This window comes from Salinisphaera sp. SWV1 (assembly GCF_052044155.1).
Taxonomy (GTDB): Bacteria; Pseudomonadota; Gammaproteobacteria; order Nevskiales; family Salinisphaeraceae; genus Salinisphaera.
On record NZ_JBQDYE010000002.1, the window covers coordinates 115344 to 172192 of the forward strand.

A 56849-nucleotide genomic window follows, 5' to 3' on the forward strand; every position below is an offset into this window, starting at 1 on the left:
CCGGGCCTCACGTCATGCCCAGAGCCGGTGCGCCTCTGACCGATGACCGGCCATATCGCGTCGATGATGCATCACGGAGCAAGGTCTTGTTCCGCCTATCAGCGCGGTAGTCCCGCGCGGCGCTGACGAAGCCAAGCGACCGTCGGACATAAAGCGGCAGCGCGTTGGCGCGAACGCATCGAGTCGTGCGATGACAGAATTCGATCGGCGCAACCATTGTGGTCGCGCCTTGGGCTGCCGCGTTTGGCCGTCGCGAGCAGCGATGCCCCTCCGATGCCGCACTATAGGGTGCCGCCGCATACGGCGGCACCCGAGCCGCGCCAACGCTCAGCCGTCCGTCGAGATCGTCACCGCCTCCCACGCATCGATCGCCTGCGCCGTGTCGGCGAGGCGGTCACGCACGAGTTTCAGGGCATCGCTGCCGAGCAGCAGATGCGCCGGCGGGGCGTCGGTATCGATGACGCGGAGCATGGCCTGCGCGGCTTTGGCTGGGTCGCCGAGCTGGTGGCCGCTCTTGTCTTTACGCGCCTGTCGGACCGGGTCGAATAGGGTGTCGTAATCGACGATGCTTCGCGGCGAGCGGCGCATCGACCGGCCGGCCCAGTCGGTTCGGAACGAGCCGGGCGCGACGGCGGTAACATGGATGTTGAACGGCGCCAGCTCCTGGCTCAGCGTGTCGGAAATGCCTTCAAGCGCGAACTTGCTGCCGCAGTAGTAGGCGATGCCCGGCATGGTGATATAGCCGCCCATCGAGGTGATATTGAGGATGTGGCCGCGGCGCCGGGCGCGAAACGACGGCAGCACGGCCTGGATCATCTCCACCGCGGCAAAGACATTCACCTCGAACTGTCGGCGCATCTCGTCGGTCGGGGATTCCTCGAGAATGCCTTCATGGCCGTAGCCGGCGTTGTTGACCAGCACGTCGATCGGCCCGAGCTCGCGGCTCACTTCTTCAACGACGGCGTGTATCGCCGGGGTGTCGGTCAGATCGAGTCGGCGTGCGTGGGCGCGGCCCGATTCGTGGGCCTCGAATGCTTGGGCGTCGTCCTGGCGCCGCACGGTACCGATGACGCGGTGCCCGGCTGCCAGGGCTTCGTCGGCCAGCGCGCGACCGAAGCCGCTGCTGACGCCGGTGATCAGGATAGTCTTGGTATGACTCATGATGGTGCGCTCCAATGGTGTGGGCTGATGCGGAATACAGACGCCACATGCTAGAGCGCGCGCTCGGTGGTTCGAACGCGGGATCGTATGGTTTGCTTGCCCAATCCTATGGCGGGGCCGTTTTTTGGGTCAGAGATCGTTCAGACTGTCGGCATACCGTCTTTTGACCGAGCGCGTTTGATGAACGATGGACACGCCGCAAACCGTGATCGGCAGCAACGGATCATCGAGCTGCTCGATCGTATGTCGCCGCTGGAAGGCTACAACCTGACCGCGCTGCCGGATGTTCGATTCCTGCGCTCGAATCGCGCTCTGCGCCAGGTCCCCGTTCTCTATGACCCGGGCATCGTCATCATCTTCCAAGGCCGAAAACGCGGGTACTGGGGCGACCGGACATACGTCTACGACGCACAGCACTACCTTGCCGTGTCGATTCCCGTGCCGTTCACGATGGAAACCGACGCCAGCGCCGAGGCGCCGTTGCTGGCGATCTATCTACATCTGGATATCTCGCTGGCCGCCGAACTGCTGCTGGAAATCGAGGCTCAGGGAATACGGGCGCCAAGGCCGCGCGGGATGTTTGCATCGCCCATGGAGCCGGCGATGTTCGATACGCTGGCGCGTTTTCTCGAAATCATGGCCTCGCCGGAGGACGCGCGAGTGCTCGGGCGGTCGATGGTTCGCGAGATCTATTTTCGGGTGCTTCAAGGCGATCAGGGCGGAACGATGCGCGCCGCGCTCGGGGCGGATTCGCCGTTCGGCCGCATCCGCCGCGCCATCCAGCGTATTCATACCGGCTACGCAGCCCGGATCACCGTGGACCAGCTGGCCCGCGAGGCGCACATGAGCGTTCCCACGTTTCATGCGCAGTTCAGATCGGCGACTGAAACCTCGCCCATGCAGTACGTGAAGACAGTCCGGCTACACCAGGCGCGGCTGTTGATGTTCCGCGACGATATGACGGCGGCCACCGCGGCGGCCGCCGTCGGATACGAGAGCCCGTCTCAATTCAGCCGGGAATTCAAGCGTTTGTTCAATCGCACCCCGAAGGCTGAACTGGTCTGGATGCGCGCATCGTTCGAACTGCCGCCGAGGGAATCGCCATCGATCTACGTGGCATCGCATTAGGCGACCGTGCGCCGTGCCTCGCTTCCAAGAGTTCAGTTGGCGCAATCAAATGCCTCTGCCACGATCATACGCTGTGCATAATGTATATTATGTTAAATTATGGATTCACCTCATTGTGTGCAACCCGGTTTGCCAATCCAAACTGCCACATCGGTCGTTGCCGCAAAAGCGCCAATCTACTGAGACAGATAGACGTTCGAGACCTTGGCCTTGTCTTCGGGTTCGACGTGGATGGTGACCGTACTGTCGGCTACTTCGTCCGCGATCGCCGCCTCGAGCCGGTCGCAGATCACGTGCGCGTCTTCGACCGACATGTCGCCCGGTACCACCAGATGAAAATCGATGAAGGTCCGCCGACCGGCATGGCGCGTGCGCAGGTCGTGCGCTTGATAGGCGCCCTGCGAGTGATGGAAAATCGCGGTGCGGATCCGTTCCAGTTCGGTCTCGGATACGGCCTCGTCCATCAAGCCGCCGACGGACTCGCGTACCAGTTGCCATCCGGACCATAGGATATTGATCGCGACCAGTATGGCGATCGCCGGGTCGAGCCAGAGCCAGCCGGTCAGCCCGACGAGTACCACGCCCGCGAACACGCCGATCGATGTCACCACATCGGCATAGAGGTGGCGACCATCAGCCGCAAGCGCCGGCGATTTCAAGCGGCGCCCATTGCGCATCAGAACGGCCGCCCACACCGCGTTCAGCACCGTTGCCACCGCGTTGAGCAACAATCCGTGCAAAGGCGCGTTCAAGGCATGAAGATTGAAGAAGGTCTGCCCTGCCTCGCGGAAGATCGCCAGTGCGGCGATCACGATCAACACGCCTTCGAGTACGGCCGAGAAATATTCGGCCTTGTGGTGGCCGTAGGGATGGTTTTCGTCCGCGGGCATGGCGCTGACGCGCAGGGCCACGACGGCCGCTCCGGCAGCGACGATATTGATGATGCTCTCGAGCGCATCCGAATACAGCGCCGCGCTGCCCGTAACGGCGTACGCCAGATATTTAAAAGCAAAGACAGCAATACCGACGATGACGCTGCCGAGGGCATAGCGGACGGTTGTGATCACGAGGCCGGTTTCGCGCTGGGAACGGCTGCGGATGATAGGGCCGAATGCCGGCGAATTGCAATTTGGACCTGTGGGGTCTTTTTCTATACCGCTGCCATTAAACTTTCATCTTTCTAAGTTCTCGCCATGTGGTACGGACGTACGGTGATCAGGCGACGCCATGCGATCTTATCCGGCCACGCATTCAATGCGGTTTATCGTCGCGGTTGGCGGCCGCATCGGGGCTGCTGGCCGGCCCGATTTTCTGCTGACTCAACTGTTCGCGCAGGCTGCCCAATTCGCTGAGCGTGGCAATGACATTCGCAAGACGCGCTTCGGGCCATTTGCGGACGTACGATGGCACGCTGCCATCGCCATTGCTCATATGCGAGTCGACGGCCAACGCATCGGTGAGATGAGCCTCGAAACGCTCGATGTCCGGCAGCACGGCGGCAAGCTCGCGGCGCGGCAGCGCGACGCCGCCGATGTCGATGTGCGAAGACGGCAGTGGATGGTCGTCGGTCGTCATATAGGGGCGGGCATCCATTGCTGTGATGATCAACGGCTGTATTCGGCGCGATCCGCGTTACGGCAGTCGCAGCGCGGCGATCAAAAGCGATCGCTGCGGAATGGCGTCATGTCGACCCGTGGCGATTCACCATCCATGAGTTCACCCAGCAGGCGGCCGGTGGTCGGCCCGAGCGTGAAGCCCTGATGGCCGTGACCGAAGGCGAACCACAGGTTCTTGTGGCGGTGCGCGGGGCCGATAATCGGCTTCATGTCCGCCATGCAGGGCCGCGCCCCCTTCCACGGCTCGGCTTCCTTGCGCGCACCGAGCTCGAACATTTCACGCGCGGCGGCTTCGGCTGCGGCAAGCTGGCCGAAGCGTGGCGGCGCGTCTAGGGTGTTGAGTTCGGCGCCGGTCGTCAGCCTCAGGCCGGCACGTTTCGGTGTGAGCAGATAGCCCTTCTCGAAATCCATCACACCGTAGTTGAGCGTGGTGCCCGCGGCCGCCTCATAGTGCATGTGGTAGCCACGCATCACAAACATCGGCACGCGATAACCCAGACGTGCCAGCCAGTCCGGCGACCACGGTCCGGTCGCCAGCACTAACGCATCGCCGTTGAGCTCGCCACGATCGGTACGCAACCGCCAACCGTCACCGTTGGTTTCCAGATCGCGGGCCTCGGCTTTCTCGATGCGACCGCCACGGCCGACAAAATCGTCGGCATAGGCTTTGACCAGCGCGCCCGGATCAATGACGGACCAGGCGTTGGTCCAGTGAATGGCGCCGATCGCATGCGCACTCAGGCTGGGCTCCATGGCGTGCAGCTGTTTTGCGTCGATCCGTTCGAAAGTCACGCCGAATCGGTCGCGAAAGTCGGCCGCCTGGGCCAGTTCGTCGTCGAACACGGAACGCGAGCGAAAGACCTGCAGCCACCCGTCACGCCGAATCAGGTTCTCGGCCCCCGCCGCCGTGAACATGCGCTCGTGTTCGGCCGTGCAGTGCACGATCAACGACGCATATTCCGGCACGATCCGGGCGAATGTCTTCGGCGCCGAGTAGCGCCAGTACTGCCATAGCGGATTCGCCTCGGCGAACATTGCGCCGGTACGGTAGCGAATATCGATGCTCCGATTGGGCAGTACACGCCAGATGTCCGACAGATCGCGCGGGAATGGATGGGGCTTGACCGCTTCGCGCTGAATCAACCCGGCGTTGCCATAGGATGTCTCGCGCCCGGGCTCGCGCCTATCGACGAGCGTTACCTGGCGACCCCGGGCCCGCAGATGCCACGCAATGCTGACGCCGACCATGCCGGCTCCGAGGATCAGGGTATGTCGCGACATGGCGGTGGCTGGGACGAGCGATGCAACAATGCTAAACCGCGTGCGGCGCCGGTCAAGCGCGGCGGTTGTATCGCCTGGCGACGAAGGCTAGCATGGGCCTGTCCAAGGGGAGCCGAAACGGCTGAGAGGTCCGCATCAGGCGGACGACCCTGGAGTCCTGCAACGTGTCGTGGCACACGATCACTGATGCAGGCTCTTGTACCTGATCCGGTTAATACCGGCGTAGGAATGGCCATGCGAAACCCACATCCCACCCCGGGCGCCGTCTCGTGAGCGCCTTCCTCGATGTAATCTGGCACGGTTTTGTCGATGCCTCGTGGATCGAACAGGCGGCGACCCTGCTCGGACTGCTCGCCGTCTGGCTGGCCACGCGTCAGAGTCTCGCGAATTTCCCGATCGGTCTCGTTCAGGTGGTGCTCACCGCGATCGTGTTCGCCGGCCAGCGTCTGTATGCCGATATGTCGCTTCAGGCGGTGTATTTCATCGCCCTGGCCTATGGCTGGTGGTGCTGGACCCATCCCGGCGTGGCACGCGAACGCCTGGCCGTTTCGCGTCTGAGCTGGCCGCAACTTGCCGCTCTGGTCGCTCTGGGCCTGGCCGCGACCGGCAGCTGGGGGGCACTGCTGGCCCGCGTCGGCGACCCGATGCCCTGGCGCGACGCGTTCATCGCCGCGTTCGGCGTGCTGTCGCAGTGGCTCGAGGCACGCAAGAAAATCGAGGCCTGGGTCGGCTGGGTCGCGGTTAACGTGGCCGGTCTGGGGGTGTACATCGCGATCGGGCTTTACTGGTTCGTGATCCTCTACGGTCTGTATCTGGTGCTGTCGTTCGTGGGCTTGCGCGCCTGGTGGGCGAGTTATCGTCACGAGACACCGGCATGACCGCCCGGGTGGCCGTCTTCGGTACGGAATCGACCGGCAAGACCACCCTCGCCCGTCGGTTGGCCGAGCTATTCGATGTACCCTGGGCACCCGAATACGTTCGATGGTTCTGGCGCGAGCGCGCCGGCGCAATCCGCGGCACCGACCTGGATACGATCGCCCGCGGCCAGCTCGACAACGAAGACGCCGCGGCGGCGCGCGCGGACGCCCTCGTCATCTGCGACACCGAGCTGATCACCAATACACTCTGGGCCGATCTGCTGTTTCCCGGCGCCTGTCCGCCCTGGGTACGTCGCGAGGCCAATCGGCGTGCGCGTGGGTACGCACTCTATCTACTCTGCGACACCGATATTGAATTTGTCGACGATGGCCAGCGCTGTTTTCCCGGCGCCGTGGCGCGCGCGCGTTGCCGGCAGCTATGGCGCAACGCGCTCATCGCGCGCAATCTTCCGTTCGTCGACATCCAGGGCCCGCTCGATGAACGTATTGCCCGGGCTGTCGCCGCCATCGAACAGACGGTCGGCCTATCCCCGGCCGGGCGTTAGGCCCACGGCCCGGGCCTTGCGAGCCGCCCGGCAATGCCTTATACGAGGGGCGGCGCAACCATCCATGCCACCATTGAATGCCTCGTTCGATGACCCCCCGTCAAAGGAGCCATCATGCAAACCATCACGATCCGTGCGATTCTCGTGCTCACGCTGGCCGCTGCCGGCGTGTTCTCGATGTCGGCCATCGCCGCGGGCGGCGTCGAGGCGAGCGCTGGCGATAGCGCGAAGACACAGCCCGCCGATCGGTTCAGCGAAAAGCAGCTCAAACAGTTCGTCAAGGCTCAGTCCAATGTCCAGGCCGTACTCAAGAAGTGGGATGGCAAGATCGCTTCGGCCAAGGACAGGAAAGCGGCCCGCAAGCAAGAAAACAAGGCCATGGTCAAGGCGGTAACGGATAGTGGGCTGACTCCCAAGCAGTACAACGCGATTGCCGAGCAGGCCCAGAAGGATCCCAAACTGACCCAGCGGATTCAGTCGTTCATGACACCGCAGTGACAGGCCGTCGCGGCCCCGGATTGAATCCATCGAATACGCCCTTCGGGGCCGGCAGCGGCTGGCCGCACGCGGCGTGGCGAACGATTTGTAAACGCGGCGTATCGCAAAATCGGCGGCTGCCGATTTGGCGGCGCACGGGTTCGCGTGTCGAACGACACGGCTTTCACGCTGCGCTGGATTCCGACTGCGAGATATAAAGGGCCAGGCGATGCGATCGACCGATTATCAGAGCCGTTGGCTGCGTTTGGCCAAGGCCATGAAGCCGAATACGCTGGTCAAGGCGTTGAGCGGCGCCCCGTTGATTTGGTCGATGCTGGCCGATGACGGCACGCCCGCCACCACGATTCATCGTATGTTTTCCCAACAATGCTGGCGCGAAGACGGCATCGCGGGCGGCGCGGTGCTCGTGGCCGGCGCCGTATTCATGCTGCCGACACTTATGGTGGCCGCTACCGTCTACACCTCGCGTTGCGGCGCCCGCGTTCGCATCGATACCGGCAAGAGCCGACCGCGGCAGTGGGCTGAGCAAGTCTCGCTGGGCGTGCGCCTGGCGGTACCGCCGCCCTGGTATTACATCTTCGAACTTTATCGGCCGACCCATTATCAGCGTGCCGCCGAGTATCTGTATCGAAGCGAAACAAAAAGCGGTATCTACGACATGCTGCGGCGCCAGCGCGGTTGCCACGAGAGCACCGAGGGCTTGCGCGACAAGGCATTGTTCGGTATTCGCTGTCGCGAGCATGGCCTGCCGGTCGTCGATACCCTGGCCACAGCGCGCGACGGCGTGATCGAGGGTATCGATACGCTGCCCGACGCCGATCTGTTCTTCAAACCCATCAGGGGTGCGGGCGGCCGCGGGGCATCGCGCTGGATCTTCATCGGTGACAATCGTTACCGGGCCAGCGATGGTCAGGTCGTCACCAAGGAGGTGCTTCAGGCCCACCTTTGTGAATTGTCCCGGGACGAGCGCTATCTCGTGCGCCGCTACGTAACCGCGGAACCCACACTCAGCGACCTGACCCCCGGCGCCCTGTCGACGGTGCGCGTGGTGACGTGTCTCGACGCAACCGGCACACCCGAGGCGACGCATGCCGTTTTCCGCATGGCCAGCAGTCGCGATGTGGTCGTGGATAATTTCCATGCGGGCGGGGTCGCCGCCAGCGTCGATCTCGCCACCGGCACGTTGGGCATGGCCACGGATCTGGGACTGAGCGCGGACAGCCGGTGGTGGTCCACGCACCCGACCACCGGCGCGCCCATCCTCGGTCGACGGCTACCGCACTGGGAAGCGGTGCGCGACCTGGCCACACGCGCGCACTGCGCATTCGGCGACCAGGTGGCCATTGGCTGGGATATTGCAATACTGGAGAATGGACCGTGCCTGATCGAGGGCAACAAGTCGCCCGACCTCGACATCGTCCAGCGCACCAGTCGAACACCGGCCGGGAATTCCCGGCTCGGCGATCTGCTCGCGCAACATCTGACGAATGCGTTCGCGACTTGATCCGCCTCGACCTGCTGCTCATCACACCGCGCCCCGACAGGATACTGCCCCAATGACGACCTATACCGGCGAGATTGCGAACATACTGGAACTAGCCGACATCACCACGCTGGAGCGGGAGGATATCCGCGCCGAGGCGATCGACACCCTCGAGAATGGCGGCATCATCTACCTTCCCCAGCCGGCGTTCACGCTCAGTGACGCGGAATTTCGCTTCGTGTCGGACGCCAGCGTCACGCTGCCGACCAAGGCGGACAAGCGCAGCCAGAACGGGCGGCCCACGATCATCTACAACCCCGAAACCGGGCGATTGGAACGCTCGCGCATCCGTTCGCGCCAGCGGCCCCAGCTGACCGCCCTGCTCGATCGTTACGCCCGGTGGTCCACGGACCTGATCCATCGCCTGTTTCCGGCATATCAGGCGGGCATCGTGCGCGATCGCACCACGTATCGTCCTTGCGAACGCGCGGCGACGCAGGGCCTGCATGTGGATGCGAGCTACGGCCGGCCGACCGGCGGCCAGAGCATGCTGCGGGTGTTCTGCAACATCAACCCGGAAGCGCGTGTTCGTACCTGGCGGGTGGGTGAAACCTTCGAGCCCTTTGCCCGGCGCTACGTGACCAGCGCACGGCCGAAACAGGACGGCGCACTGGAAAAGCTACTGGCGCGCTTCGGCATCACGAAAGGCCATCGCACACCGTACGATCTGTTGATGGAGGATATTCGGTCGCAGGTCAAGCGCGATGCGGAATACCAGGCGCAAGCGCCACAGAAAGTCGTGGATTTTCCGGCGGGCACCGCCTGGATTGCGTTGACCGACCTCGTACTGCACGGCGCTGTATCCGGCCAGCATTCGCTGGATCAAACGTTCTTCGTGCCCGATGAGATCATGGCCGACCCCGACCGGTCATCGCTGCATATTCTTGAGCGACTCACCGGCCGGTCGTTGCGCTCCTCTGTCTGAGCCCGACTGCGCCGCCTACCACTTGCGCCGCCCGCTGAGGGTGCGGCGCAGGCGCCGCCCGAAGGACTTGAGCGCGCGCGGGATCGGCGAGGTTCGAGGGGTTTGATGGGCCAAGACATCGGCTGAGCTCATGGCGCTCCATTCATGCGAGCGTGGCACGGTCGCGCCGGCACTCCAGAGCAGACCGCCCGCAATCAGCCGCCGTACTGAATCCTCCTGCCAGATACGATGGTTGTCGCCACCCGTGAACACGAATGCGCGGCCCCGTGCGGACGGCGCAAAGGCCCAGCTGACCACGGCCGCCGGTCCGCCGGACGCGTCGCCGGCATGCCGCTTGTCCGACCAGAGCAACGGCGTGACCGCATCCTCGGTGTCAGTGGCGAACCGGATGTCGTTGAGCCACCCGTCACGCATCGTCCAGGGCCGCAGGTCTTGTGTGATCGGATGTCGCGGAAAATCCCGGTGGCGACTTTTCCAGTGCCCCCGCCCCGATTCGCCGGCCACGTAAACGCCGCCGAACAACTGCTGCCCCAGGCTCACGTGTTCCCGCGGAAAACCGGCAGCCTGATGAAGCAGCACCAGGCCGCAGCCGCGCGATGCAAGCGCCAACAGGCGCGCGCGCCGGGTCTCATCGGCGAGAAAACCCTGCTTGCCCCCGCCGTTGTCGTAGAAGGCGACGGCGTTGGCGTCGGTCAATTCCCGTTCATCATCCGGCCAGCCCTGCTCGGCGACGACGCACGACACACCGGGCACTCGATGCAACAGCGTGGCGAGCAGATGGCAGCCCCCGGTGTAGTCATGATGGCCCGCCACGCCCGCCGAGCGCACCGCGCCCGCAACCAGTACAATGCGCGTTTCACCGTTGCCATGATCCGTCAAGTTTCTGTCCTCGTGTGGGCGGCACTGTGTCGATGCCGCATGGGTCGCGGGGCGCGTATAGTCGCCCATTGTCGGCGCCCCGCGTGACAGGCGCGTTTTTTTGACCACCAACCCAGAAGAGCCGATGACCGCAATATCCGTCATCATCCCGGTGTATAACCGGGCCCGCTATATCGTCGACGCGATTCAAAGCGTTCTCGACCAGCGCGATGCGCCCGCATTCGAAATCCTGGTCGTCGACGATGGCTCAACGGACGACAGCGTGGCGCGCGTGGCAGCGATTGACGATCCCCGGATCCGAATCATCACGGCACAGGAGAACCAGGGTATCGCGGTCGCGCGTAACCGTGGCATCGCCGAGGCATCGGGGCATTACATTGCGTTTCTCGACAGCGATGATCTGGCCAGGCCGGAACGCCTGGCACGTCAGGCACGATTCCTGGACGACCATCCGCAGCACGCGGCGGTGGGCGCCTGGATCGGCTGGATCGATGCCGATGGGCGCCGGCTGAAGCGGGTCAAGCGGAAGCCGACAGGATCGCGCCAGATCGCCGCCGAGCGGCTTTTCCGATCGGGCATCGAGAATTCCGCCGCGATGGCACGCACCGAGATTCTGCGCGCTTACCCGCATCGCGAAACGCTCACTGTGGGGGAAGATTTTGATCTTTGGGCACGCATTGCAGCGGATCACCCGCTGGCTGGCTTGCCCCGGCTTCTGGTCGATCGCCGTCGGCATCCGGGACAAACCACAGCGAAGCATGTCGCCCGGGATCGCCATTATCGTTGCCAGGTTTTTGCCACACAGCTCGAGGCATTGGGCATCGACTTCTCTCCCGCCGACCTCGATCGACATTATCGCCTGCGCCGCTTCGACAAGGGCGGCGAACGCGCCGACTCGAACTACATCGATTGGGCCGAGCGATGGCTGCAGGGGCTTAAAGATGCGAACCGGCAAAAGCGCCTGTACCCCGAGCCCGAATTTTCGGGTGTGCTCGCCGTGTTCTGGGCCGGCGCGTGCTGGCATGCCGCCAATCGCCGTGCCGGCTTATGGCGGTTGGCACGCGCGCCACTGTCTCGCCCGCTACTGGCCGGCGGCTGGCATGTGCTTTCGCACCGTTCTTCACTTTGGTCCGCGCTGGCCCGGCGGCCAAGCACCGTCTGAGCCACGCGCCCGGGACTCGTCGCGCAAGCGCGCGATGGTTGCCCGACCGAGCCCCGGCAACCGGACGTGCGGCGGGGCCCGTCTTGCGTATCCCGGCACAACAGTTCCTGGCGCGGGATGCAGTGTCGAGCTGACACGAAGCCAGTGCCGGCACCACTCCGAGGCCAGCGCCTTTTCGCGGCGCGCTATGACACGGATTGCCAGACCTGTTGGTAGAGCTCGATGATCTCGCCGACCTCCGGCACGCGCGGGTTATTGCCGGGAGAACCGGAGGCCAGCGCCTGTTCCGCCATGGTGGGGAGCGCGCTGCGCCAGCGGTCCGGATCGATTCCGAATTCGCCCGGCGTGGGCACTTCGAGTTCACGATTGAGCGCGCCCAATTCCTTGATCAGCAAGTGCACCGCCGCCGTATCCGTGTTGGATTCGCTGGCGATGCCCATGCTGCGCGCGCAGCGGGCATAGCGCGCCGGAGCGTTGTCGAGTGAAAAACGGGTCACGGCGGGCAGCAGCATGGCATTGGACATGCCGTGGGGCACATGAAAGAACGCGCCGATCGGGCGACTCATGCCATGAACGAGTGCCACAGATGCACTGGAAAACGCGAGACCGGCCAGGCTGGCCCCCAGCATCATGGCTTCGCGGGCAGCGCGGTTGTCCGGTTGGTGGTAGACCGTGCGCAGATTGGGCGCAATCAAACGCATCGCGGCCAACGCCTGATGATCCGAGAACCCGTTCGCCTTGCGGCTGACATAGGCTTCGATGGCGTGCGTGAGCGCATCGATGCCGGTGTCGGCCGTGACCCGCGGTGGCACGGACAGACTGAGCTCGTAGTCCACGATGGCCGCGGTCGGCATGAAGCCGACCCCCACACAGAGCATTTTCTCGTCCACCGTGTCGTCGGTGATGATGGTGAAGCGCGTGCATTCCGAACCGGTACCCGCGGTGGTGGGCACGGCGATCAACGGCAGGCCGGCGCGCTCAGCCTGCCTGGGAAACTGATAGTCGCGTATTTCGCCGCCGAAGTGCGCCAGCACGCCGATCGCCTTGGCCGAATCGATCGGGCTGCCGCCGCCGATGGCGATGACACTGTCGAAGGTCCGGCCATCGTCCAGGCCACCTGTCATGGCCTCGACGCCGGCCATGATCGAGCGTTCGGTGGGCTCGGGCACCGTATCGGCGAACACCTGCGTCGGTATCGCGGCGGCGGCCAGCAGTTCGCGTACGCGGTCGACGTACCCCAGCTCCATCATCATGCGATCGGTGACGATCAGCGGCCGCGCCACATCGAGCGCGGCGAGCACGTCCGGCAGCCGGTCGAGTGCACCGCCGCCGACCTCCATGATCCGCGGCATGAGAATGTTGTGGGACATGTCGAGCTCCTCCATTATGGCGGCCAGCGGGCGGCCGGGCCGGTGTCGTCTGTTGTAGGCGCCGCCCGCCGATGGGTCAAGACGACAAGACCCGGCCCGGCCCATTCGTTACATCCGGCGCCTCGCGCCAAACCACAAGGATACAGTCATGAGTGACCCGTTCGGTTTCGTCGTCATCGCCGAATTCACCGTCAAACCCGAACAGCGTGAGGCCTTCCTCGACCATGCCCACGAAGACGCCCGGCAATCCCTGACCAACGAGCCGGGTTGTCATCAGTTCGACGTACTCGTCCCCGAGGACGGCGGGAATGTGGTGGTATTGCACGAAGCCTATACCGACCGGGCGGCGTTTGATGCACACAGGCGCATGCCGCACTATCAGCCATTCAAGGACAGCACCGCCCCGCTTTTGGCCACCGACCCGGTGGTGCGTTTTTTCGTTAAGGGTTGAGTGCGCCGGGCCTGTCCCGCCAAGTCATTGCGCTGCTGTGGGGCGCGCTGTGTTCGATAGCGACATCGTGCGCCACGCGCTCTACCGGCCCTGTAGTCGCGCAGCCCGCAGCGATACGGCCAGGCCACACCAACGCTCGCTACGACATCGCGCGATACCGCCAAGCGTTGCCGAAGCCACTGGCCCGCAAAACAACCCCGCGGAACAACAAATAATCCCGATGCGCCGGGCCGCCCCATTACCGGGCACGACAAGGACCCGACGTCCGCAAGGCCCCGTTCAGCTGCCTGGCGCTATCAACAACCGAGCAATAAGAGCTGGAACAGTCGGGCGACTTCGCACGATACGCTCGGCATAAAAAAGGCGGCTTCCGGGACAGGAAGCCGCCAGCACGTCACAAACCGCTTACTGACGGCCGTTCAGCCGATCGACCGAACGCCGCACGCCGTCAGCACACGTTGCAGCCTGGCTACAAGCAAATACAGTGCCAGGACAATAGACGAAACCGACCTGGGTCAGTTCGTCTACGGATTATTATTAGCCAGATTCCTACCTTTCGCAATTAGCCAATCGAATCAGAAACGACGCGGGACTGCATAAGCGGACCGGCGCGCGTTGTCATGGCAGGCTTTCCCCGATATTCCCGGTCATCGGAAATTTTTCCCGCCCCAATAGCTTTGCCAATCCAACTCGCATTTCGTGCGCGCGGCATCGGGCTCGGAACCGCCCCATGCCGGGGTTTGCCGCAACACCGGACTTTTGCAAGTGCATGCCAATGCCTGCGTTGCCGGCGTGTCGTGTTGTGTGCAACCAAAGTAGTCACCTTTTCCTCGAGTTCTACTGCTAATCTTGAATCTTCCGATCGCCACAATTCCAATCAGGGAGGAGAAGATTATGTCGGATACACAGATCAAACCCTTGGCCAACCCGGGGCCGCTGGGGCTCGTCGGCTTCGGGCTGACTACCGTGTTGCTCAGCCTGATCAACGCCCATATTCTACCGAGCGGCGGCGAGCCCGTCGTCATACCGCTGGCCCTGGCCTACGGCGGCCTCATACAGCTCATCGCGGGCCTGCTCGAGTTCCGCACCGGTAACACTTTCGGGATGGTCGCGTTTCTCAGCTATGGTGCATTCTGGTGGTGGTTCGCCATCCTGCTTCTGTTTGCAGGCAACGGCTTGCTCGACCTGAGCAAGGCCGGACCCACCATCGGCGTCGCCCTCCTGCTTTGGGGCGTATTCACGTTCTATATGTGGATCGCGACATTTCGTCTGAACCGCGCGCTGTGGTTCGTGTTTCTCACCCTGTGGATCACGTTCGCCCTGCTCGGGATCGGTGATGCCTTCGGCGCCAGCACCATCGGCGCCCTGGGCGGTTACGTCGGCATCCTGTGCGGGGCCTCGGCGATGTACACCAGCTTCGCCGAAGTGACCAACGCGACTTACGGGCGCGTCGTGGTGCCGGTGGGCGCGCGCGACTGACCCGTGACAATAGCGCGGCCCGCCTGGATGTCGGGCCGCGCGCCAACCGCCATAACAATCACGCGTCTGTCGGCATGGCTTTTTTTAGGCACTGCCGCGCGGTCGCACCACATAGGGGCGCATCATCTCGTTCGCCGCGTGCTCCCAAATGTGGCAATGCCAGACGTAACGGCCCGGGTAACCGTCGAAGGGCACGATGATGCGGGTTACCGTTCCCGGATAGGCCTGAATGACGTCCTTCCACCCCATTTCATTGGCTTGCGGCGCCTGTGCCTTGCCGAGGTATCGCAGCTTCTTCTCGTTTTCGTACATGAACATGTCGATCGGCCGCCGATCGAGCACCTGGAACCGCACCAGATGCAGGTGAATCGGGTGCGTGTCCTCGGTGAGATTCACCAGGTTCCAGATCTCGGTGCTGCCCAGTTCCGGGTCTTCGGTCGGCTCGGCATACCAGCGTGTACCGTTGAGCAGCATGAGCATGGCATCGCCACTTGGGCGCTTGTAGTCATTGAGCGTGAGATGGCGCGTACGTACCGCCTGTGACTCCGGAATGCGCGGCACTCGGGTCAGGGTCTGCGGCATCCGCGAGCGGTCCCCGTGCTGCTTACCGCCGACACGGAACTGCATCACGTCGTGGCCGTCGTTGGTGAGCGTCAATTGCTGATGTGACCAAGCCGAGAAATCGACGATCAGGTCGGCACGCTCCGCCGGTGCCAGCAGGAGCTGTTTCATAGCCACCGGCGAGGCGAGCAGCCCCTGATCGCTGCCGATCTGATGGAATGGCCTCTGACCGGAAAGCGCCAGGCGCAGAAAGCGCTGGTTCGAGCCGTTGACCAGACGCAGGCGATACTTGCGCGGCTCGACATCCAGATACGGATAGAGCCTGCCGTTGATCATGATCGCGTTGCCACGGAATTCCGAGATCCACGGATGGCCGGGAATGCCGGAGGTCGGGTAGTACAGCTGGCCTTCCGGGCTGAAACAGCGGTCGCAAATGATCAGCGGTATTTCCTGGTCGCCGTTGGGCAGCCCCAGCGACGCCTCGTGTTCATCGCGGATGAGAAACGCCCCCATCATCCCCGCGTAGTGGTTGAGTCGGGACACGCCCATCGCATGATCGTGATACCAGAGCGTGGTAGCCGCCTGCCCATTCGGATAGTGAGCCGTGGCCGACTGGCCGGGCGGATACCAGTCCTCCGGATAGCCATCGCTCGCCGCCGGCGTACGGCCCCCGTGAACATGCACCACGTTGCGTACGCTCTGCGCACCGGGTTTCATTCCGCAGATCGTGTAGTCGACCGGCAGAAAATGTTCAGACGGCAGATTGTTGATCCACTCGACCGATAACGGTTGGCCGGATACGGTATCGAAGGTCGGGCCCGGGTGCGTGCCGTCATAGGTCCACATGCGCGTCGGTTTCATGTCGCGGTGCACTTTCACTTCGGCTTCGTTCATGCCAACGCGATAATGGGGGATGCGCTCCCCATTCTCGTCCGGCAGCGGCCATTGCCGTGTAGGCGCGGCCTTCGGCGGAATCGGCAGCGGGTCGACGAACGGCGTCAATGTACGCGGGTCCATCGACAATGCCTGGCGTGTCTTTGCGTCCGCCCTCGCGCCCAGCGCCGGCAACCCCAGACCCGCAGTGGTCGCTCCCGCCGCTCCCAAGAGTAGAAAATATCGTCGCGATAAGCTCATCGTCCGCCCCGGCGCGCGCAATCACGCGTATTGCATTAAACGAAAAACGCCCAGCGGCAAGCCGCCGGGCGTCGCATCAAACCGCGGACAGTGACCGATGCCCGCTTGCACAGATCTGCGTATGCACTCAGCCCTTCGGCGTGCCTGTCTGCGGATCGAGCAGCAGAAGGCTCCCATTCGGCGCGCTGGCCGCATTGAAGTCGAACATGTTGTTCAGCGGACCCGCGAGTTGGTCGAATGAACCCTGCCCCAGACGCTTGCCGCCGAGCCAGTTGTCTTCGATGAAGCGCATGACCGACGTCTGATCGGTGACCGTGTGGTCGACGAAGTTGTGCTTTGCCCACGGCGAGATCACCAGCAATGGCAGACGCGGGCCATAGCCGCAGCGGCCCTGGGCCGGATTGCCGTCGATACCGGCCAGCGGCTGGCTGCGCTTGTGCGAGCCGGTGCCGCCGGCGTCACAGGTACCGCTTCCGTTGAGAACGTCCTGCACGCTTGCTGACGGATTGACGTTGGGACTGTAACGGTGGTCATACCAACCGTCCGAGTCGTCGTAGGCGATGACCACGGCAGTGTTCTTCCATTGCTTCTGCTGTTGCAGGAAATTGATTACCTTGACGATGAAATCCTGTTCGTCGAGCGGATCGGAATAGCCGGCGTGGCCGTCCTGATAGGCCGGCGCCTTCAGGAAGCTGACCGCCGGAAAGTTGCCGGCCTTGACTGCGTCGAAGAAATCATGGGTGTCGTATTGATGATTCGCCGGATCCTTCGTCTTGGTCTTGTTTCCCTTGCTGTCGATCACGTACGTATGACCAATGGAGGCGACGTTGCTCGGACGCTTGTGCTCCAGGTTGGCCGTCGAGGTGTAGTACTGGAACGGCTCGTGGTGCGGGATATAATCGGCAGACGTCACCGGGCCATTCGTGTGGGTGCCCGTGGTCGACACACGCGTGTTGTGGCTGCGACCGCAGCCCGTCGTCCCGTCGGCATTGGTCACCGACAGGTCGAACCCGCCCTCGAACCAGCCCCAGGTAATGCCGGCACTGTTGAGCATGTTGCCTATATTCTTGCCGCCCATGCGCACCTGGGTATTACCGGAGCACACATCACCCATCGGGTCCGGGTCGCCGGTGAGCGTCTTGCCGCCGTTGCCGTCGGCCACATAGCCGTAGGTGTTGCCGGCCGGCGACATGTTGACGATGCCGTTGGTCTGGCCGGAAATCAGGTTGAGTGCGCCCGGCGTCGACGGGCCGAATGTGGTGCCGTAGGAATTGTCGCTCATGGCGTACTGCTGGGCGTAGTTCCACAACGCGGTCACGGTGTTGCCGTCGTAGTAGCCCATCACGAGACCGGTATTCTGGGTCGCGGTCGCCTGTTGCACATCCGGCGGCGGGCCACCGCGGCCGACCGACTTCGGAAACAGGTCCATGGCGCCATTGTCGAACGCCATTTGTTCCGGCTTGTAGCCATGATCCTGATCGGCGGTCAACGCCTGACTGCGATCGAGACGGAAGGGATTTGTCGCACCGCTACCGTTGGCCGGATTCAGATTGGGGTTGTTGTTCAACAACTCCTGCGTGTAGTTATCGATGCCGGTCGGCGTGTCGGCTGCGGCCGTAAACTTCGGCGCGTTGCTCGGGTTGGTCGCGTTCGGATAAGTGCCAAAGTAGTGATCGAATGAGATATTTTCCTGGAAAATGACCACGAGATGCTGAATCGGCGTCTTCGCGGCATCCGAAGTGACGTTCTTTTTACTGTGATCGTTGCATCCCCCGGTGAATACGATAAGTGTTGTCGCGGCAACAAGGGCCGGCCATCGGCTATGAAACATGAGACTTCCCCAGTTTGTTGTCTTGTCGGCAAGTAACGCCGCCATTTATCATAGACTCGGGCGATGACTATTTCGTGACCAGCCGCAGCGGACCCCGGGCGAGCATGGCACAATATCGCTCGATCGCATAATCAATAGGTGCCGCACCGCATGCTTTCTGCAGACGACGCTCTGGCCCGCCTGAAGCAGGGCAATCGAGACTTTGTCCACCACGTCGCCGACTACGACACCCTGGCCGGCCTCGGGGCCTCAGCGGCGCTGATTCAGAAGCAACGCCCGTTTGCCATCATTCTCGGCTGTTCGGACGCGCGTGTGCCGGCCGAAATCGTGTTCAACCAGGGCCTGGGTGATCTGTTCGTGATTCGCGTCGCCGGTAATATCGTGGCGCCTTCACAGATCGGCAGTATCGAGTTCGCGGCGGAAATGTTCGGCACCCGCCTGGTCGTGGTGCTGGGCCACACGCAGTGCGGCGCGATCAAGGCCACGCTCGACCAGTTGCAGCGGCCCACCGACAAGCAATCCCCCAATTTACGTTCGATCGTCGATCGCGTGCGGCCGTCAGTGGATGCACTGCTCCAGACCGAGCTGCGCCACGACCACACCGCGCTGGCGGCCGCGGCCGTGCGTGCGAATGTCGAGAAATCGGTCGATCAGCTCGGCCACAGCTCGCCCATCCTGGAAAACCTGATTGAGTCCGAAGAACTGCGGATCGTGGGTGCCGAGTATTCGGTGGAGACCGGCGCCGTGGATTTCTTCAGCGTCTAGTGGGCGGCAACCGTGGCCTTGTCGAGCCCATGAATAGCCCGCTACAGGGTTTATCCGTGCGCCATGCGCGCGCCGACGACGGCCCCGCCCTGGCCGCCATTTATACCCCTTTCGTGACCGATCACGCGGTTTCGTTCGAGTATGAGCCCCCGGATGGGGTGGCCATGGGCGAACGCGCGCTTGCCATTGACGCCAGCCACGCCTGGCTGGTTGCCGAGCACGCCGGCGAGCTGCTCGGCTATGCCTATGCCACGAGTTTCCGTAGCCGCGCGGCTTACCGCTGGACTGTCGAAGTCTCGGCCTATCTGCGCGATTCGGCGCGTGGATGCGGCGTGGGTGCGCGCCTGTATCGCGACCTGTTCGCGCTGCTCGCCGCGCGTGACTACCGCCAGGCGATCGCAGCCATCACGCTGCCCAACCCGGCCAGTGTGCGATTCCACGAGCACTTCGGGTTCAACCGTGTGGGCGTTCTCGAGGGCGTGGGCCATAAATTCGGGCAGGCCCACGACGTGGCCTATTACCAACGCGCGATCGGCGGTGGCGAATGAACCTGCTCGTCCATCTTCGCTTGGCCGATCGCAGCAACACCTCGGCTGCCGGTCAGATCCTGGGCGATATCGTCAAGGGCCGGATCGATCGCCTGTGTTTCGACCCCGATACCGATCACGGCATCCGCCTGCACCGGGCGATCGACTCGGCGAGTGACGCCCACCCGGCACACCGCGAACTGAGGGAACGCTTCGCCCCGCCGCTTCGGCGCTATGCCGGCATCGTCGTGGATATCGGCTTTGACCATGCCCTGGCCCGGAGCTGGCATGAGTACAACGAAGAGCCGCTGCAGACCTTCGCCCGCCGCATGGCGGCCCGCGTGGCCGACGAGTGGCCGGCAGCGGCACCGGTGCCGGCACCCGATGTGCATGGCTTCGCGCGGATGCTCGTCGGCTATACCGGGACCGGCGGGATCGACCGGGCGCTGACGGCCGTCGGGCGGCGTGCCACCCGCCGCAATCCGCTGCCCGAAGCGCTTCCCGCGCTGTTGCGGGAATACCCGGGATTTGTATCGCGTTTACCCATACTGCTCGAGGCGCTCGACGACGTCGTTGTCGCCCCCGGCCATCCGCGACCATAAAAAACGCCGGCCGACCGCGTCGACCGGCGCCCGTGCGACATACTGCGCCGTAATTGCGCTATTAAGCTATTAAGCTATTGCGCGATGGCGTTGTTGGCGTCGGTGAAGCCGGACAGCGAAACCTTCAACTTGATCTGATCGCCCTTCGGCCCGACGATCGTGACTTGCGCCGTGTGACCATGCTTGAGCTTGTTCAGCAGCGAGTTCTTGATCGGGAAGTCCGCACGGCAGCCCTGCTCGAGACAGATCTGGAACGGGAACCGACGCGGCTGATCGCCGTCCACGCTGAGCTGAACCCCCGGGGCCAGACGCGTTCCCAGCGGTAGAATGAAGATCATCGCGGCCGTGTTGATCTGCGGCGGGTAACCCATGACCACGCGCATGATCGGCTTGCCGGAATCCGGACTCTTGACCAGCTGCGTCATCTCGCACTCGTTCTTTTTGCCCGACTTCGGGCAGCGAACTTCCCAGTCGTCGTAGTGCGTGATCTTGACGTTGTTCTGGCCCGACTTGTCCGCAGCGGCATTGCTGTTCTGGGCCGCCGCTACGCCGACGATGCCGAACAGGCTGGCTGCGCACAGCAGGACGGCGGAAAACCGGAAAGCTCTGGACATTTGTTATCCCCTTGTGTGGTTGGAAGGCGAGCCGCGAGCATGCGGTCCGCGAGTGCGGCGTGACAATCAGGACGCCGGCTTGGCAAATTCGGTGACACGCGATTCTCGCCCGAGCACGGCGCAGATCGCAATGATGATCGCCGCCCCGACCGCGACCAATCGCAGCGCGGAATGGTATTTCCCATTGTGCCTGGCTGCAATTGACGTTCGGGGTGGCGCGTCCGCCGCGGCGATGACATCGTCGATGGGGTAGACGCCCCTGGCCGCACCGCACCGCGCAGCTTGCGACTGGCACGGACGGCGCATGAAAAACGCCCTGGGAACGATCGGTCGGCGATCACGACGAAACGGCGTCAGATTACGGGTTGCGTGTGGGTTGCACAATACAGCAGACGTCCCGCGGCCGGTAGGCGGCATTTCCGATAGGGGGCCGGCCGGGCGCGGTCATTTGGCCGCATGCGTGGAGCCCATCCGTCATCGAAAGACGATGATCACGGCGCGTCAACAAGCTGCCAGTTGCGCATCGAGACGCTTGGATGAAACCTTGATCGCGGTCCCCAGTTGCTGGGCGAAGAGCTGCACACGGAATTCCTCGACCATCCAGCGCAGCAGGGTGAGTTCGTCCGACCAATGACCGCGCCGCATGGCTTTCTCGGCACGCTGCTTGTATGCCTGCCAATACGGCGCGACATCGCGCATGCGCGCCTTGTCGGCGGCGGCGCCGTCCGCGGCCAGCTTGTCGAGCCGGGCGTCGACGGCCTTGAGATAACGCGCCAGATCCTTCGCCCGGGCCCGCGGGTCATCGGCCGAACTGATGAAGCCGAGGTGGACCAGATGGGTCAGTTGGTCGTTGATGTCCTCGATCGACGCCATCCAGTCCAGGCCGATGTTCTTCGACAGCCGTTTGCGAATCGCGGCGAGCGTGTCCAGCATCGGTTCCAGCGCCTGCCAGAGCGCGACCGCGTCCGCCATCAAATGCGAACGCGCCGTCTCCAGCGCGGCGTCGAATTCGTCCGCCGTGACCGGGGTCGCGCCGAGACGCGCGTCGATCAGCGCGATCAGAAGATCCGCCACCAGCGCGGATTCGCCGTCCTGTTCGATAATGCCAACAAACGCCGGATCCACGCCGGTGGTTTCCGGCGGCCGGTCGAACTTCGCCACCGCATGACGCTTGAGGTTTGGCAGATCGCGCTTGACCAGTCGCGTGGGCCGGCTCGCCGCCAGCCGGATCAGGCGGATCACGCCACGGCGATGAACACGCGCCGCCTCCGCCGGCTCGTCGAGCAACTCCAGATCCACGTGATCGCCGCGATCGATCAACGCCGGCAAGGCCTCGATGCGCACCCCCGCATGCTCGAGCGTGACCGGCCGATCCAGCGCGACATCCGCCGGCCATGCCGTAAGCCCCGTGCGACGCAAATCATGGTCGGCAGATTGCGATACCGCCGCGCGGGCGCGTTCGCCCAGTTCCTGGCGCAGGCGTGACAGATCGCGGCCGGTGGCGATGGTCTCGCCGGCCTCATCCACAACCTCGAAACGCATGCGCAGGTGATCGCTCGGCGCGAAACCCTCCCAGGCATCGTCGGGAATTTCCAGTCCGGTCATCTCGCGGATGGCGCGGCGCAGCGCGGCTTCCGGATCGCCCGAGCCGAATTCGACCCGTTCGGCGGCGGCGCGGGCAAACTCCGGCACGGGCACCACACGCTTGCGCAGCGTCTTCGGCAGCGCCTTGAGATATTCGCGAAACTTCTCCTCCAGCAGACCGGGCACGAGCCAGCCGGCGCGCTCACCCGACATCTGGTTGAGCGCGGCCAGCGGAATACGCGCCGTGACGCCATCGTCGGGCCGCCCCGGCTCGAACGCATAATCGAGCTTGACCGGCAGGTCACCGAGCGTCATCGATTCCGGATAGGCGCCCTCTTCCAGTTCGACCCCGGCCGAGCGCAGCAGCTGGTCCTCGTCAAAATGCAGGATGTCGGCGTCGTTTTTCTTCAACCACTGATCGAGCGTCTTGCGGTCGTGCACTGTCGCCGGCAATCGCGCGTCGTAGAACGCCGCCTGCGTGGTCTCGTCCACCAGCAGATCGCGCCGGCGAAAACGCGCCTCGCGATTCTGGATCTCCTCGACCACCGCCTGGTTGTAGGCCAGAAACGCCGGCAGCTTGCCGCGCCGGTCGGCCACGGCAAAGGCGACCAGTCCGTCGCGGATGAAGATATCGCGTGCCAGCACCGGGTCGATGCGGCCGAAATCGACCTTGCGCCCATCGGCGAGGGTCAGCCCGAACAGCTTGACCCGCTCGCGTGCCGCAACCTGGCCCCGGCGTTTCTCCCAATGCGGATCGTAGTGCTCACGCGTGACCAGATGCGCCGCGGCCTGCTCGATCCACCTGGGGTCGACGCCGGCCACGGTGTGCGCGAACAAGGCGCTGGTCTCGATCAGCTCACCGGCCACGATCCATTTCGGCGGGCGCCGGGCCAGCCCCGACCCGGGAAAGATGCGGAACTTGCGCCCGCGCGCGCCGAGATACTCGGCGCCCTTCTTCTTCGGCTTGCCCTCGCCCGGCTCGTCGAGCTGACCGACATGATCGAGCAGTCCCGGCAGCAGCGCCTGGTGCAGTGTCACCGGATCGACATCCGCCAGTGGCCCGCGCGCCGGGTCGCTGTTGAGCCCGATATCGTGGCCGATCCGGCGCAGCTGGCGCGCCAGATCCTCCCACTCGCGCATACGCATGAAATTGATGAAGCGGTTCTTGCACCAGGCCCGCAGCTTGTTGCCGGACAGCTCGCGCCGGGCGTCGACGAACGCGTCCCAAAGCCGCAACAGGCTGATGAAATCCGATCGATTGTCGGTAAACGGCTTGTGTGCGGCGTCGGCCGCTTCACGCATGCCGGCCGGACGCTCGCGCGGGTCCTGGATCGTCAGCCCGGATGCGATCACGCGCATGGCCGGCGAAACACCGAGCGCGTTGCCGGCGATCAGCATGCGGCCGATGCGCGGATCGAGCGGCAGCCGCGCGAGCTGGCGGCCGAGTGGGGTAATGCGGCCGTCGGCGAGTGCCTCGAGCTGGGCGAGCAGATTGCGACCGTCGTTGATATAGCGCCGCTCGGGGGGATCGATGAACGGAAATTCCTCGATCGCGCCGAGCTTCAGATCGGCCATCGTGAGCAGTACGTTGGCCAGATTGGTGCGCCGGATCTCCGGGTCGGTGAAATCGGGCCGGGCCGCGTAGTCGGCCTCGTCGAACAGCCGGATGCACACCCCGGGCGCCACGCGGCCGCAACGCCCCGCGCGCTGGTTGCAACTGGCCTTGGACACCGGCTCGATCGGCAACCGTTGCACCTTGGCGGCGGTGGAATATCGGCTGATGCGCGCCAGGCCGGTATCGACCACGTAGCGGATGCCGGGCACGGTGAGCGAGGTTTCGGCCACGTTGGTCGACAACACCACGCGGCGCCCGTTGGAGGCCGAAAAGATCCGGTTCTGCGCCGAGCGTGTCAGCCGGGCATACAACGGCACGATCTCGGCGGCGAACTTGTCGCCGGCCAGCGCCTTCGACAGATGCCGCTCGGTATCGCGAATGTCGCGCTCGCCCGGCAGAAAGACCAGGATGTCGCCCGGCCCGTCGCGCCAGAGCTCGCGCACGGCACTTTCGATCGCGTCGGGCCAGTCCAGCGCGCGCTCGGCGTCCGGCTCGACCGGCGGCCGATAGCGCACCTCGACCGGATAGCCACGGCCCTCGACATTGATGATCGGCGCGTCGTCAAAGAATTCGGCGAAGCGCTCCGGGTCGATGGTCGCCGAGGTCACGATGACCTTCAGATCCGGCCGGTTCGGCAGGATGCGCTTGAGATAGCCGAGCAGAAAATCGACGTTGAGCGTGCGCTCGTGGGCCTCGTCGATGACGATGGCCTCGTACTTGTTCAGAAACCGGTCGCGCGCGGTTTCGGCCAGCAGGATGCCGTCGGTCATCAGCTTGACCTGGGTGGCATCGGAGAGCTTGTTCTCGAAGCGCGTCTGGAAGCCGACCAGGCCGCCGAATTCGGTGCCGGTTTCCTCGGCCACGCGCTGGCCCACGCTGCGTGCCGCGAGCCGGCGCGGCTGGGTATGCCCGATCAGGCCGCGATCGCCGATGCCGGCCTGCAGCAACAGTTTCGGCAGCTGCGTGGTCTTGCCCGAGCCCGTCTCGCCGCAGACGATGACCACTTGGTGCGATTCGATCGCCGCGCGGATCTCGTCCGCGCGGGCGGTGACCGGCAATCCCTCGGCCAGTGCGATCGGCGGGCGCTCCGCGGCGCGTCGTTCCGTGATCGCCGCGCTAGCGGCGATGTCTTGCTCGACGTTGGCCCGGGCCGCGGCGTCGCCGGCCTTGTTCCATTGCCGGAGCAGCCGATAGCGGTCGCGCGTCTGCACGCGATCGAGAACATCTTCGATGGATTGCTGGGTGTCAGTGGACAATGGCGGTTCCCGAAAGTCCGTCGGTTTAGCCGGCTTGCAAATAACCTTTTGCCGATCGGATCAGTAAAATACTGATCGTCATTCGCCGGGACGACTCAATGAATTTTCATACGCGCAAGTGGATCAAGCCGGAAGACCTGAACCCGAACGGCACCTTGTTCGGGGGCAGCCTGCTGCGCTGGATCGACGAAGAATCCGCGATCTACGCGATCATCCAGCTCGAAAACCCGCGTATCGTCACGAAGTACATCTCGGAAATCAATTTCGTGTCGACCGCCGTCCAGTCCGACGTCATCGAACTGGGCATCATGGCGACCAAATTCGGGCGTACGTCGCTGACCATGTGCTGCGAAGTGCGCAACAAGATCAGCCGCAAGTCGATTCTGACCATCGACCAGATCGTATTCGTCTCGGTCGACGAACACGGCCGCCCGAAACCGCACGGCAAGACCGAGATCAGCTACGACGACACAGACCGGCCGCGCGGCACCGGCGATTGAGCCGCATGCGAGCGCCGTTGCCGAGGCACGGCCGACGCTGGCTGTTGAGCCTGGCGCTCGCCGGGGCGGCCGCATTGGCCGGCTGCGGGCCGCCGGCCACGCTCAAGAAGCGATCGGGTTACTGGGCTGACCAAAGCGTACAGGCCAGCGCATACAACTATCGCGTGCGTTTTCTGGTCCTGCACTACACCAGAGATCGCGCCGGCCGCGCGTTGAAGGTGCTGACGGGGCCTCATGTGAGCGTGCATTACCTGGTTGGGCCGCATCCGGCGACACGCGACGGCGCGCCCATCGTGCGCCAGCTCGTGCCCGAGGACGAACGCGCGTGGCATGCCGGGGTCAGCAGCTGGGCCGGGCGCCATCACATCAACGACACCTCGATCGGTATCGAGATCGTCAATCTGGGCCCCATCGACACGCCGGGCGAGCCGCGTCGATGGCAACCCTATACCGATGCCCAGATCCGGGCTGTGATCGCGCTGGCCCGCGATATCGTGACGCGTTACGACATCAAGCCGGCGAACGTGGTCGGACATGCCGACATCGCCCCGCAGCGCAAGATCGACCCCGGCCCGGCGTTCCCATGGCACTGGCTCTACGAAGCGGGTATCGGCGCCTGGCCCGATCCGGAACGGGTGGCGATATATGCGCGGCGTTTCGCCGACCATGCGCCGCCCGTGGCGCGGATCCAGTCCCGGCTCGCCGACTATGGCTACGACCTGCCGGTCAGCGGTCGGCTCGATGCGCGAACCCGCGCGGTATTGCGTGCCTTTCAGATGCACTTCCGTCCGTCCGGCGTGAACGGCATGCCCGATACCCAGACGCTGGCCCGGCTGTGGGCGCTCGATGCCCAGTATCGATAAAAGCGGCGCCACGCGGTGCCGCTTTCTCTTTTACCGGGATATGGCCGCGGTCAACTACATCGGGGGCACGGTGCCATTACGCCCGACAATCACGCGCTCGGCGCTGAATTTGCCATCGGCCTGCGGCCCGGCGACGAACACATGGGCACCGGCCTTGATATCCGAACGGCTACCCGGCGCCACCTTGACCGTGGGCACGTCGGCCGGCACCACGATGGTCTTGCTGCCCTTGCCGTAATCCACCTGCAGGGTGATCGACTGGCCGCCGCCCGACGCGCTGGTCACACTGCCGTTGGTCATGCTCGAGCCCGAGCTCATCGAGCCGCCGCTCTTCGCGCTCACCGTGCCATTGGTCATGCTTGAGCCGCCGCTCATGCCACCACTGGTTTTGGCGCTGACGGTGCCGTTGGTCATGCTCGAACCATTGGCGGTGGCACTGCCCTGACCGCCGGCGCTGCCATTTGCCATCGCCGGCGACAGATCCCAGCCGTAATCACCCAGGCCCGTGCCCTTCATCGACGGCGGAAAGATCACCATCTCAAGCGCCCGGTTCTCGCCATCGCGTTCGACATTGGCCGTGCCGATGAAGGTGCCCTTGTCGATGTTCGACAGATCGCCTTTCGTCACGGCCGCGATCTTGGTATCCGACGACAGCACGACCTGGCGCTCGTCGCCGGATCGGGTGGTCATCGTAAAGCCATTGTCGGATACCGACGTGATCCGGCCGCGCAGATGCTGGGTGTCGGCGGCGAGCGCCGGCAGCGCGGTCAGGGCGGCGAGTGCGATGGCGCCGGCTACGGCGATGGATGTTGTGCGAATCAGATTTTTCTTCATTGGTGAGCCTCACCATTAAATTGTGACCAATCGAATGTAACAGACGCGGCCGCTTTCAATATACGCCGACTACCTGAGTTCGATGGCCGCCAGTTCCAGGGCGAGCTGTCGCGACTGTTCGCTGAGCCGTTGTGCCAGCCAATATGACCCCTGCATCTCGTAGGCGAGATGCGAATCCGGATCGGGCCCCGGCGTGCGGCCGACTTCGCGGCGCGCCAGTGCCTGCAGACGCCGTGTATCGCCGGAACGCAACGCCCGGGCGCTGGCCAGCAGCATCCGCCGCATGACCGACCGTCGTGCGGTCAGCAATTCATGAGTCGCGCCCCACTGGGGGCTGTCTTCGCGCTGCGCGGCGGCCGTGGCCAGCATTTCCAGCCCACTCAGTATCGAGCGATGCAGCCGCTGGATCTCCTCCAGCCGCCCGGCCGGCACGCCGAGTTCCTTGGCCACCGGCGCAATCAGCGAGCGCAGCGCCACCAGCCGGCGCGACAATTGGGCAAATACGCTCACCTGCTCTTTCGCAGCCATCGGCGAACCGATCATCAGGCGAGGATAGAGCCGCGCGCATTCGCGCAGATTCTCCGCCAGACGAAAACGCCAGTCGTAGGTGGCATACAGGGGAAAGGCGAAGGAGAACACGAGCGCCACCAGTGTGCCGATACCGACGTTGGCCGCCCGCCACAGGCCGATATCCAGTGCGTTGTCGCCGTGGCCACCGACGATCACCAGCGTGATGCCGGTCAGCAGCGCGATATAGCCCGCCTTGCCGACCGCGTAGTAGGCACAGATGCCCGCCAGAATGGAGGTCAGCGCGTATGTGAGCGACGTCATGCCGAGCACGCTGTGCTGGGCGATGAGCAACAGCCCCAGGGCGGCGCCGATCGCAGTTGCCACGCCGCGCTCGAAGGCTTTCTTGCGAATATTGCCGTGATGCTGGAGTCCGCCGATCACCACCAGCAACGTGATCGAGGCCCAGAATCCGTACGGCACGCCCAGGCCGGTGGTCAGGCCGATCGACGCGCCCATCGCCACCGCCACCCGCAGCGCATGCAGATACCGCGCATTGCGATAGCGAAAATAAGGCGAGCGGCCGAGATGCCAGAGATAGCCGAGCCAACTGCGCTGGCCCCGTCGGCGCGTGAAGCGACCGCGTCGGCGTTTCACGCGCGCGCCGGTCAAGGTACTCCGTCGCTCAACCACCCGATCGCAGCAGGCGATCCCGGGCCGCGACCGCGCGCCGCGCCGCATCCTCACGGTCGTCACCGAATACCGTCATATGCCCCATCTTGCGGCCCGCGCGGGCTTCGCCCTTGCCGTAGAGATGCAGTTTGAGTGCCGGATCGGCCAACGCCGCCGTCCAGTCCGGGGCACCGTCCTGCCAGAGATCGCCCAGCAGGTTCACCATTGCCGACGGGGCCAGCCGCGTGGTGTCGCCCAACGGCAGACCACAGACACTGCGCAGCTGCTGCTCGAACTGACTGGTGGCACAGGCATCGAACGAGAAATGCCCGGAATTGTGCGGGCGCGGTGCCAGCTCGTTCACGCGCAGGGTGCCGTCGCGGCCGAGGAAGAACTCCACGCACAGCACGCCGACCACATCCAGCGCCTCCAGCACGCCGCGCGCGATTCGTATCGCCTCGTCGGCCACCCTCGGATCGAGCACCGCGTCCGGGATGGAGACATCCAGAATATGATCGCGGTGCCGGTTCTCGACCACGCCGTAATGGGCGAATGCGCCGTCCGCGCCGCGCGCGGCAATCACCGAGACCTCGCTGTCGAAATCGACGAAGCCTTCCAGCACCGCCTCGCCGGCGCCGATCGCCGTCCACGCCGTATCGGCCTCGTCCGGCGACTTGATTACGTACTGGCCCTTGCCGTCGTAGCCGAAGCCGGCGGTCTTGAGCACGCACGGCGTGCCCAGCCGCTCGATCGCCCCGGTCAGCGTGGCGCGATCGGGCACGTGTTCGAACGGCGCGGTGGGAAAACCCGCCCCATGCAGAAAATCCTTCTCGCGCCGGCGATGTTGCGCGATATGCAACACCCGGCCGTCCGGGCGCACCGGGACGTACTCGGCGGCCGTCGCGGCGGCCTCGAACGGCACATTCTCGAATTCGAAGGTCACCACATCGACGCGCGAAGCAAATTCCGCCACGGCGTCCAGATCCTGGTAGTCGCCCACCGCCTCGCGATCGGCGACCTGGCCCATCGGCGTATCGTCGCCCGGTGAGAAGGTATGCACGCGATAGCCCATGCGGCGCGCCGAAAGCGCGAACATGCGCCCGAGCTGACCGCTGCCGAGCACGCCTACGGTCGATCCCGGAGCAATGGTGGAACGAAAACCACTGGATCGCGTCATGACAACGTCTCGTTTCGAACTTTTTCGGCCTGTGCGGCCCGGAAATCGGCGAGCGCCCGGCGTAACGGCTCGCGGCGGGTGGCCAACTGGGCGACGGCGAACAGCGCGGCGTTCTTGGCGCCGGAGTCGCCGATGGCGAAGGTGGCCGTCGGCACGCCGCCCGGCATCTGCACGATCGACAACAGCGAGTCGATGCCCTGCAGCGCCCGGCTCTTGACCGGTACGCCGAGCACCGGCACCAGCGTCTGGGCGGCCACCATGCCCGGCAGGTGCGCCGCCCCGCCGGCACCGGCGATGATCACCTCCAGGCCGCGGTCTTCGGCCGTGGTGGCGTATTCACGCATCAGATCCGGCGTGCGATGGGCCGAAACCACACGGCACTCGTGCGGAATCTCGAAACGCTCGAGCATCTCGTGCGCATGGCGCATGGTGTCCCAGTCGGACGTGCTGCCCATGATCACGCCGACGAGCGGCTTGTCTTCGGCCATTTCGTGCCCCCTGCGGGTCGCAGAAAAGCGGTCTAGTCTAGCAACAAAGGCGCCCCGTGTTCCGTCCTGCGACCAATGACGGACCCGTGTCTTTCTCAGTCCAGAACCACCAGGCGGTTGGGCAGCTCGTTGCGCGCATGCGTGGCCGGCACGGCCTCGGCGAGACGGGCACCGCAGGCTTCCACGCATTCGACGAACCCCGCCTCGGTCTCGCCTGCCGCGACACGCGCCGTGAACCGCTCGATGATCGCCGACCAGCTGGCGTCGTCGATGCGCGCGGCCACGCCGTGATCGGTCAGGATCTCGACATAGCGTTCGGCTTCGGCCACGAAGATCAGTACCCCGGTGGCCGCCTCCGTGCGATGCAGGCTCTGCTCGAGGAACTGGCTGCGAGCCAGTGCCGCGGCGCGTGCATGCCGCAGGCCCCTGGGCACCAACCGCGGTGTGACCGCCGGCAGTTGAAAGATCGCGCCGAGCACCACGAACACGCCCCACTGAACCAGCAGCAGCGTGCGCACGTCGAACCATGCCGGAAAGAAAACGACCAGCCCCGGCAGCATGAGCGCGGCCAGCGCAGCCCAGAACAGCCCCACCCAGCGATATTCATCGGCCTGGCGCGCGACCACGGTGACCACTTCGGCATCGGTATCGCGCTCGATTCGATTGATGGCCTCGGCCACGGCCTCGCGTGCCCGTTCGTTGAAAACCGTCATCGCTTACCAACCTCCCGAGGCACCACCGCCCCCGAAGCCGCCACCGCCGCCGGAGAATCCGCCCCCGCCGAGGCCGCCGCCACCGAAACCACCGGCACCCCCACCGAATCCTCCGCCCATGGGGATGAACCACGGCATGAAGCCACCGCGGCGCCGGCGCCCGCCACGACCACCGCCACCGCCGCCGCCGAACAGCGCGACAATGGCGATGATGAGCACAAAGAACATCAGCGTATGCCCGAGCGAGGGCCGCCGTTGTTCGTGCTGCTGATGCTGCATCGCCTGCGAGGCCTGCTGCACCAACTCGGACGGCGGTTTGCCGCCGAGCAGCTGGACGATGGCGGCCGTGCCCCGGAGCACGCCGGCGTCGAAATCGCCCTTCTTGAAGGCAGGCTCGATGACCTGATGGATGATCACCGAGGACTTGGCGTCGGTCAGCTGCCCTTCCAGGCCGTAGCCGACCTCGATCCGGACCGCATGCTCTTTCTTGGCGATGATCAACAGCGCGCCGTTGTTCTTTTTCTTCTGCCCGATACCCCAGGCGCGGCCGAGCTGGTAGCCATAGGTCTCGATCGAGTCGCCGCCGAGATCGGGCAGCGTGACCACGACGACCTGATCGCCGTTGGCCTGCTCGAGGGCCGCCAGCATGCGGGTGAGCCGTGACTCCGCGGCCGGCGAAAGCATCTGTGCGTTGTCCACCACCCGGCCGGTCAGCTTGGGAAAATCCGGTTTGGCGTCGGCGACGCAGGCGGTCGCGATCAACGCCAGCGCGACCAGGGCAACAAACGCCCGGCGCAGGCCAGGCCGCATCAGAACGACACCTTGGGCGCCTGCGCCGCGTTCGGCGACGAGGCCTTGAAATTGGCGTGCGGCTTCATGTCGCTATACAGCAGCCAATGCCAGATCCGGCCGGGAAACGTCACCAGATCGGTGTTGTATTTCTGTACCGCCTGAATGTAATCGCGCCGCGCGACCGCGATCCGGTTCTCGGTGCCCTCCAGCTGCGACTGCAGCGCCAGGAAATTCTGGTTCGATTTCAGGTCCGGATAGCGCTCGGATACCGCGAGCAGCCGGCCCAGTGCCCCCGACAGCTGATTCTGGGCCGACAGATAGCGCTTGAGCTTGTCGGGGTTGTCGATGGTACTGGCATCGACCTGGATCGACGTGGCCTTGGCCCGCGCCTGGGTGACCGCGGTGAGTGTGTCCCGCTCCTGCTTGGCGTAGCCCTTGACCGTGGATACCAGATTCGGAATCAGATCGGCCCGGCGCTGGTACTCGTTCTGCACCTGGGCCCATGCGGCGTTGACCGCCTGGTTGTCACGCGGGATGGTATTCACCCCGCAGCCGGCCAGCAGGCCGACGAGCACAAGCACGACGAGCCAGCGCAGGGACTTGAATCCAGAGTGGGGCAACACGGCAGACGAAGCGGTCATCGAGGGCAGCGATTGATGGGCGATGCGCCGATACTAAACGTAACGCAAGCAGCGCGTCAGGAACCTTTGTCGTCTGCAACGATCCCAGAGTTGCCAAGCCCCTTTGAGAGGTCACATGAAACGACGAGCTACGGCACTATTTCTGCTGTCCCTGATGGCCGGCAGCGCTCTTGCCGCCGGGCCCGACTCCGGATCCAGGTCAGCGCCGACATTGCATGAAAGCGACAGCGTGACGATCGCCGCGGCGCCGGACATCGTGTGGTCCACCGTGCGCGATTACGACGCACCGAGTGTCTGGGATCCGTTCATCACCAGCACCACGCTCACGCGCGGCAAGAACAACAAGCCCGGGGCCAAACGCCACATGACCACGGCGGATGGCAGCACCATCGACGATACGCTGACCGCCTGGAACGCCGGCAAGCGCATGTTCGCCACGCGCATGATCCACACCGACATGCCGCTACGACACTATCGCGACCGGGTCGAGGTCGAGGCCACCGCCTCGGGCTCACGGCTGATCTGGCAGGCCCGCTTCCAGTCCGCCGCCGGCGCGGTACCCGGGAAAGTGCGGGCCCTCGTCAAGCACCGAATGAAGCACGCGCTGGCCCATGTCAAGGTCATGCTCGGCACCGGTAACGGCGCTTCGAAGCCGCATGCGGCCGGTGCTACAACGACAGCTGCACCGTCTCCGGCTCAGTCGTGAGCGGCGTCGGCTTTCGTGTTCGGTAAACACCAATCGCCCGATCGATGCGCGGCGGCGCCGGCTCGGCTTCATCCGGCCTGCTCATGCCCGCGCCCTGGCCCGGGCCCTGGTCCTCGTCCGGCCGTGATCGTCCACGCGCGCCAGACTGGCGCGAAACAGCAACCATGCCATCGCGCCGGCGAGGACGTTGCCCGCCAGCGCGCCGAGCGCCGTCGTGGTCATGCTGGATGCGAATACGCCGAGGGCCACGCAGGGCAGATAGCAGACAAACAGGCGCGCGAACGAGATGAGCATGGCCCGCACCGGCCAGCCGAGCGCGTTCGAGGCCGATACCACGATCATGCAGACACCCAGCAGCGCATAGCTCGGCAGCATGAAACGGATGAGCTGTACCAGGTCATGCTGGACCGCGGCGTTGCCGGCCAATGCCGCCGCCACCCGGGGGGCGGCCAACGCCATGGCCATGCCGAAAAGCAACTGCCAGATCAGCACCGCCTGAAACGCGATATGCGTCAGCGCCCGGATGCGCGGCCAGTTGCCGGCACCGTAACAATGCCCCAGCCACGGCGGCAACGACATGGTCAGGCCCAGCACGACCATCAGCGACATGGTCTCCAGCCGGCTCTGCAGCCCCCAGGCGGCAACCGCCGGATCGCCGAGCGTCGCCACCAGCCCGGTCGTCACCATCGCCGCCAGCGGCGGCATCAGCTGGCTGATCATGGCCGGCCCGGCGATCACCGCAAACGGCCGCGTCGAACGCCGGGCCTCCTCGACCAGGCCGGCGTTCGACAGCCAGTCCTGGCGCCACAGGCACGCCGCGAGAATCGACAACCCGATCAGAAAGGCGATGATGGTCGCGATCGCCGCGCCCGGCAGCCCGAAGCCGCCGACCGGCCCCCAGCCGAAGATCATCAGCGGATCCAGCGCCAGATTGCACAGACTGGTGAGCACCATCAGCATGCCCGGCAGGCGCGTGTCGTTGTGTGCCCGAAACAGCGTGTAACCGAAGTACAAAAGCGCCGACAACCAGTTGGCCACGAGCTGGATTGCCCAGTACGGCGCAATCCGATCGAGGTTCTCGGCGCTGGCCCCGAGCTGCGCGAAGATCATGTCGTGGGCGAACCAGAGCACGATCGCGAGCACGCCGACGGTCAGGCTGCCGCCGATCAGCACCAGCGAACCCAGGCGTCGCGATCTCTCGATCTCGCCGGCGCCGATCGCGCGCGATATCAGTGCCGCGATCGCGATGCCGAGACCCACCTGAATCCCGATCATCAGAAAGGTGACGGGGAACGTGAACGACTGGGCTGCCAACGGCCCGGTTCCCAGCCGCGCGACGAAGGCGGCGTCGACCAGCTGGAAGCCCAGCAACGACAGCACCCCGATCGCCATCGGCCAGGTCTGGGCGAACAATTGGCGTCGCAGAGACCACAGGCTGGCCTGCGAGGCGGTTTCCGGCACGCGGGCCTCGAACGGACAATGAAGACAGACGATCATTCTACGCCAAGACCCGTCGCCCACCCGCCAACCGCCTGCGAGTTCCGCCCATGACCCGATCCATCCCGCAAGCCGACACCCGCTGGCCACAGGTCGTGATCTTCGATCTCGACGGTACGCTGATTGACAGCGCGGCGGACATCGCCGCCGCGGTCAACGCGGCACTCAGGGACCACGGCATCGTCATTGACGCCGCCGCCACACGCCGGTTCGTCGGCGATGGCGCCCGGAAGCTCATCGAGCGCGTCCTCGACGCCCATGCCGTAGCCGCCACCGGCACGGAGATCGACGCGCTCACAGCTGCCTTCACGGCCCGCTACCAGGACCGCCCCTGCCAGGACAGCGTCGTCTTCGACGGCGCCGGACAGGCGCTCGCTCGTCTGCGGGCCGATGGCAGACGGCTCGCGGTCTGCACCAACAAGCCGCAGCGGATCGCCGAGCACGTGATCGCGCATCTCGGCCTGGACGAATATATCGATGTGGTGATCGGGGCCGGCGTTCACCCACTCAAGCCCGATCCGGCGCCGCTACGGGCCTGCCTCGCGGCATTGGCCTGCGATGCCGACGCCGCGCTGTACGTGGGCGACATGGCCGTCGATCGCAAGGCCGGTCACGCCGCCGGCCTGCCGGTGCTGCTCGCGGCATTCGGCTACGCCGCCGCCCCGGTCGCCGAACTCGGCGCGGACGGCGTACTGACGCATTGGCATGACATGCCAGGCGCGATCGCCGCTCTGCGCCGTTCCGCTTGACGGGCGCGGCGCGTATGGATTGTGCCCGACTGCCGTGGGCGTCGTGCATCAGCCGAGCGGCAATCGGCGAGCGCTGATCATCGGCAGCGCGATGGCGCTGCCGAGCCCGCACGCCGGGCCGGCATCCCGGCCGGCGGGACACGGCCCGTTTTTTTTCGCCCCTGAGTAAACCTTGCCGCTAAATCATTGTCATAGCGCTGGGATGCGGTATGCCCGCCAATCGACGACAACAGACTCGGGACCCGGCAATGCACGTATTGATCATCGAAGACGATATCCCTCTTGCCACCCAGATCGGGGACACCATCGAAGCCGCTGGCGACGAGCCGGACTACGCCGACGACGAAGCGCTCGCGCTGCGACTGTGCGAGATGAACCGTTACGACATCGTCGTGCTGGACAGCGAAATGCCGCGCTGCGGCGTCGACGCGTTCTGCCGGCAGCTCACGGATGCCGCCGGCCGCCGAACCCCCGTGCTCGCACTCGCCGCGGGCTCTCTGCGCCCCTGCGATCCCGCGGAATGCGGGCCGCACGCCTTTGCGTTGCGCTCGGTCGAGCCCCGCGAGCTGCACGAGCAACTCAAGGCCCTGATGACCGAATGCGGCCAGGGGCTCGCGCAGCTCACCGCCGGCGAGCTGCACATGGACCTGGAACAACGCAGCGTCTACTGCGGACAGATCCCGGTCGAACTCGCGCCCATCAGCTTCCGCATCCTCGAACTCCTGGTACGCGCCTGTCCGGGCGTGGTCACGCGTGCCCAGATCGAAAAACAGATCTGGGACGACAACCCGCCGGAATCCGATGCCGCGCTGCGCGGCCACATTCATCGCCTGCGCCAGCTGCTCGAACGTCCTACCGCGAAACAGATGATTCGAACCGTCCATGGTGTGGGTTACCAGCTCGATACCGCGCATTGAAAATCAGTGGGTTAAGAAGACCTCCGATAACCGGGTTTTAAAGCGGATTCGAGATGCAGCGGCGAGATCGGCCCGGCCCACACGCCGGCACGCGTTACCGGACATGACTGTGCCAGGCTGGCGCGATCGGTTAGAATGCGCGCCTGGCCGCCGTGGTGGAATAGGTAGACACGCTAGGTTTAGGTCCTAGTAGCCGTGAGGCTGTGGGGGTTCAAGTCCCTCCGGCGGCACCAACTCGCGTTGCTGAATCAGCCGTTAGCCGCATCGACGGGCGCCCGCCCGTGCCGTCGTCGGTGCGACGATGCCGGGAACGGCGACCGCGGATCCGCGCTGGCGTGAGCATCTTTTCTCCCGAGTAAGGCCTTGTGCGCCCCGTGGCCACGGCCGATCGGTTTCTCCGACGCACCGGCCTGATGCATAGTATGGCCACAATCCACGGCTGGAACCGATACATGGCTTTCAATACCCAGGACGCCCCGGGCGTGCACGAACAGGTGCCGGGCGAGACACAGGGTTTCGTGTTCAACCACACGATGATCCGCGTGGTCGATCCGGAAGCTTCGCTGGCTTTTTATACCAAGGTGTTCGGTATGCGCCTGTTGCGTACCAGCGAGAACCCGGACGGCCAGTTCACGTTGTATTTCCTGGCCACCACGGAAGGCGATGACGTGCCGGAGGACGAATCCGAGCGCGTGAAATACGTGGGCCGGCGCGAAGGCGTACTCGAGCTCACGCACAACTGGGGCACCGAAAACGACCCCAACGCCCGTTATCACGACGGCAATTCCGAGCCGCAGGGCTTTGGCCACATCTGCTTCACGGTGCCCGATCTCCAGGCCGCCTGCGACTGGATGGACCGGAACAATGTGGAATTCAAGAAGCGCCCGGAAGACGGGCGCATGCACCATATCGCCTTCGTGAAGGATCCCGACGGCTACTGGATCGAGCTGGTCGAGCACGGCTGATCCGCAGTGAACGGCGGGCCGTGAGGCCCGCCGTTGCGCCATACGCAACGCATGCCGCGCGTTGTCGGCAACAACGCCGCGTCCGCCGCGCGAGCGCGCCCGTTGTTCAGGCTGTGACGCTGGCGGGGCGACGCCGGCTCGATCAATCCAACGACACATGTCATGAAAATACTGGTCCCCATCAAGCGCGCGATCGATTACAACGTGCATATCCGCATCGCCGACGACGGCTCCGGCGTAATCACGGACGGCGTGAAGCACAGCGTGAATCCGTTCGATGAGATTGCGCTCGAGCAGGCGATCCGCTGGCAGGAAGCCGGCACGGTGGATGAGGTTATCGCCGTGAGCATCGGCGACGATGCCTGCACCGAGCAATTGCGCACGGCCCTGGCCTTCGGCTGCGACCGCGCCCTGCGTATCGCTCACGACGGGCCCGTGGCCCCACTGACCGCCGCGCGTACGCTGGCCGCGCTGGCCGCCCGCGAGTCGCCGGATATCGTGTTAATGGGCAAGCAGGCGATCGATGACGACCATGGCCAGACCGGCCAGATGACCGCCGCCGTGCTCGGCTGGCCACAAGCTACCTTCGCCTCCGCCATCGCGCTCAACGACGGTTCGGCGCGGGTCACGCGCGAAGTCGACGCCGGCCTGGAAACCCTGGAAGTCGACCTGCCGGCGGTCATCACCGTGGACCTTCGTCTGAACGAACCGCGCTATCTCAAGCTACCCAACATCATGAAGGCGAAAAAGAAGCCGATCGAGGAATCCAGCCTCGAAGCGCTGGGCGTCGAAGCCGACACATCGATACAAGTCGTGTGCACGACCGCCCCGCCCGCGCGCCAGCCCGGCGTCATGGTCGACTCGCCGGCAGCGCTGGTGACTGAGCTCAAGAACAAGGGGCTGCTATGAGCACCGTCCTGATCATCGCCGATCACCGCCACGGCGTGCTGGCCGCGCCCACCCGCAAGGCCGCGCGCTGTGCGGCCGATTTTGGCGCCGATGCCGTGGATATTCTGGTGTTGGCCGAGGACGGCGCGGATATCGCCGCTCAGGCGGCGCGAATCTCCGGCATCCGGACCGTCAAGCACATCGATCACGCCGCCAACGCACAGCCGCTGGCCGCCACGGCCGCGCCGCAGATCGTCGCGGCCGTCGAAGGCGGCGATTACAGCCATGTACTCGGCTCCAATTCCAGCTTCGGCAAGGACGTGATACCGCGGGTCGCCGCCCTGCTCGGCGTCGGGATGGTGACCGACCTGATGCGCGTACTCGGCGCGTATCGGTTCCAGCGGCCGACCTATGCCGGCAATGCGGTGGAGACACTCGCCGTCCCCGACGATCGCATCCTGGTCGCCACCGTCCGCGGCGCCTCGTTCGAGCCTGCGGCGGAACAGGGTCAGGCCAAGATCGAAGCCATCGATACCGATGCCCGACTGCCCGGGCACACCCGCCACATCGGGATGGCGGAACACGCCAGCGAACGGCCGGATCTCGGCACGGCATCGCGCGTGGTCGCCGGTGGTCGCGCCGTGGGCAGCGAGGAAAACTTCCGCGTGATCTACGATTTTGCCGATCACATCGGCGCCGCCGTGGGCGCATCCCGTGCCGCAGTCGATGCCGGCTACGTGCCCAACGACATGCAGGTGGGCCAGACCGGCAAGATCATCGCCCCGGCGCTGTATATCGGTTTCGGCATCTCGGGCGCAATCCAGCACCTGGCCGGAATCAAGGATGCCGGCACCATCGTCGCGGTGAACAAGGATCCGGATGCCCCGATCTTCGAGGTTGCCGACTACGGCCTGGTGGGCGATCTGTTCGCGGTGATACCCGAACTCATCAGCGCCATCGACTGAGCGGGCGGGCCGTCAGCGCGGACCGAAACCGCGCTCCAGCGTCTGCACCGAGACCACGCGCGCGTTCTCGATCGTGACTTCGCGCATCAGGCGGTTGCTGCCGAAGTTGTAGATCCAGCGTTCGCGTTAGACCGGATGCGCGGCGTGACGCAGGAATAACCGATGCGAACCGCCATGGTAGCGCAACGAATTCACATAGCCGCGGCTGCGCTGGACGGGCTCGCCGCAGGCCTTGAGCAGCGCATACATGGACAACCGCGGGGCAACGCTTGCCGGGCTGCAGTGGCCGTTGGGCGACAGCGCACCGGCACGAAAGCCGTACCCGGCCGTGGCGATGGATATCACGCGCCTTTCGCGGAACACAATCTGATCCATCAGGCGCCGCGGTCCGCGGTTGTACGTCCATTCCGTCATGGACGGCACCCCCGTGGCCGGCGCAGCGCCCCACCACGGATCGCGGAAACTCGATGGCCCACAGGCGTGCACCAGCCTGGCCGCCGGATCGTCATCGGTTACCAGATGACCGTTGCAGCGCAGCGAATCGGCCCGGGCGGCGCCCGGCAGCAAGCCGGCGGACAGGATGAGCGTGACCAGCGCACGACGGTGCCGGGGCCCGGACGAACGGTGACTAGGGCCTGTTGCCGTTTCGTACACGTGCCGCGTTGGAGACCGCAAATCCGTCGAGACAAGGCGCGCGTCGCCGGTCGTGGCGTGTCACGATCAAGACGCGCAACGCCGTATCGGGGCCCTGGTTGATTTTATGGGCGGCCCAACCCTTCGGGACAAGCGCTGTTTTGCCACAATCCAGCGTTGCAGCTCGCTCGCGTAGACTCGATACGGCCTGGTTTCGCAACGCCGCCAGACGCGGTGACGGCCGCGCGCAGTGTAAGGTTACTTGCGAGACAGGACACTAGCCGGGGCCTGCCACATGGTATCGCCGCCCGTGATACCGCAGCGTCGCGCCGTTCGGGCCGATGCTTTCCACCGCGGGGCCGGCTGCCAGACGCTCGCCCTCGTGATAACGACGCCCATTGACAAGGATGAAACTCCGCCCTGGCACGGTGCTGTACAGTTGACCGTTGATATCCACCGATGGCACATCGTCGAACGCGGACTGATCCGGCGCGTCCGCGCCATTGCCGCCGCCCGCTGTATTCGGCCGGCTCGCGGGGGCGGCGTCCGTGGCCCCGTCGCCGGTCAGCGGCACATTCGAATAGCGCACGCGTCCGTGAGACGGCGAGTCGCCGTTCGTCCCGGTCGCGACCCGATTTGCGCGGCCGGCGGATGGAGCTGCGGCGGCGGTCGCCGCGGTGTTGCGATCCGAACGCGTCGTCCCACCGTGGGACGTGGCCGGTGTCGACGACGTGGACCGGACGGGCCCCGCGGCCTGGTTGCCGGTTTTGTTATCGGCGATGGACAACCCGGGCGCGAACCCTGTGAGTTTGTCACTGTTGCCAGGCGGCGGCGCATCCGCCAGCGCCACGGCGGATGCCGGATGCCCCGGTCGCGCACGCCAGACATAGATCGCCAGTGCCACGTTGGTGGCCACGAGAATCGCCACCAGCCACAACCAGGGCCCGGGACGCTGGCCGGCCGGCAAGGCCGCAGCGCCGGCCGACAAGGCCCGGATATCCAGCTCCTGGCGCGCGTAGCGCTCGCGTTCGGCCTTTTTCAGTGCATCGACGAGATAGGACACTTATTTTCTGTCCGAAGACTTGGTGGACGTCAGCGACGGCGCGCCCGGGGACGGCACAGCGCCATTGAGCATCATCTGGGTGCGCGGGCCGGCGATGCCGTCCGGCTTGAGGCCGTGCGATTTCTGGAATGCCTTGAGTCGCTTGCCCAGGGCATCGTCGTAGACCGGCGACGGGGGGCCAACCTGGCTGTCGGGATGCTTGCCGTCGATCTGCATCAGACGCTTGCGCAGCCAGACCACGGCCCCCCCCACCGAACCCGGCTGGATCAGCCCCACACCGGCGTCCGAACGCCAGATCACCCGGAAGCGGCCGGTCCAGAGCTGGAGCAGAAGTTGACGATCCACGTCGCGCGTGCCCTCGCCTCCCACAAGCGTCACCGTGCCGTCGTCATTGATGCTGCTGAGCAGCACGGTCTGACGGTGGTCCTTTTCCTGGAGTGTGAGCAGCGCCGGGCGGTTGTAACGCTTGATGGTGGCAAAGTCGCCGGTGTCGTCAAGACAGCGCAGGTCGCCCACATGCAGTTTCGAACAGCCGCTGCGAATCTGTGCGCCGAACACGCCCCAGAGCCGGAGCAGCTGATTCATGTCGGCATCGCCCTTGGGCAGGGTATGCGTTTCCTTTTTTTTCTTTTTGCCGGAGGACTTCGCCTTGTTGCCGTCAGCCGAGGCCTTGTCGTCGGTCGTCGTGTCGGTCTTGGTCTGCGTCTTGCCCTGCGGGCCCGCCGCGTCACCGTCGGTCTTGTCCTTCCGGCTTCCATCCTTGGATGGGTCCCCGGCCGCCGTTTTTTCGCCGTTCCCGCCACCCGGGCTATGGGCCGGTGTCTTGCCCGTCCCGTCGGCCCCGGCGTTGGCAGGGCTGGAGGTGGTCGCCGCGTTCTTTGCTTTCGGGTCGGCGGCGGCGATACGCTCGCTGCTGGCATGGGCCTCTCGGATCCCCTCCGCTGCTCTGGTCAGGGGAATATCGGGCAGCCAGGCCAGCCCGACCGCGATCCCGGTCACGGCGAGTGCGCCGGTCGGCAACGCGAAACGCCACCAGCGCGTCTGTGGTCGACGCGGACGGGCCGGCAACGTTTCGGCTGCCGCGCGCATGACGGTCCACGGCCCGACATAGGAACGACTGTGTGCATACGCACCCATCAGGGCGCGTTCGCTGACCATGTTGATCAGCCGGGGGACGCCCTGCGTCAGCAGGCGCAGCGCCATGACGGCCGCCGCGGAGAACAAGTGCTGCGGCCCGCCGGCACGTTCCAGGCGATGCTGGACGTATGCCCGGGTCTCGGCCAGGCCCAGCGGCTGTAGACGGAAACGAGCCGTGATGCGCTGGGCGAGCTGGCGCAGGTCGTGTCGGGCCAGCATTTCGTCGAGCTCGGGCTGACCGACCAGGATCACCCGCAGCAACTTGGCCTTGTGTGTCTCCAGGTTGGTCAGCAGGCGCAGCTGCTCCAGTACCGCCCGCGAGAGATTCTGCGCCTCGTCGATGATCAGCACGGTGCGCCGGTTGGCCGCATGCGCCTCGAGTAGATGCGCGTTCAGGCGATCGACGAGGGCCTTGAGCGTGGTATCCCGCTCGGCGTCATAATCCACGCCGAGTTCGTCGCAGACCGTCGCCACGAATTCGGTGACGCCCAGATGCGGGTTCCAGCACAGCGCGATGTCCAGGTCCGGCGTCTCGTTCTGGACCAGCGCCCGTATGAGCGTGGTCTTGCCGGTACCGACCTCGCCCACCAGGGCCACGAAACCGCCCTGCTCACCCGCGCCATACAGCAAATGCCCGAGTGCTTCGCGGTGGCTGTGACCCAGATAAAGAAAGGCCGGGTCCGGCGTGGCCGCGAACGGATAGCTGTCAAAGCCGAAGTACCGCAGATACATCAATAAACCCCAGGCCCCGGCCGTCGTGACCGAAAGTGGTCGATCAGCCGGCGTGGCAAGCGGTCGCCCCGTCGCGCGCCAACAGTCTGCCCGCCGCCGAACGCGCGGGCAAGCATGCCGACGCTGCCGGCGAACAGCCGCGGACCCGCGGCGTACGCGCGCGCCGAGTGCACACCGGGCCATCCCTTGATCCGTCGCGCGTTGATTGTATACAAACCAGCTTCCTATCTTCTTGCCGACCGCGGGCAAGGCCCTCGGGCGACCGCGCCGGCCTGGAGCCAGGGTTTCGTTTGCAGCGCGGACGCGGACAGGCAGCTAGTCTACCCGGCGCAAGATCAAGTACAAACATCACTGATTTTCTATAACGCAGACATCATCTGCGTTGGTTAGACTTCTCTCATGGCCATGGAACTGTCTCGCGCTGCGCGCCGCTGGGCGCTGCGCGCCCCCGATATTGCCAATCTCGTACTGGTTGCGTTGATCGCACTGGCGCTCGCGCGTCTGTTCTGGCTGGCGTGGCCCGAACCGAGCGCGCAGGCCGTCGCCCCGCACGCCGCCAATGACAGCAGCCGGGCGGCATCGAGCCAGACGATCGACATCGACGCCATTGCCGGCGCCCACCTGTTCGGCGAGCAGCCGTCGCCGAACGCCAGGGCCGAAAAGCTCAAACAGATCAAGGCGCCGGAGACGCATCTCAACCTGGTGCTCACGGGGATTATCTCCGACAGCCGCGGCGATCGCTCGCGGGCACTGATCAAGGACCCCAAGGGCAAGCAGGACAGTTACAGGGTGGGCCAACAGATCGTATCCGGCGTCAAGTTGCACGCGATCTATACCGATCGCGTCATTCTGGATCGCAGCGGCCACTACGAGACATTGACACTGGAAAGCATCAAGAAAGTGCGCGCGTTGACCGGCCTCAAGCGCGGTCAGATGCCGGCGGCATCGACATCGGACAACTCGCCGGCAACGACTGACAGCTCGGCGTCGCGAACGGTCTCTGGCGCGGTCGCGAATCGCATCGGCGCGATTCGCAGCAAGATCCTGTCGAACCCGTCGACCGCGTCGCACTATATTCGCTTGCGGCCCGTCCGGCAAAACGGCAATCTCGTGGGCTACCGGGTTTATCCGGGAGCAGATAAATCCTTGTTTAGCAAAGCAGGACTTAAAAGTGGGGCACTTGTGACCGCGATCAACGGCAGGCCACTGAATAACCCGGCGGCCTCGTTGCGGCTGCTCGGCAGCCTCGCGCACGCTTCGACGGCCACGGTGACCGTGCAAGACGACTCGGGTCAGAGCCGGACCATTCGGATCGATCTGCAATGAAATCGACGTCGCATCGGGTCGGAGCCGCGATTTGCCTGTACATCCTCATGTGCGCCCCGGTCGCCGTGCTGGCCCAGAGTGCTGCACCGACAGGGATCAACAGCGACGGCGGTGATGATTCGTTCACGCTGAATCTCAAGGATGCCGACATCACCACGCTGATCGCGACTGTCAGCGAGGTGACCGGCCGCAATTTCGTCGTCGACCCGCGCGTCAAGGGCAACGTGACCGTTCTGTCGAACCAGCCGATGACGCCGGCCGAGTTGTATCAGACCTTTCTTTCCGTACTGGACGTGCATGGCTTTGCCGCCGTGCGCTCGGGCGAGGTGACCAAGATCATCCCGCAGATCAAGGCCAAGCAGGACGGCGGGTTCGGCCGCGCCGGAGGCGCCACGAACGAAGACATGGTGACCAAGGTCATCCACGTCAACAACGTGCCAGCCGATCAACTGGTGCCGATTCTGCGCCCGCTGGTGCCGCAGTACGGCCATCTGGCGGCCTATTCGGCGTCGAACTCGCTGGTGATCTCGGACCGGGAGGCAAATGTGCAGCGTCTGACGCAGATCGTGCATCGCATCGATGCCAACGGTTCATCCAGCGTCGATCAAGTGCATCTGTCGAATGCCAATGCCTCCGACGTCGCCGATGCGATTCACAAGCTGGAGGGCAACAACAACAAGAACGCCAGTTCAAGCGTTGTGGCGCTGGACCGCAGCAATAGCGTCCTGATCTCGGGCACCGCCGCCGAGCGCCGCAAACTCCGGCGCATCATCCACAACATGGACGCCAAGTCTCAGGAGTCCGGCGACACGGCGGTGATCTATCTCAACTACGCCGATGCGGAGACGCTCGCCCCCGTGCTGCAGGCCTACGCGAGCGGGCAGAGCTACTCCTCCGGTAACTCGCGCAATCGCAGCCTGAGCAACATGGGCGGCAGCGGTTTCGGCAACAGCGACAACGGCAGCAGCAGCGGCAGTTCGCTGGGCAACAGCAGCCCGATCCAGCGCGGCGGCTCGGGTTCGGGCAGCACCGTTCAGGGTATTTCCGGGTCCAGCGGCAAAAGCGATATCGCCGTGATCGCCGAAGCCGGCGCCAACGCGCTCATCATTCATGCCCCGGCCGACAAGATGGGCAAGATCAAGCACATCATCTCCAAGCTGGATATCCGGCGCGGGCAGGTGCTGGTCGAGGGCATCATCGCCGAAATCGGGATTCAGCAGTCGAAGAAGCTCGGCATCAATATCGCCGCCCTCAAGAAAGGCGGCCCGGCGGCGGCCAGCATCCTGAGTTCCGGCACGCTCTCGGCCGTGACCCAGGCCGCGGCCAACGGCACCCCGCTCAACCTGATCCAGCAGGGGCTCAATATCGCCCTCGGCAGCACCAACGGCGAAGTCAATTTCGCCCTGCTGGTCAACGCGCTGTCGAACAACGTCGACACCAACGTGCTGTCGACGCCGTCGCTGATCACGCGCGATAACGAGGAGGCACAGATCAAGGTCGGGCAGAAGGTGCCGTTCGTCACCGGCAGTTATACCAGCGGCACGTCCGGCGTCGGCAACGGCAACAACCCCTTCCAGACCATCAACCGGGAGGATGTCGGTCTCCAGCTCGCCTTCATTCCGCAGATCAGCGCCGGCAACACCATTCAGCTGACGATCGACGAGGAAGTCTCGTCGATTGCGCCCAGCGCGCAACAGACGACCAACGCCGGTCTGATCACCAACAGCCGCACGTTGCAGACGGCGGTCGAGGTCCAGAACGGCCAGATCCTGGTGCTGGGCGGCCTGATCGACAACAATGTCCAGGTCACGCACAACCAGGTGCCCGTGCTCGGCGATATCCCGATACTGGGCTCCCTGTTCCGTTTTGACGCGGTCGATCGCAACAAGCGCAACCTGTTGAACTTCATCCGGCCGACAATCCTGCGCGGCGACGGCGAATCCAACCGCTACAGCGCTGCGAAGTACAAATATCTACGCCATCTGCAGATGCAGCAGTCGCGCAAACGTCTGCCGCTGATGAAAGGCAACGAGCGCCCGCAACTGCCGAAGATCCAGAATTTCAGCGGCGGCTCCCACACCGGCGTACAGCCGGCGGACAACGGCTCGTCGCCGACGGGTAAGCGACGTGGCGACCAGTTCTCGGATTAGGTTCCATGCCCTGCATCGCCATCCATGGCGCCCGTGGGCATCGGTTGGCGTCAGGGCCGAAAAAGCCCTTGTGGTCGGCGATACTCGCCATGCATTTGATATCAGGGCCCAGTTCGTGACCGCTGTGTCGACCGGGAGAATCGCGACATGAGCAACAGCGCCGAATCCCTTACACTCGAACCCATCGACGGCGAGCCGGTTGCGATCAACGCCGATGACGGCACGTCCACGGCGCCGCGGCTGGAGCGACTGTCGTTCGCCTTCGCCAAGCGCTACGGCATCATGCTGGGCAACCAGGACGAGGCCAGCGTACGCGTGATCGTGCGCGAGCCGGTCAACGCCGCCGCGCTGCTGGAAGTCCGTCGGCATACCAAACGCCGGCTACGGGTCGAAACCGTTGCCGCCGACGCCTTCGATGCGATGCTGCAGAACGATTACGAAAACCGCGACGCCGAATCCAGCCAGATCGTCGAAGGCATGGACGACGACATGGATCTATCGGATGCGGCCCGCGCGCTGTCCGAGCCGGCCGATCTGCTGGAGTCCTCGGACGATGCACCGATCATCCGATTGATCAACGCCCTGCTCACCGAGGCGATCAAGGAAAACGCGTCGGATATTCATATCGAGCCCTTCGAATCGCGGCTGACCGTGCGCTTTCGCGTCGACGGCGTGCTACGCGAAGTCCTCAACCCGCCGCGTCAGCTCGCGCCCCGGCTGATCTCGCGCGTCAAGGTGATGGCCAAGCTCGACATCGCGGAAAAACGCGTGCCGCAGGACGGGCGCATTTCGGTACGCATCGCCGGCCGGCCGGTCGACGTGCGCGTGTCGACCATTCCGTCGGGCACCGGCGAGCGTGTGGTCATGCGCCTGCTCGACAAACAGGCGGGCCGGCTCGATCTGCCGCAGCTCGGCATGCCCGGGAACACGCTTGCCGCCATCGACCAACTCGTGCACAAACCGCACGGCATCATCCTGGTCACCGGTCCGACCGGCTCGGGCAAGACCACCACGCTGTATGCCGGTATCACCCGTATCAACGATCGCACGCGCAACATCATGACGGTCGAGGATCCGATCGAGTACTACCTCGACGGCATCGGCCAGACCCAGGTCAACACCAAGGTCGACATGAGCTTCGCCCGCGGGCTGCGCGCGATCCTGCGCCAGGACCCGGACGTGGTCATGATCGGCGAGATCCGCGACCTGGAAACCGCCGAGATCGCGGTTCAGGCGTCGCTGACCGGTCATCTGGTGCTCTCCACGCTGCATACCAACACCGCCGTCGGCGCGATCGCGCGGCTGCGCGACATGGGCGTGGAGCCGTTCCTATTATCGTCCTCGCTGATCGGCATCATGGCCCAGCGGCTGGTGCGTACGCTCTGCCCCGATTGCAAGCAGCCCTACACCGCGGATCGCCGTGAGTGTGAACTGCTCAAGGCCGACCCGGCTCAGCCGCCCACATTGCACAAGCCCGGCGGCTGCGAACACTGCAACCATTCCGGTTTCCGCGGACGGACCGGAATCTACGAATTGGTGGTGATCGATGACGAACTGCGCCAGATGATCCATGAACAGGCCGCGGAGTACACACTCGAAGCCCAGGCCCGCAAGGCCACGCCCAGCATTCGCGCGGACGGCCGCGCCAACGTACTGGCGGGCCGGACCACGCTCGAGGAAGTGCTGCGCGTGACCCGCGAAGGCTAGCGGCGGCATTATCCATGGGTGCTTTCGAATACACCGCGCTCGACGCCCGGGGCCGCCGCAAGAAAGGCGTGCTGGAAGGCGACGCCGCGCGTGCCATCCGCGCTCAGCTGCGCGAACGCGGCCTGACGCCGATCGAGGTGAACGAGGTCGCGGAACGCGCTACCGGCGCGTCCGGTCGCGCGCTGTTGTCTTTCTCGCGCGGCATGAGCGTGACCGAACTGGCGCTGTTCACCCGCCAGCTGGCCACCCTCGCCCATGCCGGCCTGCCGATGGAGGAAGCGCTCAAGGCGGTGGCCGAGCAGACCGAGAACGAGCGCGTGCAGAAGATCATCGTGGGCGTGCGCGCCCAGGTGGTCGAGGGCAATACCTTCGCCGCCGCCCTCGCCGACTTCCCGAAAAGCTTCGGCCCGCTGTACCAGGCCACGGCCGCGGCCGGCGAACAGTCCGGCCATATCGACGAGGTGCTCAACGGCCTGGCCGACTATGTCGAGGAGCAACAGGCGCTGCGCCAGAAAATCCTGGCCGCGCTCATCTACCCGGCGTTTCTGGTGGTCGTATCGATCGCGATCGTGATCGGCTTGTTGTCCACGGTCGTGCCCAAACTGGTGCATGTGTTCAACAGCGTACATGCGAGCCTGCCAGCACTCACCATCGCACTGATCGCCACCAGTGATTTCCTGCGCACCTGGGGCTGGCTGCTCGCCCTCCTGCTTGCCGCCGCGATCGCGGCGTTCGGCTACGGTCTGCGCCGGCCGGCATTCAAGCGCCGTTTCCATGCGTTCGTGCTGCGCATCCCGCTGATCGGCCGTTTCGCGCGCGCCGTGAATACCGCGCGCTTCACACGGACGCTGGCGATTCTCACCAGCAGCGGCGTGCCGGCACTGGATGCCATGACCATCGGCGCCGACGTGGTGACCAACGTGCCCATGCGCGAAGCGATCAAGCGCGCCGCCACCCGCGTGCGCGAAGGCGACGCCATTCATCGGGCGCTGCAGCGCGAACAGCTATTTCCCGCCATCACACTGCACATGATTGCCAACGGCGAGATGTCCGGCGAGCTCGACACCATGCTCGGCCGGGCCGCCGATCATCAGGATCGCGAGGTCGAGACCATCCGTGAAGGCGTGATGGGCATTCTCGGACCGGCGGTCATTCTCGCCATGGGCGGCATCGTGCTCATGATCGTGCTGGCGGTCCTGTTGCCCGTGTTCAATCTCAACCAACTGGTCAAGTGACCGGCCCGGTTCCACCGTTGCCCGCGAGGAGTTTCGATATGCAGTTTTCTTATCAACGCGCCGCCCGTCGGCGTCGACAAAGCGGCTTCACGCTGATCGAGATCATGGTGGTGGTCGTGATTCTGGGCATCCTCGCCGCCATCGTCGTGCCCAATATCATCGATCGGCCGGACGTCGCCCGCGAAGCCAAGGCGCGCCAGGACATCAAGGCCATCGATTCGGCACTCAAGCTGTATCGCCTGGACAACTATCGCTATCCGACCACCGAGCAGGGCCTCGCGGCGCTGGTGCACAAGCCCACCAGCCAGCCGGTCCCCCGCAACTGGAAATCGGGCGGCTATCTGGACAGCCTGCCGACCGATCCGTGGGGGCATGTATATCACTACCGCAATCCCGGTCAGCACGGCCCGATCGATATCTACACCCTCGGTCGCGACAACAAGCCGGGCGGCGATGGCCCGGATGCCGATATCGGCAACTGGACGCTGAACGACAACTCCTAGTGTCCGGTAACGTCAGCTTGCGTCACGGCTTGCGTGCGATTTTTCGTGCCGGGCAAGGTGCGGCAACGGGTCGTATCCGGGCATGCGGCGCCTGGCCGCAACGCCGCCCGGCGCGATGACTTGGCGCTACCGGAGACCAAACGCGGTGGATGCGGGGCGCGCGACTCGAGCCTGCGCCGCCGCCCCGGTCATGCCGCCGGACCAGCCGCCGCAGGGCGGCTTTACGCTCATCGAAATCCTGGTCGTACTGGTCATCATCGGCGTCGTTTTGACGTTTGCCACGCTATCGGTGAACCCGACCGGACCGGGCGACCGGCTCGACACCGCATCGCAGCGTCTGCTGGCGCTGACGCAGGACGCGGCCGACGAATCGATCCTGTCGGGCGACACCATCGGCCTGCAGCTCACCGATCCGGGCTATCGCTTCATCCGGCTGACGGACCAGGGCTGGAAGGTCATTCGCAGCGCCGATTCGCCATTGCGCCCGCGCCGGCTCGACAAGGACATTCATCTCGACCGTATCAACGCCAACGGCGACCGCAGCCGGAACAACCGGCAGGTCGAGACCCTGACCCTGCCGGCATCGCCCATTGCCGATCGCCCGCCCGGCGAGCCTGCCGCGCAGTCCCGGGATAATGCGCCCGGGAACCGGAAGCTGGCCGTGCCCGCCGCGCTGTTTCTCGCCAGCGGTGAGCTGCTGCCCTTTACGCTTGAGCTATCGGCCGACGGTGTCAAGCATCGCTTCGACATCACGGGTACACCGAACGGCCAGATCCAACGCAGGCGGGTGGCGCGGTGAAACAACGCGCTGAAGGCTTCACCCTGATCGAGGTACTGATCGCGCTGGCGGTCATCGCGATCGCGCTGGTCGCCTTTGTCTCGGCCGGCGCCCAGAACGCGGACTACGCGACGTATATCCATCAGCGCACCATCGCGCAGATCATCGCCCGCAACCGGCTGGTCGAATATCAGATCGCCGCCAACTGGCCGAGCACGGGCACGCGCTCGGGCGACGTCACCATGGCCGAGAGCCCGTGGCATTGGCAGGCCACCATCAGCGCTACCCAGGATGCCAGCGTGCGTCGCGCCGATGTGCGCGTGTATGCGGTCGATCCGAATACCCACCAGGCGGACAAGGATTCGATCACATTGCTGAGCGGTTTTCTGACCCAGCACCAGAAGCCGGCGACGAGCACGAGCGGCCATGCGAAAACCGCCGCCTCGGGGAGTAGCTCGTGAGACCGACGCGCGCCCAGGCCGGCTTCACCCTGGTCGAGCTGCTCGTCGCCATCGCGGTGTTCGCGGTGATGGCGGCCATCGCCTACGGCGGGCTGTCGTCGGTGATCGGCACGCGCGACTCGATCGATGCCGCGCTGGATCGCAGCAAGATGCTGCAGATGGCGACCTGGCGGCTGCAGCAGGACATCGAGCAAGTCGTCGCCCGCCCGGTGCGCAACCGTTTCGGCGACGCCGAGCCGGCCGTGATGGGCAGCCCGGACACCGGCCTGACGATCACCCGCGACGGCTGGCCCAATCCGTTGTCGGAACCGCGCTCGACATTACAGCGCGTGCACTACCAGCTCGAGCCGCACGGCGATCTCGTGCGGTCGTATTACCGCGTGGTCGACCAGGCACAGGACAGCGCCCCGGTCGACACCAACCTGCTCAGCGGCGTCACCCGGATCGAATGGCGTTTTCTGGACAACAACGGCCAATGGCAGGATCGCTGGCCACCTCGCAACAGCGGCGCGATCTCAAACCTGTCGGCCCGGGCAACCCGGCCGCCGCCGGTAGCCATCGAACTCCGCCTGGACACCCGGGCCTGGGGCCATCTGCGGCTGTTGTTCGCCATGCCGGGCGCGCATCTATGATCGGGCGAAGCCAGCAACGCGGCGTGGCCTTGCTGATGGCGATGCTGATCGTGGCGCTGTCTGCCATCATCAGTGCGGCGATGATCTCGCGTATGACGCTGGCCATGCATCGCTCCGGCAATATATGGAACGCCGAACAGGCGTGGTGGTACGGCATCGGCATCGAGAACTGGCTGGGCGCCAAGCTGCGCGAGGATGCCCGGCACTCCAGGATCGACACGCTGCAGGAAGCCTGGGCGCAACCGGTCGACGACCTGCCGATCGACGGCGGCTCCATCAGCGGCCGCATCGTCGATCTTCAGGGGCGCTTCAATCTCAACAATCTGGTGCTCGGCAATCAGGATGCCGCCGCGGCCCAGTTCGCACGCCTGATCCAGGACGTGTCGGATACCGATTCGGTCACCGCCCGGACCATCGCCCAGTCCGCGGCGGACTGGATCGACCCGGACATCAATCCACGTCGCCCCTACGGCGCCGAGGACGATTATTATCTGGGCCAGTCACCGGCCTATCGGACCGGCAATACGCTCATGGCCAGCCCGAGCGAACTGGCCGCGGTTCGCGGAATGACCCCGCTGCTGTACCGCGAACTCGCGCCTTACATCAGTGCATTGCCGACCGCCACCGCGATCAATGTGGATACCGCGCCGGCGCCGGTACTGCAGTCGCTGGCGAAGCTGCCGCCCGGCACCGGCAAGAAACTGGCCGACCTGCGCACGGGCTCGCCCTGGAAATCGGTCAAAGCCTTTCAGGGCGCGAACCCGCTGGCGGGACAGAACCTCAAGAACGCCTCGTTATCGGTCGCCACGCAATACTTTCTGGTCGCCGGCCGGATCAAGGTGGCCGACAGCACCACCCAGTTCTACAGCGTGCTTCACCGCGCCAGCAACGGTGCGGTCAATGTCGTCCGCCAGGCAACCCAGGCCTATTAGGGAAAAATCGATGGATGGACTCGTGCCGCGCAACGGCTCAACACCTGTAAAGACTGCGTTAGACTGCCGCATCGGTTGGGTGCGCCCAGGGGCGAACATGCGCACCGATTCGGGGAGCTGACGTGGCCCAACGGCTGGCGGTGTATTTCGATGGAACGCAAGCGGCCTGGCTCAATGACGAGCGGCAGCTGACGCGGGGTTCGCTCACCGAGTTTGCCGCCGCGATCGAGGGCGAGGATGCCGAGATATCGGTGCTCATTCCGGGCGAGGATGTACTGCTGACACGCGCGCCGCTGCCGCCGATCCGGACGGCAGCGCGCCGGCTCCAGGCGGCCCGCTACGCACTCGAGGATCGCCTCGCCGGACGCGTCGAGCAACTGCATTTCGCGCTGGCCGGCAGCGCCGATCGCGCTGGCGAGACGCCGGTTGCGGTGATCGACCTCGATCGCATGACAACGCTGTGCGATGCGCTCGACGCCGCCGGCATCGAGGCGACGCGCATTCTGCCGGACTACATGGCCCTGCCCGCGCCCGGCGCCGATCACTGGCAGCTCGCCGCCAGCGGGGATCGAGTGCTGGCACGCACCGAAGCCACAGCGGGGTTCGCCTGCGATACCGATCTCTGGCCGATTGTTGCGGGCGCGCTGGATGCGCCGGTGGCCGCGACCGTGTACGCCATCGACGCCGCCGAGGCACAACGCCCGCTGGATATCGATTGGGCCGGCGACGCGCAAGACCCGGCGTTGCATCTCGTCGTCTGCGCCGATGCCAATGCCCTGCTGGCTACGCTGCTGACCGAGCCCGAAGCCCTGCGCGGCGGCGTCAATCTGCGCCAGGGGACCTTCGCGCCGCGTTCGCAGTTCCAGTCCCAATGGCGACCGCTGATGCTCACGGGCGCGTTGGCCGCAGCGTGGCTCGTCATCGCCATCGTAGCGCGCGGCATCGAGACCTGGCAGCTCGACCAACGGGTCGACGCCCTGCATGCGCAGACACTCACCGCGTTTCACGATGCCTTTCCCGGGGTGCAGAACATCAACGATCTGCGCGTGCAGGCCGAACAAGGCATTCGTCAGTTGCGCGGCACCGGCGGTGCCGGCGGCCTGTTCCCGCTGGTCCAGGCCGTCGCCGCTGTGACCGGCCAGACCGACGATCTACAAGTCCAGTCCATGCAGTACCGCGACGGAAAACTCAATCTCAGCCTGAACGGCAAGAACGTGCAATCGGTGGAGATGTTGCGCGCCGGATTCGCTCAGCGCGACGATATTCAGCTCTCCGTGCAAGGGGCCGACGCCAGCGCCTCGGGCGTGCAGATCCGGGCCACCGTCAGTCCGGGGGCGGGCCAATGAGCGCGCTCAGGGCGTGGTTCCAGGGCCTCGCGCCGCGCGAGCGCATCATGGTGGCGGCGGCCGCCGCCGTGGTGGCCGTCGCAATCTTCTATTACGGCCTGTGGCACCCGTTGAACAGCGCGCTGGCCAACGCCCGCGAACAGGTCACGGCCGAATCCAACCAGGCCCGCTGGATGCTGGGCATCCGCAACGAAGCGAAGCTATTGCGCGCCTCGTCACAGCACAGCGAACCCAAGGGCCGCGATCAGTCCCTGCTGAGCATCGTCGATGCGACCAGCCGCGCGCACAATCTCGGCGGTGCGGTCAGTCATATTCAGCCGAAGAACAACGATGAAGCGCTGGTCACCCTGGACAAGGCCAACTTCAACCACATGCTGTACTGGCTGAAAACCCTGCAAAGCGACTATGGCGTGGTCGCCTCGGAGGCGACGATTTCGCGGGCCGAGGGCGCCCCGGGCCGGGTCGAGGCCCGCCTTACCCTGATCCGGGGCCGCTCCTGATGAACTGGCGGATCATGCGTTTCGCGGCCGTCGGCGGAGTCGCGTTCATGATCGGGCTCGTGACCTATCTGCCCGCGTCCCTGGTGGCCGGCTGGGTCACCGGCAATACCCCGGTGCGGCTGCAGGGGGTTTCCGGCACATTACTCGACGGCCGCGCGGCCTACGCCGTGCTGCCGCATGGCGCCGTGAGCCATGTGCGCTGGCACGTGCACCCGGCCGCGCTGTTGCTCGGCGAGCTTTCGGCAACGCTACGGGTGGACAGCGATCTGGGCCACGTCTCGGGTGACCTTCATCGCGGCGTGCTCGGTTCCAACTCGCTCGACGACGTCCAGGGCGAGGCGACCATCGGCTGGTTGTCGGATCTGGCGGGATATACGTTCGTGCCCCTGTCCGGACGGATCGGCCTGCATCTGGATCACCTGAGGTTCGATGACAACCTCGCCATCAGCGCGCTGGCCGGCACCGTCCAGCTCACGGACAGCCGGTGGGAATTGTTGAATCCGCCGCTGCCCCTGGGCCGCTTCAAGGCGCGGCTGGACCGCGACGGCAACGGGGTCGAGGCGCGCATTGTCGACAGCAAGGGGCCGCTGGCATTGACCGGCAGGGTGGCGCTATCCGGCCGCAACCGGCGCTATGACCTGAACGTCAAGCTGCGCGCCCGCGCCGGGGCAGACGATCGTCTCAAGCAGATGCTCCGGCCACTCGGCACACCCGACAGCCAAGGCTGGTACCGCATACACGAGCGCGGCGCCCTCTGATTGACCGGGCCGCGCGCCTCGCCACCATGCGCCGAGGCGACTGCCGCGTTCAGCCGGCCGCGCTCACCGACGATTGCCGGGCCCGAGCCACGGCCGGTTCCGGCTCTCGGTCGGCATACAGATAATCACGCGTGACGGGCACGGCATCGTTGCGGTGCGCGAGTTGCACTTGGTAGACCACGAGCTGGCCGTAGCGAAAGATCGCTTCGCAACCGAGCAGGTAGAACTCCCACATGCGGCAGAAGCGTTCGCCCAGCCGCTCGCGGAACACATCGCGCTCGGCCTGGAAGCGCGCGTTCCACGCGGCCAGCGTCCGGGCGTAGTGCAGCCGCCAGACTTCGAGGTCGGACAGCGACATGCCGGTTTTCTCGATGCAGGGCGCGAAATCCGACAACGAAGGAATATAGCCGCCCGGGAAGATATATTTCTGGATCCAGGTCCGGCTGTCCCTGGGCGGCACGCCGTTGCGCGCGATGAAATGGATCAGGCTGCGGCCGTCCGGCTTGAGCAGGCGTGCGACCTGGTCAAAGAACGTCTGATACTGCGGCCGGCCCACATGCTCGAACATGCCCACCGACACGATGGCGTCGTAGGCGCCCTGATGCTCGCGATAGTCCTCCTTGAGGAAGGTCACGCGGTGGCTCAGGCCGAGCGTCTCGGCGCGTTTGCAGGCGTGATCGTACTGATCGTTGGACAAGGTCAGCCCGACCACATCGACGTCGTACTCGCGGGCCAGAAACAGCGCCATCCCGCCCCAGCCACAGCCGATGTCGAGCACCGTCTGCCCCGGTTCGAGCAGCAGCTTGCGACCGATATGCGCGAGCTTGGCGCGTTGCGCATCGTCCAGCGACATCCCCTCGTGTTCGAAATAGGCACAGGAATACTGCATTTCCGGGTCGAGGAAACGCTGGAAAAGCTCGTTGTCGATGTCGTAGTGGTGCTGGACGTTGCGCTCCGCGCGCATGCGGGTATTCATTTCGCGCACGCCATGGAACGCGCGGCGCGCGAGGTCCATCAAACGATTGGATTGTAGATTGTTCTCGTTGGCGAAATAGAGACGGAATACCGCCTGCAACCCACCCTCGCCGGGCCACCAGTCGCCGTCCATGTAGGCCTCGCCGAAGGCCATTTCCGGATCAGCCAGCAGTCGCCTGAGGACTTGGGTCGTCCGCAGATGCACGTGGGCGACCGGTTCGCCGGAACCGTAGCGCTGCTCCGCACCGTCGGCGTGGTGCAACACCAGGGTTCCGCGGCTGATGAAACGCTCAAAAAAACTACTCTTCACAACCCATCCTTTTGGCCCGGCTGTGGCCGGCCGAACCCCGTCTATTCATTTTTATAAAATACAACGCACGCGCTGTAAGTGCATAGTGCAGCCGAACGCATGATCTGGCCAATGGCCTGTCGAACGCTTAGTCTGGGCGACCATCTCCATCGTCGGCCCGCCATGACCGCTGACATCGCCCGGGCACTCTGGCTGGAGCCGCCGCGCCGCGCCGGCCTGCGTACCGAAACCCTGCCCTGCGCGGGCGCCGACGACGTCGTCGTCCGAACCTGCTATTCAGCGATCAGCCGCGGCACCGAAACCCTAGTTTATGCCGGGGCGGTGCCGGAAAGCGAATACGACCGTATGCGCGCGCCGTTTCAGGCCGGCGCCCTGCCCGGTGCGGTCAAGCA

Annotated in this window: 56 protein-coding genes and 1 tRNA gene (1 of these 57 only partly in view); 34 read left to right on the forward strand and 23 right to left on the reverse strand. The window is 65.0% G+C overall.

What is annotated here, in order from left to right; all coding sequences use genetic code 11:
• Positions 1 to 327 precede the first annotated feature (327 nt).
• Complete coding sequence (locus ACS8YF_RS01680) at positions 328 to 1161, reverse strand: oxidoreductase (protein WP_440848485.1); 834 nt, start codon at positions 1159 to 1161, stop codon at positions 328 to 330.
• 180 nt (positions 1162 to 1341) lie between these two features.
• Here ACS8YF_RS01680 and ACS8YF_RS01685 point away from each other — a divergent pair, with 180 nt between their 5' ends.
• Positions 1342 to 2289 (forward strand): AraC family transcriptional regulator, encoded by a 948-nt coding sequence (locus tag ACS8YF_RS01685; RefSeq protein ID WP_440848486.1) that lies wholly within the window; start codon positions 1342 to 1344, stop codon positions 2287 to 2289.
• Positions 2290 to 2465: 176 nt separating this feature from the next.
• Here ACS8YF_RS01685 and ACS8YF_RS01690 read toward each other — a convergent pair whose 3' ends face one another.
• From ACS8YF_RS01690 to ACS8YF_RS01700, 3 genes are all read right to left on the reverse strand, one after another.
• A complete protein-coding gene (locus ACS8YF_RS01690; RefSeq protein ID WP_440848487.1) occupies positions 2466 to 3356 on the reverse strand; it encodes a cation diffusion facilitator family transporter in 891 nt (296 codons plus the stop codon).
• Positions 3357 to 3540: 184 nt separating this feature from the next.
• Positions 3541 to 3882 carry a hypothetical protein gene (locus ACS8YF_RS01695; RefSeq protein WP_440848488.1) on the reverse strand — a complete coding sequence of 114 codons (342 nt, stop codon included), beginning with the start codon at positions 3880 to 3882 and terminating at the stop codon, positions 3541 to 3543.
• Positions 3883 to 3944: 62 nt separating this feature from the next.
• The gene (locus ACS8YF_RS01700; RefSeq protein WP_440848489.1) at positions 3945 to 5186 is read right to left on the reverse strand and encodes an NAD(P)/FAD-dependent oxidoreductase; all 1242 of its coding nucleotides are present in this window, start codon (positions 5184 to 5186) and stop codon (positions 3945 to 3947) included.
• A gap of 269 nt (positions 5187 to 5455) precedes the next feature.
• Between ACS8YF_RS01700 and pnuC the strand changes: the two genes are divergently transcribed.
• The 5 genes from pnuC to ACS8YF_RS01725 all read left to right on the forward strand — a co-directional run bounded on the left by pnuC (position 5456) and on the right by ACS8YF_RS01725 (position 9575).
• Positions 5456 to 6064, forward strand: a complete 609-nt coding sequence (gene pnuC, locus ACS8YF_RS01705; RefSeq protein WP_440848490.1) for a nicotinamide riboside transporter PnuC — start codon at positions 5456 to 5458, stop codon at positions 6062 to 6064.
• A complete protein-coding gene (locus tag ACS8YF_RS01710; RefSeq protein ID WP_440848491.1) occupies positions 6061 to 6609 on the forward strand; it encodes an AAA family ATPase in 549 nt (182 codons plus the stop codon). The genes pnuC and ACS8YF_RS01710 overlap by 4 nt, the downstream gene beginning before the upstream one ends.
• 114 nt (positions 6610 to 6723) lie before the next feature.
• Complete coding sequence (locus ACS8YF_RS01715) at positions 6724 to 7107, forward strand: DUF4168 domain-containing protein (protein WP_440848492.1); 384 nt, start codon at positions 6724 to 6726, stop codon at positions 7105 to 7107.
• A gap of 208 nt (positions 7108 to 7315) precedes the next feature.
• Positions 7316 to 8611 (forward strand): sugar-transfer associated ATP-grasp domain-containing protein, encoded by a 1296-nt coding sequence (locus tag ACS8YF_RS01720; protein WP_440848493.1) that lies wholly within the window; start codon positions 7316 to 7318, stop codon positions 8609 to 8611.
• Between the two features lie 52 nt (positions 8612 to 8663).
• Positions 8664 to 9575, forward strand: coding sequence for a Kdo hydroxylase family protein (locus tag ACS8YF_RS01725; RefSeq protein WP_440848494.1), 912 nt, complete (start codon positions 8664 to 8666; stop codon positions 9573 to 9575).
• Between the two features lie 15 nt (positions 9576 to 9590).
• Here the strand turns inward: ACS8YF_RS01725 and ACS8YF_RS01730 are convergent, their stop codons facing one another.
• Complete coding sequence (locus ACS8YF_RS01730) at positions 9591 to 10454, reverse strand: ThuA domain-containing protein (RefSeq protein ID WP_440848495.1); 864 nt, start codon at positions 10452 to 10454, stop codon at positions 9591 to 9593.
• 124 nt (positions 10455 to 10578) lie between these two features.
• Here ACS8YF_RS01730 and ACS8YF_RS01735 point away from each other — a divergent pair, with 124 nt between their 5' ends.
• Positions 10579 to 11616: a glycosyltransferase family 2 protein gene (locus ACS8YF_RS01735; protein WP_440848496.1), complete on the forward strand. Its 1038-nt coding sequence runs from the start codon at positions 10579 to 10581 to the stop codon at positions 11614 to 11616.
• A gap of 185 nt (positions 11617 to 11801) precedes the next feature.
• On the opposite strand, the gene ACS8YF_RS01740 is transcribed toward ACS8YF_RS01735, so the two are convergent.
• Positions 11802 to 12986, reverse strand: coding sequence for an iron-containing alcohol dehydrogenase (locus ACS8YF_RS01740; protein ID WP_440848497.1), 1185 nt, complete (start codon positions 12984 to 12986; stop codon positions 11802 to 11804).
• A gap of 148 nt (positions 12987 to 13134) precedes the next feature.
• Between ACS8YF_RS01740 and ACS8YF_RS01745 the strand changes: the two genes are divergently transcribed.
• A complete protein-coding gene (locus tag ACS8YF_RS01745) occupies positions 13135 to 13437 on the forward strand; it encodes a putative quinol monooxygenase (RefSeq protein WP_440848498.1) in 303 nt (100 codons plus the stop codon).
• 894 nt (positions 13438 to 14331) lie between these two features.
• Positions 14332 to 14916 (forward strand): acetate uptake transporter, encoded by a 585-nt coding sequence (locus tag ACS8YF_RS01750; RefSeq protein WP_440848499.1) that lies wholly within the window; start codon positions 14332 to 14334, stop codon positions 14914 to 14916.
• An 84-nt stretch (positions 14917 to 15000) separates the two neighbouring features.
• Here the strand turns inward: ACS8YF_RS01750 and ACS8YF_RS01755 are convergent, their stop codons facing one another.
• Positions 15001 to 16494, reverse strand: a complete 1494-nt coding sequence (locus tag ACS8YF_RS01755; protein ID WP_440848500.1) for a multicopper oxidase family protein — start codon at positions 16492 to 16494, stop codon at positions 15001 to 15003.
• Positions 16495 to 16738: 244 nt separating this feature from the next.
• Positions 16739 to 18442, reverse strand: a complete 1704-nt coding sequence (locus tag ACS8YF_RS01760; protein ID WP_440848501.1) for a phospholipase C — start codon at positions 18440 to 18442, stop codon at positions 16739 to 16741.
• A gap of 150 nt (positions 18443 to 18592) precedes the next feature.
• Here ACS8YF_RS01760 and ACS8YF_RS01765 point away from each other — a divergent pair, with 150 nt between their 5' ends.
• Genes ACS8YF_RS01765 through ACS8YF_RS01775 form a run of 3 tightly spaced genes read left to right on the forward strand, consistent with a single transcriptional unit; the run spans position 18593 to position 20336 of the window.
• A complete protein-coding gene (locus ACS8YF_RS01765) occupies positions 18593 to 19207 on the forward strand; it encodes a carbonic anhydrase (RefSeq protein ID WP_440848502.1) in 615 nt (204 codons plus the stop codon).
• Between the two features lie 29 nt (positions 19208 to 19236).
• The gene (locus ACS8YF_RS01770; protein ID WP_440848503.1) at positions 19237 to 19755 is read left to right on the forward strand and encodes an N-acetyltransferase family protein; all 519 of its coding nucleotides are present in this window, start codon (positions 19237 to 19239) and stop codon (positions 19753 to 19755) included.
• Positions 19752 to 20336, forward strand: a complete 585-nt coding sequence (locus ACS8YF_RS01775) for an ACP phosphodiesterase (protein ID WP_440848504.1) — start codon at positions 19752 to 19754, stop codon at positions 20334 to 20336. Before ACS8YF_RS01770 ends, ACS8YF_RS01775 begins: the two co-directional genes overlap by 4 nt.
• Positions 20337 to 20410: 74 nt before the next feature.
• Here the strand turns inward: ACS8YF_RS01775 and ACS8YF_RS01780 are convergent, their stop codons facing one another.
• Complete coding sequence (locus ACS8YF_RS01780) at positions 20411 to 20950, reverse strand: invasion associated locus B family protein (protein ID WP_440848505.1); 540 nt, start codon at positions 20948 to 20950, stop codon at positions 20411 to 20413.
• 501 nt (positions 20951 to 21451) lie between these two features.
• Positions 21452 to 25405, reverse strand: coding sequence for an ATP-dependent RNA helicase HrpA (hrpA, locus tag ACS8YF_RS01785; RefSeq protein ID WP_440848506.1), 3954 nt, complete (start codon positions 25403 to 25405; stop codon positions 21452 to 21454).
• Between the two features lie 98 nt (positions 25406 to 25503).
• Here hrpA and ACS8YF_RS01790 point away from each other — a divergent pair, with 98 nt between their 5' ends.
• Entirely contained in the window at positions 25504 to 25905 is a 402-nt protein-coding gene (locus tag ACS8YF_RS01790; RefSeq protein ID WP_440848507.1) for an acyl-CoA thioesterase, read from the forward strand.
• A 5-nt stretch (positions 25906 to 25910) separates the two neighbouring features.
• Positions 25911 to 26768, forward strand: a complete 858-nt coding sequence (locus tag ACS8YF_RS01795; protein ID WP_440848508.1) for an N-acetylmuramoyl-L-alanine amidase — start codon at positions 25911 to 25913, stop codon at positions 26766 to 26768.
• Between the two features lie 54 nt (positions 26769 to 26822).
• Here ACS8YF_RS01795 and ACS8YF_RS01800 read toward each other — a convergent pair whose 3' ends face one another.
• The 7 genes from ACS8YF_RS01800 to ACS8YF_RS01830 all read right to left on the reverse strand — a co-directional run bounded on the left by ACS8YF_RS01800 (position 26823) and on the right by ACS8YF_RS01830 (position 32592).
• On the reverse strand, positions 26823 to 27602 hold the full coding sequence (locus ACS8YF_RS01800) for a metal ABC transporter permease (RefSeq protein ID WP_440848509.1): 780 nt from the start codon (positions 27600 to 27602) through the stop codon (positions 26823 to 26825).
• Positions 27603 to 27671: 69 nt separating this feature from the next.
• Positions 27672 to 28766, reverse strand: coding sequence for an FUSC family protein (locus ACS8YF_RS01805; protein ID WP_440848510.1), 1095 nt, complete (start codon positions 28764 to 28766; stop codon positions 27672 to 27674).
• Positions 28767 to 28794: 28 nt separating this feature from the next.
• Entirely contained in the window at positions 28795 to 29958 is a 1164-nt protein-coding gene (locus tag ACS8YF_RS01810) for a 5-(carboxyamino)imidazole ribonucleotide synthase (RefSeq protein WP_440848511.1), read from the reverse strand.
• Positions 29955 to 30446, reverse strand: coding sequence for a 5-(carboxyamino)imidazole ribonucleotide mutase (gene purE, locus ACS8YF_RS01815; RefSeq protein ID WP_440848512.1), 492 nt, complete (start codon positions 30444 to 30446; stop codon positions 29955 to 29957). Before purE ends, ACS8YF_RS01810 begins: the two co-directional genes overlap by 4 nt.
• 95 nt (positions 30447 to 30541) lie before the next feature.
• Positions 30542 to 31159, reverse strand: coding sequence for a TPM domain-containing protein (locus ACS8YF_RS01820; RefSeq protein ID WP_440848513.1), 618 nt, complete (start codon positions 31157 to 31159; stop codon positions 30542 to 30544).
• Between the two features lie 3 nt (positions 31160 to 31162).
• Positions 31163 to 31969: a TPM domain-containing protein gene (locus tag ACS8YF_RS01825; protein WP_440848514.1), complete on the reverse strand. Its 807-nt coding sequence runs from the start codon at positions 31967 to 31969 to the stop codon at positions 31163 to 31165.
• The gene (locus tag ACS8YF_RS01830; protein ID WP_440848515.1) at positions 31969 to 32592 is read right to left on the reverse strand and encodes a LemA family protein; all 624 of its coding nucleotides are present in this window, start codon (positions 32590 to 32592) and stop codon (positions 31969 to 31971) included. Before ACS8YF_RS01830 ends, ACS8YF_RS01825 begins: the two co-directional genes overlap by 1 nt.
• Before the next feature lie 115 nt (positions 32593 to 32707).
• Between ACS8YF_RS01830 and ACS8YF_RS01835 the strand changes: the two genes are divergently transcribed.
• A complete protein-coding gene (locus ACS8YF_RS01835; RefSeq protein ID WP_440848516.1) occupies positions 32708 to 33298 on the forward strand; it encodes an SRPBCC family protein in 591 nt (196 codons plus the stop codon).
• An 81-nt stretch (positions 33299 to 33379) separates the two neighbouring features.
• On the opposite strand, the gene ACS8YF_RS01840 is transcribed toward ACS8YF_RS01835, so the two are convergent.
• Complete coding sequence (locus ACS8YF_RS01840; protein ID WP_440848517.1) at positions 33380 to 34795, reverse strand: MATE family efflux transporter; 1416 nt, start codon at positions 34793 to 34795, stop codon at positions 33380 to 33382.
• A 95-nt stretch (positions 34796 to 34890) separates the two neighbouring features.
• Between ACS8YF_RS01840 and ACS8YF_RS01845 the strand changes: the two genes are divergently transcribed.
• From ACS8YF_RS01845 to ACS8YF_RS01870, 6 genes are all read left to right on the forward strand, one after another.
• Entirely contained in the window at positions 34891 to 35544 is a 654-nt protein-coding gene (locus ACS8YF_RS01845; RefSeq protein ID WP_440848518.1) for an HAD-IA family hydrolase, read from the forward strand.
• A 248-nt stretch (positions 35545 to 35792) separates the two neighbouring features.
• Positions 35793 to 36461: a response regulator transcription factor gene (locus ACS8YF_RS01850; protein WP_158590770.1), complete on the forward strand. Its 669-nt coding sequence runs from the start codon at positions 35793 to 35795 to the stop codon at positions 36459 to 36461.
• A 146-nt stretch (positions 36462 to 36607) separates the two neighbouring features.
• Positions 36608 to 36694 (forward strand) — tRNA-Leu (locus tag ACS8YF_RS01855).
• 219 nt (positions 36695 to 36913) lie between these two features.
• Positions 36914 to 37426 (forward strand): lactoylglutathione lyase, encoded by a 513-nt coding sequence (gene gloA / locus ACS8YF_RS01860; RefSeq protein ID WP_440848519.1) that lies wholly within the window; start codon positions 36914 to 36916, stop codon positions 37424 to 37426.
• Positions 37427 to 37588: 162 nt separating this feature from the next.
• Complete coding sequence (locus ACS8YF_RS01865; protein ID WP_440848520.1) at positions 37589 to 38335, forward strand: electron transfer flavoprotein subunit beta/FixA family protein; 747 nt, start codon at positions 37589 to 37591, stop codon at positions 38333 to 38335.
• A complete protein-coding gene (locus ACS8YF_RS01870) occupies positions 38332 to 39279 on the forward strand; it encodes an electron transfer flavoprotein subunit alpha/FixB family protein (protein ID WP_440848521.1) in 948 nt (315 codons plus the stop codon). The genes ACS8YF_RS01865 and ACS8YF_RS01870 overlap by 4 nt, the downstream gene beginning before the upstream one ends.
• A 12-nt stretch (positions 39280 to 39291) precedes the next feature.
• On the opposite strand, the gene ACS8YF_RS01875 is transcribed toward ACS8YF_RS01870, so the two are convergent.
• From ACS8YF_RS01875 to ACS8YF_RS01890, 4 genes are all read right to left on the reverse strand, one after another.
• The gene (locus ACS8YF_RS01875) at positions 39292 to 39393 is read right to left on the reverse strand and encodes a DUF2845 domain-containing protein (RefSeq protein WP_440848565.1); all 102 of its coding nucleotides are present in this window, start codon (positions 39391 to 39393) and stop codon (positions 39292 to 39294) included.
• A gap of 12 nt (positions 39394 to 39405) precedes the next feature.
• A complete protein-coding gene (locus ACS8YF_RS01880; RefSeq protein ID WP_440848522.1) occupies positions 39406 to 39933 on the reverse strand; it encodes a DUF2845 domain-containing protein in 528 nt (175 codons plus the stop codon).
• 256 nt (positions 39934 to 40189) lie between these two features.
• Positions 40190 to 40975 carry a general secretion pathway protein GspB gene (locus ACS8YF_RS01885; RefSeq protein ID WP_440848523.1) on the reverse strand — a complete coding sequence of 262 codons (786 nt, stop codon included), beginning with the start codon at positions 40973 to 40975 and terminating at the stop codon, positions 40190 to 40192.
• Complete coding sequence (locus ACS8YF_RS01890) at positions 40976 to 42844, reverse strand: AAA family ATPase (RefSeq protein WP_440848524.1); 1869 nt, start codon at positions 42842 to 42844, stop codon at positions 40976 to 40978.
• 405 nt (positions 42845 to 43249) lie between these two features.
• Between ACS8YF_RS01890 and gspC the strand changes: the two genes are divergently transcribed.
• From gspC to ACS8YF_RS01950, 12 genes are all read left to right on the forward strand, one after another.
• The gene (gspC, locus tag ACS8YF_RS01895) at positions 43250 to 44170 is read left to right on the forward strand and encodes a type II secretion system protein GspC (protein ID WP_440848525.1); all 921 of its coding nucleotides are present in this window, start codon (positions 43250 to 43252) and stop codon (positions 44168 to 44170) included.
• Entirely contained in the window at positions 44167 to 46320 is a 2154-nt protein-coding gene (gene gspD, locus ACS8YF_RS01900) for a type II secretion system secretin GspD (RefSeq protein WP_440848526.1), read from the forward strand. The genes gspC and gspD overlap by 4 nt, the downstream gene beginning before the upstream one ends.
• Positions 46321 to 46467: 147 nt before the next feature.
• Positions 46468 to 48027, forward strand: a complete 1560-nt coding sequence (gspE, locus tag ACS8YF_RS01905) for a type II secretion system ATPase GspE (protein ID WP_440848527.1) — start codon at positions 46468 to 46470, stop codon at positions 48025 to 48027.
• A gap of 14 nt (positions 48028 to 48041) precedes the next feature.
• A complete protein-coding gene (gene gspF / locus ACS8YF_RS01910; protein WP_440848528.1) occupies positions 48042 to 49262 on the forward strand; it encodes a type II secretion system inner membrane protein GspF in 1221 nt (406 codons plus the stop codon).
• Positions 49263 to 49300: 38 nt separating this feature from the next.
• Positions 49301 to 49765, forward strand: coding sequence for a type II secretion system major pseudopilin GspG (gene gspG, locus ACS8YF_RS01915; RefSeq protein ID WP_440848529.1), 465 nt, complete (start codon positions 49301 to 49303; stop codon positions 49763 to 49765).
• 145 nt (positions 49766 to 49910) lie between these two features.
• Positions 49911 to 50564, forward strand: coding sequence for a type II secretion system minor pseudopilin GspH (gspH, locus tag ACS8YF_RS01920; RefSeq protein ID WP_440848530.1), 654 nt, complete (start codon positions 49911 to 49913; stop codon positions 50562 to 50564).
• Positions 50561 to 51004, forward strand: coding sequence for a type II secretion system minor pseudopilin GspI (gspI, locus tag ACS8YF_RS01925; RefSeq protein ID WP_440848531.1), 444 nt, complete (start codon positions 50561 to 50563; stop codon positions 51002 to 51004). The genes gspH and gspI overlap by 4 nt, the downstream gene beginning before the upstream one ends.
• A complete protein-coding gene (gene gspJ, locus ACS8YF_RS01930; protein ID WP_440848532.1) occupies positions 51001 to 51636 on the forward strand; it encodes a type II secretion system minor pseudopilin GspJ in 636 nt (211 codons plus the stop codon). Before gspI ends, gspJ begins: the two co-directional genes overlap by 4 nt.
• Positions 51633 to 52568, forward strand: coding sequence for a type II secretion system minor pseudopilin GspK (gene gspK, locus ACS8YF_RS01935; RefSeq protein WP_440848533.1), 936 nt, complete (start codon positions 51633 to 51635; stop codon positions 52566 to 52568). The genes gspJ and gspK overlap by 4 nt, the downstream gene beginning before the upstream one ends.
• 122 nt (positions 52569 to 52690) lie before the next feature.
• On the forward strand, positions 52691 to 53914 hold the full coding sequence (gene gspL / locus ACS8YF_RS01940; RefSeq protein ID WP_440848534.1) for a type II secretion system protein GspL: 1224 nt from the start codon (positions 52691 to 52693) through the stop codon (positions 53912 to 53914).
• On the forward strand, positions 53911 to 54414 hold the full coding sequence (gspM, locus tag ACS8YF_RS01945) for a type II secretion system protein GspM (RefSeq protein ID WP_440848535.1): 504 nt from the start codon (positions 53911 to 53913) through the stop codon (positions 54412 to 54414). Before gspL ends, gspM begins: the two co-directional genes overlap by 4 nt.
• On the forward strand, positions 54414 to 55172 hold the full coding sequence (locus tag ACS8YF_RS01950) for a type II secretion system protein N (protein ID WP_440848536.1): 759 nt from the start codon (positions 54414 to 54416) through the stop codon (positions 55170 to 55172). The genes gspM and ACS8YF_RS01950 overlap by 1 nt, the downstream gene beginning before the upstream one ends.
• 49 nt (positions 55173 to 55221) lie before the next feature.
• Here ACS8YF_RS01950 and ACS8YF_RS01955 read toward each other — a convergent pair whose 3' ends face one another.
• Complete coding sequence (locus ACS8YF_RS01955; RefSeq protein ID WP_440848537.1) at positions 55222 to 56457, reverse strand: class I SAM-dependent methyltransferase; 1236 nt, start codon at positions 56455 to 56457, stop codon at positions 55222 to 55224.
• 162 nt (positions 56458 to 56619) lie between these two features.
• Between ACS8YF_RS01955 and ACS8YF_RS01960 the strand changes: the two genes are divergently transcribed.
• On the forward strand, positions 56620 to 56849 hold the start of the coding sequence (locus tag ACS8YF_RS01960) for a zinc-dependent alcohol dehydrogenase (RefSeq protein WP_440848538.1). 775 nt of this gene lie beyond the right edge of the window; the window shows 230 of its 1005 coding nt (coding positions 1-230); its start codon is at positions 56620 to 56622; its stop codon lies beyond the right edge, outside the window.

What these genes read in the sequence shown, in the direction of transcription:
- ACS8YF_RS01680 (WP_440848485.1), bottom strand. Translation starts at nt 1,161, where the DNA reads ATGAGTCATACCAAGACTATCCTGATCACCGGCGTCAGCAGCGGCTTC.
- ACS8YF_RS01685 (WP_440848486.1), top strand. Translation starts at nt 1,342, where the DNA reads ATGAACGATGGACACGCCGCAAACCGTGATCGGCAGCAACGGATCATC.
- ACS8YF_RS01695 (WP_440848488.1), bottom strand. Translation starts at nt 3,882, where the DNA reads ATGGATGCCCGCCCCTATATGACGACCGACGACCATCCACTGCCGTCT.
- ACS8YF_RS01700 (WP_440848489.1), bottom strand. Translation starts at nt 5,186, where the DNA reads ATGTCGCGACATACCCTGATCCTCGGAGCCGGCATGGTCGGCGTCAGC.
- ACS8YF_RS01710 (WP_440848491.1), top strand. Translation starts at nt 6,061, where the DNA reads ATGACCGCCCGGGTGGCCGTCTTCGGTACGGAATCGACCGGCAAGACC.
- ACS8YF_RS01715 (WP_440848492.1), top strand. Translation starts at nt 6,724, where the DNA reads ATGCAAACCATCACGATCCGTGCGATTCTCGTGCTCACGCTGGCCGCT.
- ACS8YF_RS01720 (WP_440848493.1), top strand. Translation starts at nt 7,316, where the DNA reads ATGCGATCGACCGATTATCAGAGCCGTTGGCTGCGTTTGGCCAAGGCC.
- ACS8YF_RS01725 (WP_440848494.1), top strand. Translation starts at nt 8,664, where the DNA reads ATGACGACCTATACCGGCGAGATTGCGAACATACTGGAACTAGCCGAC.
- ACS8YF_RS01735 (WP_440848496.1), top strand. Translation starts at nt 10,579, where the DNA reads ATGACCGCAATATCCGTCATCATCCCGGTGTATAACCGGGCCCGCTAT.
- ACS8YF_RS01740 (WP_440848497.1), bottom strand. Translation starts at nt 12,986, where the DNA reads ATGTCCCACAACATTCTCATGCCGCGGATCATGGAGGTCGGCGGCGGT.
- ACS8YF_RS01745 (WP_440848498.1), top strand. Translation starts at nt 13,135, where the DNA reads ATGAGTGACCCGTTCGGTTTCGTCGTCATCGCCGAATTCACCGTCAAA.
- ACS8YF_RS01750 (WP_440848499.1), top strand. Translation starts at nt 14,332, where the DNA reads ATGTCGGATACACAGATCAAACCCTTGGCCAACCCGGGGCCGCTGGGG.
- ACS8YF_RS01755 (WP_440848500.1), bottom strand. Translation starts at nt 16,494, where the DNA reads ATGGACCCGCGTACATTGACGCCGTTCGTCGACCCGCTGCCGATTCCG.
- ACS8YF_RS01760 (WP_440848501.1), bottom strand. Translation starts at nt 18,442, where the DNA reads ATGTTTCATAGCCGATGGCCGGCCCTTGTTGCCGCGACAACACTTATC.
- ACS8YF_RS01765 (WP_440848502.1), top strand. Translation starts at nt 18,593, where the DNA reads ATGCTTTCTGCAGACGACGCTCTGGCCCGCCTGAAGCAGGGCAATCGA.
- ACS8YF_RS01770 (WP_440848503.1), top strand. Translation starts at nt 19,237, where the DNA reads ATGAATAGCCCGCTACAGGGTTTATCCGTGCGCCATGCGCGCGCCGAC.
- ACS8YF_RS01775 (WP_440848504.1), top strand. Translation starts at nt 19,752, where the DNA reads ATGAACCTGCTCGTCCATCTTCGCTTGGCCGATCGCAGCAACACCTCG.
- ACS8YF_RS01780 (WP_440848505.1), bottom strand. Translation starts at nt 20,950, where the DNA reads ATGTCCAGAGCTTTCCGGTTTTCCGCCGTCCTGCTGTGCGCAGCCAGC.
- ACS8YF_RS01790 (WP_440848507.1), top strand. Translation starts at nt 25,504, where the DNA reads ATGAATTTTCATACGCGCAAGTGGATCAAGCCGGAAGACCTGAACCCG.
- ACS8YF_RS01795 (WP_440848508.1), top strand. Translation starts at nt 25,911, where the DNA reads ATGCGAGCGCCGTTGCCGAGGCACGGCCGACGCTGGCTGTTGAGCCTG.
- ACS8YF_RS01800 (WP_440848509.1), bottom strand. Translation starts at nt 27,602, where the DNA reads ATGAAGAAAAATCTGATTCGCACAACATCCATCGCCGTAGCCGGCGCC.
- ACS8YF_RS01810 (WP_440848511.1), bottom strand. Translation starts at nt 29,958, where the DNA reads ATGACGCGATCCAGTGGTTTTCGTTCCACCATTGCTCCGGGATCGACC.
- purE (WP_440848512.1), bottom strand. Translation starts at nt 30,446, where the DNA reads ATGGCCGAAGACAAGCCGCTCGTCGGCGTGATCATGGGCAGCACGTCC.
- ACS8YF_RS01820 (WP_440848513.1), bottom strand. Translation starts at nt 31,159, where the DNA reads ATGACGGTTTTCAACGAACGGGCACGCGAGGCCGTGGCCGAGGCCATC.
- ACS8YF_RS01825 (WP_440848514.1), bottom strand. Translation starts at nt 31,969, where the DNA reads ATGCGGCCTGGCCTGCGCCGGGCGTTTGTTGCCCTGGTCGCGCTGGCG.
- ACS8YF_RS01830 (WP_440848515.1), bottom strand. Translation starts at nt 32,592, where the DNA reads ATGACCGCTTCGTCTGCCGTGTTGCCCCACTCTGGATTCAAGTCCCTG.
- ACS8YF_RS01835 (WP_440848516.1), top strand. Translation starts at nt 32,708, where the DNA reads ATGAAACGACGAGCTACGGCACTATTTCTGCTGTCCCTGATGGCCGGC.
- ACS8YF_RS01840 (WP_440848517.1), bottom strand. Translation starts at nt 34,795, where the DNA reads ATGATCGTCTGTCTTCATTGTCCGTTCGAGGCCCGCGTGCCGGAAACC.
- ACS8YF_RS01850 (WP_158590770.1), top strand. Translation starts at nt 35,793, where the DNA reads ATGCACGTATTGATCATCGAAGACGATATCCCTCTTGCCACCCAGATC.
- gloA (WP_440848519.1), top strand. Translation starts at nt 36,914, where the DNA reads ATGGCTTTCAATACCCAGGACGCCCCGGGCGTGCACGAACAGGTGCCG.
- ACS8YF_RS01865 (WP_440848520.1), top strand. Translation starts at nt 37,589, where the DNA reads ATGAAAATACTGGTCCCCATCAAGCGCGCGATCGATTACAACGTGCAT.
- ACS8YF_RS01870 (WP_440848521.1), top strand. Translation starts at nt 38,332, where the DNA reads ATGAGCACCGTCCTGATCATCGCCGATCACCGCCACGGCGTGCTGGCC.
- ACS8YF_RS01890 (WP_440848524.1), bottom strand. Translation starts at nt 42,844, where the DNA reads ATGTATCTGCGGTACTTCGGCTTTGACAGCTATCCGTTCGCGGCCACG.
- gspC (WP_440848525.1), top strand. Translation starts at nt 43,250, where the DNA reads ATGGAACTGTCTCGCGCTGCGCGCCGCTGGGCGCTGCGCGCCCCCGAT.
- gspD (WP_440848526.1), top strand. Translation starts at nt 44,167, where the DNA reads ATGAAATCGACGTCGCATCGGGTCGGAGCCGCGATTTGCCTGTACATC.
- gspE (WP_440848527.1), top strand. Translation starts at nt 46,468, where the DNA reads ATGAGCAACAGCGCCGAATCCCTTACACTCGAACCCATCGACGGCGAG.
- gspF (WP_440848528.1), top strand. Translation starts at nt 48,042, where the DNA reads ATGGGTGCTTTCGAATACACCGCGCTCGACGCCCGGGGCCGCCGCAAG.
- gspG (WP_440848529.1), top strand. Translation starts at nt 49,301, where the DNA reads ATGCAGTTTTCTTATCAACGCGCCGCCCGTCGGCGTCGACAAAGCGGC.
- gspK (WP_440848533.1), top strand. Translation starts at nt 51,633, where the DNA reads ATGATCGGGCGAAGCCAGCAACGCGGCGTGGCCTTGCTGATGGCGATG.
- gspM (WP_440848535.1), top strand. Translation starts at nt 53,911, where the DNA reads ATGAGCGCGCTCAGGGCGTGGTTCCAGGGCCTCGCGCCGCGCGAGCGC.
- ACS8YF_RS01950 (WP_440848536.1), top strand. Translation starts at nt 54,414, where the DNA reads ATGAACTGGCGGATCATGCGTTTCGCGGCCGTCGGCGGAGTCGCGTTC.